The sequence below is a fragment of the Pimelobacter simplex genome, assembly GCF_900114845.1.
In the GTDB taxonomy this organism is placed as follows: Bacteria; Actinomycetota; Actinomycetes; order Propionibacteriales; family Nocardioidaceae; genus Nocardioides; species Nocardioides simplex.
Map to the genome: position 1 here is coordinate 1 of NZ_FOUK01000004.1, position 57,671 is coordinate 57,671.

At 73.3% G+C, this 57,671-nt stretch carries 50 protein-coding genes (1 of these 50 running past the window's edge); 28 read left to right on the top strand and 22 right to left on the bottom strand.

Going from position 1 to position 57,671, the window contains the following annotated elements; genetic code table 11:
- Positions 1-156: 156 nt before the first annotated feature.
- Together BM223_RS28485 and BM223_RS16805 are read right to left on the bottom strand one after the other, a co-directional pair.
- Entirely contained in the window at positions 157-810 is a 654-nt protein-coding gene (locus BM223_RS28485; RefSeq protein WP_052139146.1) for an aggregation-promoting factor C-terminal-like domain-containing protein, read from the bottom strand.
- A gap of 16 nt (positions 811-826) precedes the next feature.
- Entirely contained in the window at positions 827-2,560 is a 1,734-nt protein-coding gene (locus BM223_RS16805) for a DEAD/DEAH box helicase (RefSeq protein ID WP_038682588.1), read from the bottom strand.
- A gap of 190 nt (positions 2,561-2,750) precedes the next feature.
- Here BM223_RS16805 and BM223_RS16810 point away from each other — a divergent pair, with 190 nt between their 5' ends.
- Positions 2,751-4,256 (top strand): fibronectin type III domain-containing protein, encoded by a 1,506-nt coding sequence (locus BM223_RS16810; protein ID WP_038682589.1) that lies wholly within the window; start codon positions 2,751-2,753, stop codon positions 4,254-4,256.
- Between the two features lies 1 nt (position 4,257).
- Positions 4,258-5,817: a fibronectin type III domain-containing protein gene (locus tag BM223_RS16815; protein ID WP_038682591.1), complete on the top strand. Its 1,560-nt coding sequence runs from the start codon at positions 4,258-4,260 to the stop codon at positions 5,815-5,817.
- 9 nt (positions 5,818-5,826) lie between these two features.
- Here the strand turns inward: BM223_RS16815 and glmS are convergent, their stop codons facing one another.
- Together glmS and BM223_RS16825 are read right to left on the bottom strand one after the other, a co-directional pair.
- A complete protein-coding gene (gene glmS, locus BM223_RS16820; RefSeq protein WP_038682593.1) occupies positions 5,827-7,662 on the bottom strand; it encodes a glutamine--fructose-6-phosphate transaminase (isomerizing) in 1,836 nt (611 codons plus the stop codon).
- 14 nt (positions 7,663-7,676) lie between these two features.
- Positions 7,677-7,940, bottom strand: a complete 264-nt coding sequence (locus BM223_RS16825) for a hypothetical protein (protein WP_038682595.1) — start codon at positions 7,938-7,940, stop codon at positions 7,677-7,679.
- Between the two features lie 235 nt (positions 7,941-8,175).
- On the opposite strand from BM223_RS16825, the gene BM223_RS30090 reads away from it, so the two are divergent.
- The 4 genes from BM223_RS30090 (at position 8,176) to BM223_RS29095 (ending at position 11,165) form a co-directional block, all read left to right on the top strand.
- Positions 8,176-8,310 (top strand): hypothetical protein, encoded by a 135-nt coding sequence (locus BM223_RS30090; protein WP_255319147.1) that lies wholly within the window; start codon positions 8,176-8,178, stop codon positions 8,308-8,310.
- A 258-nt stretch (positions 8,311-8,568) separates the two neighbouring features.
- Positions 8,569-9,123, top strand: coding sequence for a YceI family protein (locus tag BM223_RS16830; RefSeq protein ID WP_038682597.1), 555 nt, complete (start codon positions 8,569-8,571; stop codon positions 9,121-9,123).
- Between the two features lie 56 nt (positions 9,124-9,179).
- Entirely contained in the window at positions 9,180-10,085 is a 906-nt protein-coding gene (locus BM223_RS16835; protein ID WP_052139147.1) for a GNAT family N-acetyltransferase, read from the top strand.
- A gap of 27 nt (positions 10,086-10,112) precedes the next feature.
- The gene (locus tag BM223_RS29095; protein WP_052139148.1) at positions 10,113-11,165 is read left to right on the top strand and encodes a serine/threonine-protein kinase; all 1,053 of its coding nucleotides are present in this window, start codon (positions 10,113-10,115) and stop codon (positions 11,163-11,165) included.
- A 4-nt stretch (positions 11,166-11,169) separates the two neighbouring features.
- On the opposite strand, the gene BM223_RS16845 is transcribed toward BM223_RS29095, so the two are convergent.
- The gene (locus BM223_RS16845; RefSeq protein ID WP_038682599.1) at positions 11,170-12,501 is read right to left on the bottom strand and encodes a hypothetical protein; all 1,332 of its coding nucleotides are present in this window, start codon (positions 12,499-12,501) and stop codon (positions 11,170-11,172) included.
- A gap of 99 nt (positions 12,502-12,600) precedes the next feature.
- Here BM223_RS16845 and BM223_RS16850 point away from each other — a divergent pair, with 99 nt between their 5' ends.
- Together BM223_RS16850 and BM223_RS16855 are read left to right on the top strand one after the other, a co-directional pair.
- Entirely contained in the window at positions 12,601-13,158 is a 558-nt protein-coding gene (locus BM223_RS16850) for a SigE family RNA polymerase sigma factor (RefSeq protein WP_052139149.1), read from the top strand.
- Positions 13,151-14,257 (top strand): TolB family protein, encoded by a 1,107-nt coding sequence (locus tag BM223_RS16855; protein WP_038682602.1) that lies wholly within the window; start codon positions 13,151-13,153, stop codon positions 14,255-14,257. Before BM223_RS16850 ends, BM223_RS16855 begins: the two co-directional genes overlap by 8 nt.
- 70 nt (positions 14,258-14,327) lie before the next feature.
- Here the strand turns inward: BM223_RS16855 and BM223_RS16860 are convergent, their stop codons facing one another.
- Together BM223_RS16860 and BM223_RS16865 are read right to left on the bottom strand one after the other, a co-directional pair.
- Complete coding sequence (locus tag BM223_RS16860) at positions 14,328-15,191, bottom strand: PadR family transcriptional regulator (protein ID WP_075018658.1); 864 nt, start codon at positions 15,189-15,191, stop codon at positions 14,328-14,330.
- Positions 15,192-15,403: 212 nt separating this feature from the next.
- Positions 15,404-17,341, bottom strand: coding sequence for a M3 family metallopeptidase (locus tag BM223_RS16865; RefSeq protein WP_038682604.1), 1,938 nt, complete (start codon positions 17,339-17,341; stop codon positions 15,404-15,406).
- 206 nt (positions 17,342-17,547) lie between these two features.
- Between BM223_RS16865 and BM223_RS16870 the strand changes: the two genes are divergently transcribed.
- From BM223_RS16870 to BM223_RS16895, 6 genes are all read left to right on the top strand, one after another.
- Positions 17,548-18,078, top strand: a complete 531-nt coding sequence (locus BM223_RS16870; protein ID WP_038682606.1) for a TasA family protein — start codon at positions 17,548-17,550, stop codon at positions 18,076-18,078.
- Positions 18,075-18,626: a signal peptidase I gene (locus BM223_RS16875; RefSeq protein ID WP_075018659.1), complete on the top strand. Its 552-nt coding sequence runs from the start codon at positions 18,075-18,077 to the stop codon at positions 18,624-18,626. The genes BM223_RS16870 and BM223_RS16875 overlap by 4 nt, the downstream gene beginning before the upstream one ends.
- A 162-nt stretch (positions 18,627-18,788) precedes the next feature.
- Complete coding sequence (locus BM223_RS16880; RefSeq protein WP_038682608.1) at positions 18,789-20,591, top strand: Ig-like domain-containing protein; 1,803 nt, start codon at positions 18,789-18,791, stop codon at positions 20,589-20,591.
- Between the two features lie 4 nt (positions 20,592-20,595).
- Positions 20,596-20,994, top strand: coding sequence for a hypothetical protein (locus tag BM223_RS16885; protein ID WP_038682610.1), 399 nt, complete (start codon positions 20,596-20,598; stop codon positions 20,992-20,994).
- Complete coding sequence (locus BM223_RS16890) at positions 20,995-21,765, top strand: response regulator transcription factor (RefSeq protein WP_038682612.1); 771 nt, start codon at positions 20,995-20,997, stop codon at positions 21,763-21,765.
- Complete coding sequence (locus tag BM223_RS16895; protein WP_038682614.1) at positions 21,758-23,035, top strand: ATP-binding protein; 1,278 nt, start codon at positions 21,758-21,760, stop codon at positions 23,033-23,035. The genes BM223_RS16890 and BM223_RS16895 overlap by 8 nt, the downstream gene beginning before the upstream one ends.
- Here the strand turns inward: BM223_RS16895 and BM223_RS16900 are convergent.
- The 4 genes from BM223_RS16900 to BM223_RS16915 all read right to left on the bottom strand — a co-directional run bounded on the left by BM223_RS16900 (position 23,004) and on the right by BM223_RS16915 (position 33,212).
- Positions 23,004-24,218: an RNA polymerase sigma factor gene (locus BM223_RS16900; protein ID WP_038682616.1), complete on the bottom strand. Its 1,215-nt coding sequence runs from the start codon at positions 24,216-24,218 to the stop codon at positions 23,004-23,006. The two genes, BM223_RS16895 and BM223_RS16900, sit on opposite strands and share 32 nt — an antisense overlap.
- Positions 24,215-24,592 carry a YciI family protein gene (locus tag BM223_RS16905; protein ID WP_038682618.1) on the bottom strand — a complete coding sequence of 126 codons (378 nt, stop codon included), beginning with the start codon at positions 24,590-24,592 and terminating at the stop codon, positions 24,215-24,217. The genes BM223_RS16900 and BM223_RS16905 overlap by 4 nt, the downstream gene beginning before the upstream one ends.
- Before the next feature lie 142 nt (positions 24,593-24,734).
- Entirely contained in the window at positions 24,735-25,037 is a 303-nt protein-coding gene (locus BM223_RS16910; protein WP_052139150.1) for a DUF1905 domain-containing protein, read from the bottom strand.
- Positions 25,038-25,067: 30 nt separating this feature from the next.
- A complete protein-coding gene (locus tag BM223_RS16915) occupies positions 25,068-33,212 on the bottom strand; it encodes a DUF7507 domain-containing protein (RefSeq protein ID WP_052139151.1) in 8,145 nt (2,714 codons plus the stop codon).
- Between the two features lie 125 nt (positions 33,213-33,337).
- Here BM223_RS16915 and BM223_RS16920 point away from each other — a divergent pair, with 125 nt between their 5' ends.
- Positions 33,338-34,633 (top strand): MFS transporter, encoded by a 1,296-nt coding sequence (locus tag BM223_RS16920; protein WP_038682620.1) that lies wholly within the window; start codon positions 33,338-33,340, stop codon positions 34,631-34,633.
- 3 nt (positions 34,634-34,636) lie between these two features.
- On the opposite strand, the gene BM223_RS16925 is transcribed toward BM223_RS16920, so the two are convergent.
- Positions 34,637-34,900 carry a hypothetical protein gene (locus BM223_RS16925; protein ID WP_052139152.1) on the bottom strand — a complete coding sequence of 88 codons (264 nt, stop codon included), beginning with the start codon at positions 34,898-34,900 and terminating at the stop codon, positions 34,637-34,639.
- Positions 34,897-35,517 (bottom strand): superoxide dismutase, encoded by a 621-nt coding sequence (locus BM223_RS16930; RefSeq protein WP_038682623.1) that lies wholly within the window; start codon positions 35,515-35,517, stop codon positions 34,897-34,899. Before BM223_RS16930 ends, BM223_RS16925 begins: the two co-directional genes overlap by 4 nt.
- A 123-nt stretch (positions 35,518-35,640) precedes the next feature.
- On the opposite strand from BM223_RS16930, the gene BM223_RS16935 reads away from it, so the two are divergent.
- Together BM223_RS16935 and BM223_RS16940 are read left to right on the top strand one after the other, a co-directional pair.
- Positions 35,641-36,045: a DUF2231 domain-containing protein gene (locus BM223_RS16935; protein WP_038682625.1), complete on the top strand. Its 405-nt coding sequence runs from the start codon at positions 35,641-35,643 to the stop codon at positions 36,043-36,045.
- A gap of 28 nt (positions 36,046-36,073) precedes the next feature.
- Positions 36,074-37,102, top strand: coding sequence for a nitronate monooxygenase (locus tag BM223_RS16940; protein WP_038682627.1), 1,029 nt, complete (start codon positions 36,074-36,076; stop codon positions 37,100-37,102).
- On the opposite strand, the gene BM223_RS16945 is transcribed toward BM223_RS16940, so the two are convergent.
- A complete protein-coding gene (locus tag BM223_RS16945) occupies positions 37,077-37,559 on the bottom strand; it encodes a winged helix-turn-helix transcriptional regulator (protein WP_038682629.1) in 483 nt (160 codons plus the stop codon). The genes BM223_RS16940 and BM223_RS16945 overlap by 26 nt on opposite strands.
- Before the next feature lie 60 nt (positions 37,560-37,619).
- Here BM223_RS16945 and BM223_RS16950 point away from each other — a divergent pair, with 60 nt between their 5' ends.
- A complete protein-coding gene (locus BM223_RS16950; RefSeq protein ID WP_075018660.1) occupies positions 37,620-39,074 on the top strand; it encodes an MFS transporter in 1,455 nt (484 codons plus the stop codon).
- On the opposite strand, the gene BM223_RS16955 is transcribed toward BM223_RS16950, so the two are convergent.
- Both BM223_RS16955 and BM223_RS16960 read right to left on the bottom strand, forming a co-directional pair.
- Positions 39,013-39,516 (bottom strand): mycothiol transferase, encoded by a 504-nt coding sequence (locus tag BM223_RS16955; protein WP_038682631.1) that lies wholly within the window; start codon positions 39,514-39,516, stop codon positions 39,013-39,015. The genes BM223_RS16950 and BM223_RS16955 overlap by 62 nt on opposite strands.
- Positions 39,517-39,643: 127 nt before the next feature.
- Positions 39,644-40,582 carry a TauD/TfdA dioxygenase family protein gene (locus BM223_RS16960; RefSeq protein ID WP_052139153.1) on the bottom strand — a complete coding sequence of 313 codons (939 nt, stop codon included), beginning with the start codon at positions 40,580-40,582 and terminating at the stop codon, positions 39,644-39,646.
- A 216-nt stretch (positions 40,583-40,798) separates the two neighbouring features.
- Here BM223_RS16960 and BM223_RS16965 point away from each other — a divergent pair, with 216 nt between their 5' ends.
- From BM223_RS16965 to BM223_RS16995, 7 genes are read left to right on the top strand one after another with little or no spacing between them, the layout of a single operon-like run.
- A complete protein-coding gene (locus BM223_RS16965; protein WP_038682633.1) occupies positions 40,799-41,866 on the top strand; it encodes an ROK family transcriptional regulator in 1,068 nt (355 codons plus the stop codon).
- 59 nt (positions 41,867-41,925) lie between these two features.
- A complete protein-coding gene (locus tag BM223_RS16970) occupies positions 41,926-43,512 on the top strand; it encodes an ABC transporter substrate-binding protein (protein ID WP_038682635.1) in 1,587 nt (528 codons plus the stop codon).
- Between the two features lie 10 nt (positions 43,513-43,522).
- Positions 43,523-44,482 (top strand): ABC transporter permease, encoded by a 960-nt coding sequence (locus tag BM223_RS16975; protein ID WP_038682636.1) that lies wholly within the window; start codon positions 43,523-43,525, stop codon positions 44,480-44,482.
- A complete protein-coding gene (locus BM223_RS16980) occupies positions 44,482-45,375 on the top strand; it encodes an ABC transporter permease (protein WP_082003852.1) in 894 nt (297 codons plus the stop codon). Before BM223_RS16975 ends, BM223_RS16980 begins: the two co-directional genes overlap by 1 nt.
- Positions 45,368-47,014 (top strand): dipeptide ABC transporter ATP-binding protein, encoded by a 1,647-nt coding sequence (locus tag BM223_RS16985; RefSeq protein ID WP_038682638.1) that lies wholly within the window; start codon positions 45,368-45,370, stop codon positions 47,012-47,014. Before BM223_RS16980 ends, BM223_RS16985 begins: the two co-directional genes overlap by 8 nt.
- A 41-nt stretch (positions 47,015-47,055) precedes the next feature.
- Entirely contained in the window at positions 47,056-47,970 is a 915-nt protein-coding gene (locus BM223_RS16990) for a formylglycine-generating enzyme family protein (RefSeq protein WP_275069233.1), read from the top strand.
- Positions 47,967-50,333 (top strand): arylsulfatase, encoded by a 2,367-nt coding sequence (locus BM223_RS16995; RefSeq protein ID WP_082003854.1) that lies wholly within the window; start codon positions 47,967-47,969, stop codon positions 50,331-50,333. Before BM223_RS16990 ends, BM223_RS16995 begins: the two co-directional genes overlap by 4 nt.
- Here BM223_RS16995 and BM223_RS17000 read toward each other — a convergent pair.
- The 6 genes from BM223_RS17000 to BM223_RS17025 all read right to left on the bottom strand — a co-directional run bounded on the left by BM223_RS17000 (position 50,323) and on the right by BM223_RS17025 (position 55,345).
- On the bottom strand, positions 50,323-50,733 hold the full coding sequence (locus BM223_RS17000; RefSeq protein WP_235319080.1) for a PIN domain-containing protein: 411 nt from the start codon (positions 50,731-50,733) through the stop codon (positions 50,323-50,325). The genes BM223_RS16995 and BM223_RS17000 overlap by 11 nt on opposite strands.
- Positions 50,730-50,957 (bottom strand): type II toxin-antitoxin system VapB family antitoxin, encoded by a 228-nt coding sequence (gene vapB / locus BM223_RS17005; protein WP_038682642.1) that lies wholly within the window; start codon positions 50,955-50,957, stop codon positions 50,730-50,732. The genes BM223_RS17000 and vapB overlap by 4 nt, the downstream gene beginning before the upstream one ends.
- Positions 50,958-50,990: 33 nt before the next feature.
- Positions 50,991-52,952 (bottom strand): ABC1 kinase family protein, encoded by a 1,962-nt coding sequence (locus BM223_RS17010; protein ID WP_038682644.1) that lies wholly within the window; start codon positions 52,950-52,952, stop codon positions 50,991-50,993.
- Between the two features lie 63 nt (positions 52,953-53,015).
- On the bottom strand, positions 53,016-53,540 hold the full coding sequence (locus BM223_RS17015; protein WP_038682646.1) for a TetR/AcrR family transcriptional regulator: 525 nt from the start codon (positions 53,538-53,540) through the stop codon (positions 53,016-53,018).
- 1 nt (position 53,541) lies between these two features.
- Positions 53,542-54,750, bottom strand: coding sequence for a cytochrome P450 (locus BM223_RS17020; protein ID WP_038682648.1), 1,209 nt, complete (start codon positions 54,748-54,750; stop codon positions 53,542-53,544).
- Positions 54,751-54,811: 61 nt separating this feature from the next.
- On the bottom strand, positions 54,812-55,345 hold the full coding sequence (locus BM223_RS17025) for a Dps family protein (RefSeq protein ID WP_038682650.1): 534 nt from the start codon (positions 55,343-55,345) through the stop codon (positions 54,812-54,814).
- A 197-nt stretch (positions 55,346-55,542) separates the two neighbouring features.
- Here BM223_RS17025 and BM223_RS17030 point away from each other — a divergent pair, with 197 nt between their 5' ends.
- The 3 genes from BM223_RS17030 to BM223_RS17040 form a co-directional block, all read left to right on the top strand.
- A complete protein-coding gene (locus BM223_RS17030; RefSeq protein ID WP_038682652.1) occupies positions 55,543-56,517 on the top strand; it encodes a daunorubicin resistance protein DrrA family ABC transporter ATP-binding protein in 975 nt (324 codons plus the stop codon).
- Positions 56,518-56,522: 5 nt separating this feature from the next.
- Positions 56,523-57,314: an ABC transporter permease gene (locus BM223_RS17035; RefSeq protein WP_052139477.1), complete on the top strand. Its 792-nt coding sequence runs from the start codon at positions 56,523-56,525 to the stop codon at positions 57,312-57,314.
- A gap of 66 nt (positions 57,315-57,380) precedes the next feature.
- On the top strand, positions 57,381-57,671 hold the 5' portion of the coding sequence (locus tag BM223_RS17040) for a hypothetical protein (protein WP_038682656.1). The gene runs 165 nt beyond the window's last position; only the first 291 of its 456 coding nucleotides appear in the window; its start codon is at positions 57,381-57,383; its stop codon lies beyond the right edge, outside the window.

Genomic DNA, 57,671 nt, shown 5'->3' on the forward strand with positions numbered 1-57,671 from the left:
AGCCCGAGAGAGCGAGGCACGAGCGACCGAAGCGGAGGGAGGCGCCGTCCCGAGCGCCGTCCCGCAAGACGCCCGACCACCCCAACCGAAGGCGACCTCGACAGCGCGCGCGGCAGCGCGGCGCGAGGCACGAGCGACGCGCTCGCGCCATCCAGCTCAGTACCAGCCGACCCGCTCCGAGTGCTCCCAGGCCTTCTGCGCGCTGCCGTACCGCGCCGCGATGTACGCCAGGCCCCACCGGATCTGGGTCTCGGGGTTGGTCCGCCAGTCGCTGCCGACGACCGCCATCTTGGTCGCCGGGAGCGACTGGGGGATGCCGTAGGCGCCGGAGCTGGGGTTCTCGGCGAGGTGGTTCCAACCGGACTCGCGCGCCCACAGGGCGTCGAGGTAGCGCCACTGGTCGGCGGGGAAGCCGAACTCGAGGAGGAGCTGGTAGCCCAGGGCGCGGTTGGAGCCGCGGTCGATGCCGGCCGGGACCGGTGCCTGCGGGAGGCGCTTCGCGATGCGCTCGGCGCGCCGGGCGAGCTGGGCCATGATCTCGACGGTCGGGACGTCGGCGCGGGCGCCGGAGTCGCGGGAGACCTCGGTCGGCCGGTCCGTGGCGCCGGGGGTCGTCGGAGCCGCCGTGGGCGGCGCGGACGACGGCGCCGGCGCAGCGGTCGCTGCGGGCGCGGCACTGCGACCGCCGCCGCCGTCGCCGCTGCCACCGCAGCCCGACACCAGCAGCACGAGCACGAGCACAAGCACGATCGCGCCGCCGGCGGCACCGGCCGCGTCAGCGGTCGCGAGCACCCGGCGCGGACCCCCCATGGGGCCCGACCCTAGGTCAGTCCTGGGGCTTGCGCGAGCGCTTCGGCGGACCGTAGTCGCGGGCGAGCTCGATGAGCTTGCCGCTGATCCGCGTCGACTTCAGCTTCTCCCAGGCCTCGGGCGGGAGGTTCGCCGGGAGCTCGACGATGGAGTAGTCGGGCCGGATGGTGATCTTGCCGAAGTCGCGCCGGTCGAGGCCGCCCTCGTTGGCGAGCGCGCCGACGATCTGGCGGGGCTCGACGCGGTGCCGCTTCCCCACCTGGATCTTGTACGACGCCAGGTTGCCCCCCGAGCGCGAGCCCCGGTCGCGACCACCGCGGCCACCGCGGTCGTCGTCCGCGCTCCAGTCGCGCTTGCGGTGGTCGCCGCGGTCGCCCCGGTCGCCACGGTCGTCGAACCGGCCACGGCGCGGCTCCGGCTCGGGCTCGAGGAGGAGCGGGGTGTCGCCCTGCATGGCGATGGCGAGGGCGGCGGCGACGTCGACCTCGGGCACGTCGTGCTCGCGGATGTAGTGGCCGACGACGTCGCGGAAGAACTCGATCTGCGGGGACTCGAGGGCCGCGGTGATCTGGTCGTCGAAGCGGGCCAGGCGGGTCACGTTGACCGCCTCGACGCTGGGCAGCTGCATCTGGTCGAGGGTCGAGCGGGTGGCCTTCTCGATGTGCTTGAGGAGGTAGCGCTCGCGCGGGGTGACGAACGAGATCGCGTCGCCGCTGCGGCCGGCGCGGCCGGTGCGGCCGATCCGGTGGACGTAGGCCTCGGTGTCGGTGGGGATGTCGTAGTTGACGACGTGGCTGATCCGCTCGACGTCGAGGCCGCGGGCGGCGACGTCGGTGGCGACGAGGATGTCGAGCTTGCCGTCCTTGAGCTGGTTGACGGTGCGCTCGCGCTGCTGCTGGGCGATGTCGCCGTTGATGGCGGCCGCGCTGTAGCCGCGGGCGCGCAGCTTCTCGGCGAGCGTCTCGGTCTCGCTCTTGGTGCGGACGAAGACGATCATCCCCTCGAAGTTCTCGACCTCGAGGATGCGCGTCAGCGCGTCGACCTTCTGGGGGTAGCTGACGATCAGGTAGCGCTGGGTGATGTTCTCGGCCGTGCGCGTCTTGCGCTCGATCGCGATCGACACCGGGTCGTTGAGGTACTTCGACGACAGCGCCTTGATCTGCTTGGGCATCGTCGCCGAGAACAGCGCGACCTGCTTGTCGGTGGGGGTGTCGGCGAGGATCGTCTCGACGTCCTCGGCGAAGCCCATGTTGAGCATCTCGTCGGCCTCGTCGAGCACGAGGAAGCGGAGCTCGCTGAGGTCGAGGGTGCCCTTGTCGAGGTGGTCCATGATCCGGCCGGGCGTGCCGACGACGATGTGGACGCCGCGGCGCAGCGCGGACAGCTGGACGCCGTAGCCCTGGCCGCCGTAGACCGGGAGGACGTGGACGCCGCGCAGGTCGGCGGCGTACTTCTCGAACGCCTCGCAGACCTGGAGCGCCAGCTCGCGGGTGGGCGCGAGGACGAGCGCCTGCGGCGTCTTCTGCGACAGGTCGAGGCGGTCGAGGATCGGCAGCGCGAACGCGGCGGTCTTGCCCGTGCCGGTCTGCGCGAGACCCATCACGTCCCGCCCGTCGAGCAGGTGGGGGATGGTCTGGGCCTGGATCGCGGACGGCGACTCGTAGCCGACGCCCTTGAGGGCCTTCAGGATCCGCTCGCCGAGACCGAGGTCGGCAAACGTGGCGGTCTCGTGCTCTGCGGTCTCACTCACCCGTCAAGGGTAGTGCCGTGAGCCTTCTCACCCCTGATCGTCGGCGCGGTGCGCTCAGTCACCCTGGGCCCTGTGGCAGCGCGCAGGCCCGGGACGGAGGTCCCGGCCGTCGCGGAAAGGGTGCACCCCGGCCGGTCACCACGTACGGTCGTGTCCGGAGTTTTACCCAATTTCGAGGGAGCACGATCCGGTGACGCGTACGACGAGGACACCGCTGGCGCTGCTGCTGGTCGCCGTGCTGGCCCTGGCCGGCGCGCTGGCCGCGGTGACGACGGCACCCGCCGAGGCCGCCCCGAAGCCGGGCCCCGTCGCCGGCGTGACGGTCGGCGACGCCCGGATCGCGGGCAGCAAGGCCAGCGTGCGCATCGCGTGGCGCAAGGCGCCCCGGGCCCGCGGCTACCAGGTGCTCTGGGCGCGCTCCGCGAAGATGAAGAAGGCGCGCACGGCGTCGGTCCGCAAGCGCTCCTACACGGTCCGCAACCTCGCGGTCGGGCAGACCTGGTGCTTCCAGGTGCGCGCGGTGGCCGGCAAGAAGAAGGGCAAGCGCTCCGCCCCGATCTGCCGCCGGGTCGCCAAGCCGGGCCAGTCCGCCTCGCCCTGGATCGCGGCCTCGAGCGTCACCGGGATCGGGACGGCGGCGCGCACCCAGCTCACCGTCCGCTGGCGGGCGACCGCCGGCGCGCGGTCCTACGAGCTCGACTACGCGATCACGCCGGAGCCCGTCGTCAACTACCCACTGTGGGAGAACAAGGCCCGGCAGACCAAGAAGGTCACCGGCCCCACCGCCGTCCTGCCCGGACTGACGCCCGGCAAGATCTACTGCTTCCAGGTCCGCGCGATCACCGCCGGCGGCGCCGGCGACCGCAGCCCGACGCACTGCAAGTACACGATGACCGCCGACCGCCGGCTCCCGTCGGGCTCGCCGCAGGCCCTCGACGTCGCGACGTGGAACATCTGCGCCAGCCCGGTCGCCTGCCGCACCCACCCGTTCAACAAGCGGGTCGACGCGATCGCCACCCGGATCAAGGCAGCGAACGTCGACGTCGCCGCGATCCAGGAGGCCCCGCCGGGTCCGGTGGACGACCTCACCCGCCGGCTGAGCGGCTTCGACCGCGCCTGCACCTCCGGCGCCGAGGCGGTCTTCGTGCGGACCTACCGCTACCGGGTGCTCTCGAGCAGCGACACGGTCGGCACGCCGCACACCAACCCGGGCGCCTGCTGGGCACGGATCGAGCCGGCCAACGGCGGCGACCCTGTCGTGGTCGTGAGCCTGCACCTCAAGCCGGGGCCCACCGCGGCCGACGACCGGGTCCGCCGGACGCAGGCCGCCGACGTGCTCGCCTGGGTGCGCGACCGGTTCCCCCGCGAGCACCTGGTGCTCGCCGGCGACACCAACTCCAACCGCGGCCACGACCTCGACGGCCCGCGCCTCGCCTGGCAGTCGGGCAGCCTGATGGACGCCTACGACATCGCCGGCGCCTTCCGCAGCTATCCCGTGCAGAACTCGATGAACAACTGGGAGACCACCCCCAAGGAGTCCACCCGCTGGGGTGCGCACATCGACCGGGTCTTCTCCTCGGCCGGCATCCACGTCGCGAGCTGGGAGATCATCGAGCCCCAGTCCGGCGGTCGCTACACCCAGCTCCTGTCCGACCACAGCCTGGTCCGGACCGGGCTCCTCATCCCCACCAGCTGACATGACCCCCACCTGCTCCCGCTCCCGCACCCACACCGCCGTCGTCGTCCTCGCGACGATCGCGACCGCCGTCGCCCTGCTCGGCGCCCTGCCCGCCCCGGCCGCCGACGCCGCCCGGGCCGCGGCGCCCGGCAAGGCCAAGCACGTCCGCCTGGTCCAGCCGACCGTGTCCGGCGACCGCGCCGGCCTCACCGTCAAGTGGAACCGCGCGAAGCGGGCGCGCACCTACCGGGTGCGCTGGTCGACGTCGCCCACGATGGCCGGGGCGCAGGCGACGAGCACGCGCGGCCGGTCGGTGGTGCTGCGCAACCTCGCCCAGGGGGTGACCTACTGCGCGCAGGTGCGGGCCAAGGCCGGCAAGCAGAAGGGGCCGTGGTCCCGCGCCGTCTGCCGGACGACGCCCCGGCTCGACCCGGTCGGTGCGCCCTGGGTGTCGGGCCAGGTCGTCCAGGGGACGGCGCCGAGCACGGTGGCGGTGACCTTCTCGTGGCCGCGGGTGGCCGGGGCCACGGGCTACCAGGTCGACTACGCGCCGGGCACCGGGTCGGTGCAGTCCAACCGCAAGAAGAAGACGGTCAAGGCCGACATCTCGGGCTCGCGGACGGTGCGCGGGCTGACCCCCGGCGGCACCTACTGCTTCCAGGTCCGCGCGCTGAGCAAGTGGGGCACCGGCCTGCGCAGCACCACCGGCTGCCGGCTGCTGACCCGGGCCGAGCGGACCGTCCCGCCGCGCGCGTTCGCGCTCGACTTCGCCACGTGGAACGTGTGCAGCACGATGTGCAGCAAGCCGTCGTGGGCCAAGCGCCAGGTCGCGGTGCGCGACCGGATCCTGCGGATGAACGCCGACGTCGTCGCCGTCCAGGAGGCGATCGCGGCCACGCCCTACCTCACCGCCAACCTCGGCGGGTACACCCGTGGCTGCCAGGTGGGCGACGGCACCACCGCCCAGGGCAACACGGTCGGCCGCCAGGCCCTCTACGTGCGCACGTCGACCTACCGCGTGGTCCCGGGCACCAACCAGGGCATCATCTTCAGCCAGGTCGGCGACGTCTACCCGTCCCACGGCGCCTGCTGGGTCGAGGTCCAGGACATCAGGACCGGCCAGCACGTCGTCGTGGCGAGCGTGCACCTCGTCCACCCCATCGGCACCAAGTACGACAAGGGCCGCGACCGGCAGACCCTGCAGCTGCTCGCCGCGATCGCGCAGCGCTACGCCGGCAAGCCGATGCCGCCGGTGGCGCTGGCGGGTGACTTCAACTCCCACCGCCAGCGCGCGTACGACGGACCGCGGGTGCGCCTGGAGGCCAACGGCTACCGCGACTCGTTCGACGTCGCCGCTCGCTTCCTGACGCCGAGCTACCGCAACTCCGCGCACGGCTGGGCGACCACGCCGCTGGTGACCCCGCGCACGGGCAACCACCTCGACCGGGTGTTCACCTCGGCCGGCATCCACGCGGCGAGCTGGCGGATCGACGAGCCGATGACGGCCGACGGCCGGTACTACGCCGGACTGCTGTCCGACCACAGCCCGGTCATCACGTCGTTGCGCATCCCCTACTGAGGGGGCGGCTCACTCCACGGTGACCGACTTGGCCAGGTTCCGCGGCTTGTCGATGTCGTGGCCCAGGCTGAGCGCGGCGTGGTAGGCCAGCACCTGCAGCGGGATCGTCAGCAGGATCGGGTCGAGCTCGCGCTCGCTGCGCGGCACGTCGATCCGGTCGGCCTTCGCGGCGGCGTCCCCGAGGTCGACGCCCTCGTGGGTGACGACGACGAGCGGGCCGCCGCGCGCGGCGATCTGCTCCAGGGCGGCGACATTGCGCTCGACGAGCTCGTCGTCGGGCACGATCGCGACGGTCGGGACCTGCGGTGAGATGAGCGCGAGCGGGCCGTGCTTGAGCTCGCTCGTCTGGTACGCCTCGGCGTGCCGGTAGCTGATCTCCTTGAACTTCTGCGCCCCCTCGCGCGCCACGGGGAAGCCGCGCACCCGGCCCACGAAGAACAGGCTCTCGGCCTCGGCCAGCCGGTGCGCGACGAGCGCCAGCTGGGGCTCGGTGGCGAGCACCTGCTCGATCTGGCCGGGCAGCGCGGTGAGGCCGGCGATCAGCCGCCTGCCGTCGGCGATCGAGAGGTCGCGGACCCGGCCGAGCTGGATCGCGAGCATCGCGAACGCGAGGTACATGTTGGTCAGCGCCTTCGTCGAGGCGACCGCGACCTCGGGACCGGCGTGCAGGTAGATGCCGCCGTCGACCTCGCGCGCGATGGCGGAGCCGACCACGTTGACCAGGCCGATCACCCGGCCGCCCTTGCGGCGCACCTCCTGGACGGCGAGCAGCGTGTCGATGGTCTCGCCGGACTGGCTGACCGCGACGTAGAGCGTATCCGGCTCGATGATCGGGTTGCGGTAGCGGAACTCGCTGGCCGGCTCGGCGTCGGCGGGCACCCGGGCGAGCTCCTCGATCAGCGAGGCGCCCATCTCGCCCACGTAGTACGCCGAGCCGCAGCCCAGGATCTTGACCCGCCGGATCGCCCGCAGCTCGCGGGCGTCGAGGTTGAGCCCGCCCAGGTGGCCGGTGCCGAAGCGCTCGTCGAGCCGGCCGCGCAGCACCGCCTCGGCGCGGGCCGGCTGCTCGAGCATCTCCTTGTGCATGAACGAGTCGTGCTCGCCCGCGTCGTACGCCGCGGGGTCGATGTCGACCTCCTTCGCCCGGCGGTCGGTGGCGGAGAGGCCCGACGGGTCGATCCGGTACGTCGTGAACCCGCTCGCCGTCACCGTCGCCATCTCGCCGTCGTCGAGGTGCGCGACCGTCGTCGTGTAGCGGACCAGCGCGGCGAGATCGGAGGCGACGTGCATCTCCTTCTCGCCGACGCCGATGATGAGCGGGCTGCCGTTGCGGGCCACCACCAGCCGGTCGGGGAAGTCGGCGTGGGCGACCGCGACGCCGTACGTGCCCTCGACCCGGGCGAGTGCCTCCGCCGTCCGCTGCTCCAGGGTGGCCGCGGTGGACCGGGCGACCAGGTGCGCGAGCACCTCGGTGTCGGTGTCGGAGACGAGCGGGACGCCGGCGTCGGCGAGCTCGGCCCGCAGCGCGGCGGCGTTGTCGATGATGCCGTTGTGCACGACCGCGACCCGGCCGGCCGCATCGGTGTGGGGGTGCGCGTTGACGTCGTTGGCCGGTCCGTGGGTGGCCCACCGGGTGTGGCCGATGCCGATCTTGCCGCCGAAGCGGTGGGGCAGGCTCTCGGCGAGGTCCCGGACCCGCCCGGCCCGCTTGGCCAGCCGGAGCCCGCTGCCGCCGAGGACGGCCAGCCCGGCCGAGTCGTAGCCGCGGTGCTCGAGCCGGGTCAGCCCCTCCACGAGGACGGGGGCCGCCTGCTGGGCGCCGATGTAGCCGACGATGCCGCACATGTTCTGGTTCTCCCTCAGCCGTAGATGATGCGCCGCAGCTGCCGCTCGGACAGGTCCGGCGGGGCGACGACGGTCGCCCGGAGCTCCTCGCGGAGCCGGGTGAAGATCTGCTCGTTGCGCGCGCCGTAGGTCTTCAGCTCGCGGTGCCGCCGGCGGACCCACTCCTCCACGCGCTCGTCGTGGAAGGCGAGCACGTCCTGGATCAGCCGGGCCGCCTCGGCGGCGTCCATCCCGCTGCTGTCCTGGACGTGGCGCAGCAGCCGCGGGTCGACGTACACCCGGAGAGCGTGCCCGATCGCATGAGTTGGCGCAATTTCCTGCCCGGAATCGGGCAGGAATCGTGACCTCGCCCCAGGGCGTTCCGGGCCAGTACGCCTAGGTGGAGCGTGGGTGGGGAGGCCGACCGATTTCGACGCCGTCCGTGGAGGGCGTGGGGCGATCCGAGTCGTCTTCTGGCCCAGCGAGTGGAGGACGTGCTATCTTGGTGAACACAAGGTGAACAGGAGGTGACCCATGACCAACACCAACGTGACCACTCATCTCGAGATGCGCTGGCTGCCCGTGACCGGAGCCGACGGCCGCACGCGGATGGAGGCTGTCTGGGTCGAGGTCGGCCAGCCCGTGGCCGCGCACTCGCACGCAGCCTGAGACAGCTCTCGCCGCACCCGCAGACCGAGCCCGAAGGCCCGCCCCCGACCACCGGGGGCGGGCCTTCGCACGTCCCGGGGACGTCGGCTCGGCCGAGGACGGCGCCCACCGCGGCGCGCGCCTGCATTTCTCCGCACGTTCATCTTTGTGAGCCAGGACACGCCTTGCCCGGGAATGGTTGACGTGTCACCATTGGTTGGAACAGTCGTTGACGATTCAACGAATCTTCGGAATCCACCACCCAAGGAGCCTCGCACCATGACCGAGTCCGCAGCCCTCACCGACATCAGCGGCGACTACACCCTCGACACCGCGCACAGCCGCCTCGGCTTCGTCGCGCGCCACGCGGTCGTCACCAAGGTCCGCGGCCAGTTCGCCGAGTGGACCGCCACGGCCCACATCGACACCGCCAACCCGGCGGCGTCCTCTGTCACGCTGACCATCAACCCCGCCAGCGTCAGCACCGGCAGCGCCGACCGCGACGGTCACCTGACCTCCCCCGACTTCTTCGACGTCGCGAACTTCCCGGAGTGGAAGTTCGTCTCCACCGACGTCGCGCGCGACGGCAACGAGTGGACCGTCACCGGCGACCTGACCATCAAGGACGTCACCAAGCCGGTCACCATCGAGTTCGACGAGACCGGCTCGGCCAAGGACCCGTTCGGCAACATCCGGGTCGGCTTCGAGGGTGACGTCACCGTCAACCGCAAGGACTGGGGCCTGACCTGGAACGCCGCGCTCGAGACCGGCGGCGTCCTCGTCTCCGAGAAGATCAAGCTCGAGTTCGACATCTCCGCGATCAAGAACGCCTGATCCTCCGCGCGAAAATCACGCGCCGGCACCCGGGTGAGTCGACCAGACTCTCCCGGGTGTCCGTCATTTCACTGCCCGCCGGGCTGACCACCCGCCCGCTCACCCTCGCCGACGCGCCGGCCGTGTTCGCGGTCATCGCCGCCCAGGAGCGCCACGACCTCGGCCGGGTCGAGGTCGAGGAGGCCGACCTGATCACCGACTGGCAGCGGCCGTCGTACGACCTGGGGGCGAGCTCGGTCGCGGTGCTCGACGGCGAGCAGATGGTGGCCTACGCCGAGCACCTCGGCGAGGAGCGGTACGACGCGGCCGTGGTGCCGTCGTACCGGGGACGCGGGGTGGGGACCTGGCTCGCGCAGTGGGTCCAGCGGCTCGGCCGCGAGCGCGGCGTGACGATCCTCGGCATGCCCGTCGCCGAGGGCTCCGACGGCGACCGGCTGCTCACCGCGCTCGGGTACGAGGTGCGCTGGACGAGCTGGGTGCTGCGGCTGCCGCCGGGCACCGAGATCCCCGCCCGCCCGCTGCCCGCCGGCTACGCGCTGCGCGAGGCCACGCCGGCCGACCACGAGCAGGTCTGGACCGTCACCGAGGACGCCTTCCTGGAGTGGTCCGCCCGCGAGCGCGCGACGCTCGCCGACTTCGCCGCGCAGGTCTGGCAGCGGCCGGGCTCCGCGCCGTGGCAGCTCCGCGTCGCCACCGGACCCGACGGGCAGGTCGTCGGCGTCGCGCACGTCTGGAACGCCGGCACCGACACCTACGTCTCCCGGCTCGCCGTCGCCCGCGCGCACCGCGGTCGCGGCCTGGCCCAGGCCCTGCTCGTCTCGGCCTTCGCCGCCGGCCGCGAGCACGGCGCGACGTCGTCCAGCCTGGCGACGGACTCGCGCACGGGCGCGCTCGGGCTCTACGAGAAGGTCGGGATGCGGGTGGAGTCGACCTGGGTGCACCGCGCGGTCCGGCTCGTCTGAGGAGCGCCTCTCGCTAGGCTCGCGGCCATGGGCGAGGTCTTCGCGGGACGCTACGAGCTGCTCGACCCCATCGCCACCGGTGGCATGGGGACGGTGTGGCGGGTCCTCGACCGCACGGCCGGCGACGTCAAGGCCGCGAAGATGCTGCGCCAGGCGGACGCGGCGATGCTGCTGCGGTTCGTCCGCGAGCAGTCCGTGCGGATCGACCACACGCACGTGGTGACGCCGCAGTCGTGGGCGGGCGTCGACGACCGCGTGCTCTTCACCATGCCGCTCGTGCGTGGCGGCTCGGTGTCGAGCCTGATGAAGAGCCACGGCGGGGCGCTGCCGCCGCGCTGGATCGCGGTGCTCGCCGACCAGACCCTGCAGGCGCTCGAGGCGGTCCACGCGGCGCGGATCGTGCACCGCGACATCAAGCCCGGCAACCTCCTGCTCGAGCCGACCGGCCGGACCCGCCCGCACCTGCGGCTCACCGACTTCGGGATCGCCGTCCCCAGCGACGAGCCGCGGCTGACGCACGTCGCGATGATGATCGGGACGCCGGGCTACATGCCGCCCGAGCAGTACCGCGGGGCCGACCCCCACCCGAGTGCCGACATCTACGCGCTCGGGGTCGTCGTCCTCGAGATGCTGACCGGCCGCCGCCCGCCCGCCGACGGCGAGCCGGAGCCGATCGACGTCGCGCCGCTGCGCACCGGCGTGCCCGAGCACGACGCGGTGCTCGAGGTCGTCGCCGCCGCCACGGCGTACGACGCCGGGCGCCGGCCGAGCGCGGCCGAGCTGCGCACCCACCCCGCGCTGCGCGGGCTCGTGGCGCGCTGGGACGACCCGGCGCTCGCCGACGACCTCAGCGTGCCGGACGAGTTCCCGCCGACGCCGGACGTCTCTGCGACGAACCTGCCCACCGCGCCGTACCCGCCGCCGCCTCCCCCGCCGCCCCCGCCGCGGACCCGGCCGGACCTCGACGTACCGGCTCCGGCGCCGGTGCGCGCGCGAGCCGGGGCGCCGCGCGATGCCTACGTGCTGATCGGCGTGGGCCTGATCGGGCTGCTGGTCGCGCTGTTCCTGCTGCTGGGCTGAGGGTTCAGCCGCGCCGGGAGCGCAGCCGGACCACCCCGGCCACAAGGCACGCCGCGCTGGCCGCGGCCAGGCCGAGACCGGCCCCGCGCCGGACGCTGAACCAGCCGTCGCCGTCGCCGACCGGGCTGCCCGAGGCGACCTCCGCGAAGGTGTCCTCGCCGACCAGGAAGGGCGTCTCGGGGGTGTAGCCCTCGGGCCCGGCCGACTTGTCCTGGGAGAGCACGGCGCTGTCGTAGGCGGGCGCACCGTCGGAGGTCCGCTCCACCGACACGGTCAGCGTCACCGGTACGTCGACCGGCTCGTCGCCCTCGGCCGGCGGCGCGACCGCCAGCGACACCCAGTAGTCGCCCGGGACCCGCTCGTCGACCTGGCTCACCGGGAAGCCGGACGCGACCAGCCGGGTCGGCTCGCCCACCTCGTCCTCGGGCGCCCCGCGGTAGTCGCCGGTGGCGGAGTCGTCGCTCGCGGAGTCGGTGAAGCGCAGCCGCCCGCGCAGCGGGTCGATCAGGTGCAGGGTCAGCGCGGGGCCGCCGTAGTCGAACTGGTCGCCCTCGGCGACCGGCACGTCGACCCGGACCACCGGCAGGTCGCCCCAGGTCAGCGGCACCCGCCAGAGCCGCTCGGTCCCCTGGCGGACCTGGGCGGTGACCGTGCGCGTCTCGTCCCGGGCGTCGAGCTCGGGCGCGTCGTCGAACGAGGTGCCTCCGGCGACCGCCTCGGGCTCGGCAACCGGCTCCGGGACGGCGTACGACGGCTCGTCGTCGGGCTCCGCGTCCTCGGGCAGCGCGGCCGAGGGGGCCTCCTCGACGACCTTGATCACGTAGGGCATCGCGGCCGGCTCGGAGCCGGCCCGGCTCACCTCGATGCGGACCGTGCCCGCGGACCGGCAGGCCTCGCCGGTGCTGCCGCTCTCGCCGCCGACGACCACCCGCTCGCCCAGGACCGCCTGGGGGACGTTGCTCTCGGCCGAGTCGTCCGCGGTGCCGCAGTCGGTGAGGTCGGTGCTGTCGGCGGTGGCCACGCCGGCGCTGATCCGCAGCCCGTCGCCGCTGGCACCCGGCGGCAGGCCGGCGACACCGATGTGCACCCGGCTGCCCGACATCCGGCGGTCGTAGCTGAAGTACTGCGGCAGGTCCGGCTCCAGCGGCGAGGCCCGCCACAGGCCGGGGGCGATCGCGGTGGGCCGGCCCCGGTCGGTGCTGGTCCGGTCCGGGAGGTCGGCGCCGCCGAGGTCGACCTGACCGGAGGCGGCCGCGGCGCCGTACCCGGAGGTCAGCGTCAGCCACGCCAGGCAGCCGGCGCCGGCGAGCAGGACGGGGACGGGGCGGGCTCTCACGGCACGAGAGCCTACGCAGAAAGAGTCCGCGGACCGACCAACCGGGGCTGCTCTTCGTGCGTCCTTCTCTGTGCCGACACCGCACGAGAGGATCCGCCCATGCCGCTGCACCCTTCTCGGGGACCCACCGACGAGCAGTTCGCCGAGCTCGTCCACACCGCGTGGCCCACGCTCTACCGCACGGCGGTCCTCCTGGTCCACGACCACGCGCTGGCCGAGGACCTGGTCCAGTCCGCGCTCGCCCGCACCTACGCCCGCTGGTCGGGTATCCGCGACGTCGGCGCGGCGCGGGGCTACGCCCGGCGGGCACTGGTGACCACGGCGACGAGCTGGTTCCGGCGGCGCTCGTTCCACGGCGAGCGGCCGACCGCCGAGCTTCCCGAGGTCGCCACCCACCGCGACCTCGGCGGCGGCACGGCGACCCGGGTCGACGTCCTCGCCGCGCTCGCCCAGCTGCCGCCCCGGCAGCGCGCCGTCGTCGTCCTGCGCTTCTACGACGACCTGTCCGTGGCCGAGACCGCCGACGCGCTCGGCGTCAGCACCGGCACGGTCAAGAGCCAGACCTCGGCCGCCCTCGACAAGCTCCGCGTCCTGCTCGGCGACGACGTCGACCTCGGCCACCCCGCTGCGACCCTCCCAGGAGGAACCCATGCCTGAGCACCTCACCGAGCTGCTCCACGACTCCGTCGACGAGCTCGCGATCCCGCGCCCCGACGCTCGCGTCATCGCCGCCCGCGGTCGCGCGCTGCGCACCCGGCGCCGGGCCGGCGCCGTCCTCGTCGCGGCGGCCGTGGTCGCCGCTGTCGGCGTCGGCACCGCGGTCGTCGCCGGGATCGGCGACGGCGACCCCGACTCCCGGGTCGCCCACCAGGACCGCACCGCCCCCGCCCCGGCCGCGTACGACGAGTGGGGCGCGTGGATCGCCGGCGACCGGGTCACCGTGGGCGAGACGTCCGTGCACCTGCCCGGGGCGTACTTCGTGGCCCAGACCTCGGTCGGCGCGGTCGTGCAGGTGGCGGAGGACGACGCCTGGTCGTGGGTGCTCGTCGACCCGGCCGGCGAGCAGACCCCGCTGTCGATCCCGTCCGACGTCGTCCACGTCGAGGGCGACCCGTCCCAGCCGCGGGTGGTGTGGCTCGAGCCCGGCGACGGTGAGCTCACCGCGCACGTCTGGGACGTCGCGACCGATCGCGAGCTGGTCGCGACCGGCCAGCCGTCGGCGGGCACCCGGGCCGACGACCCGGGCGCGGACATCCGGGTCCCGGTCCTCGACGGCGACTCCGTGTACTGGACCGCCGACGACGGCGTCAGCTGGCACGTCACCTGGCGCGGCGACCGCGCGATCCGGGCCGAGGAGCACCCGTTCCTCGGGGTGCGGCGCGGCACCGCGATCGCCCAGGACGGCGAGCGCTGGCTCCTGTGGGACGTCGCGACCGCGCGGGCGCTCGGGCCTCTCGATCAGCGCTTCAGCAACCCTCGGCTCTCCCCCGACGGGCGGTACCTGCTGGCCACCGACTACACCGGCGACGCGCCGTCGGTCTGGGTGGTGCCGGTCGCGGGCGGGACGCCGACCCGGCTGCCCGGGCTGAGCGGGCTCGCGGCCTGGACGCTCGACGGCCACGTCATCGGGCAGGTCGACGGCGCGCCGACGCTGCGGCGCTGCTCGGTCTCCGGAGCGTGCGACGACCGGCCGGTGGCCGGGCTCACCGACGAGGCGCCGACGCTGCTGGTCGCCGACTACCTCATGGTGGGCTGAGCCGGGACGCGGACAGGGCCCCGCACGGATCGCGTGCGGGGCCCTGCCTCTCGGGAACGACGGCGCCGGGTCAGGCGTCGTCGCGGTCCTCGGGGTCGGCCGGGTCGGCCGGGTCCTCGGGGTCGGCGGGGTCGGCGGGATCGGTCGGGTCGGCCGGGTCGCTGCCGGCGCTCGGACCGTCGGCGAGGATGCCGTAGAGGCTGCGCCGGGCCTCGACGAGCACGTCGACGGCGGCCTTGCGCTGGGCGTCGGAGCCGGCGGTGACGATCTGCCAGATCGCCCCCATGACCTGGCCGATCTCGGCCTTGAGGTCGGCATGACCCTGGTCGACCGGACCGCGGCCGCCCTCGCGGCTGCGGTCGAAGGGCGCCCAGACCGCGGCGAGCTCGTCGCCGTGCTCGGCGCACCAGGTGGCGCCCTCGGCGGTGAGCCGCAGGGCGCGGCGCCCGGCCTCGTCGTCGATCTCGACCAGGCCCTCGTCCTGGAGCTGCTGGACGGTCGGGTAGACCGAGCCGGGGCTCGGCTTCCACACACCGCCGCTGCGGTCGGTGATCGCCTGGATCACCTGGTAGCCGTTGGGCGACTCCTCGCGCTGGTTGGCCTCGCGGAGCACGTCCAGGATGGCCGAGCGGACGTCGCCGCGCCGGACCCGCGGGCCACGGCCCGGCTCGGGCCGGCCCATGCCGAACAGTCCGGCCAGCCACGGCGGCGGCATGCCGGGGCCGCCGAAGCCGGGGCCACCGGGCCCACCGGGCCCACCGCGGTGGCCGCGGGGCGACTCGCCCCACTGGGCCCAGCCGCCCCAGGCACCGCCCGGACCGCCGGGTCCGAAGCCGCCGCGCTGCCGGCGCTGACCGCCCCGGCCCTCGCGACCCTCGCGGCGACCCCAGGGGTCGCGGTCGTCGTACTGGTTGAAGTTCTCGTGGCGTCCCATGACGGGACCTCCTTCGCATCTCGTGGGCCTCGTGAGCCCGATGTTGAGTTCGTGATATCGCGAGAACAGTTCGTGTTCCTATCGCGATATATCGCAACCGTACGCCGGCTTCGCCCCGCACGCAAGGGTGGCAACTCATGTAACTACGTGTTACGTAGGGCTTTTAACGATCCAACTGCCCCAAACCTCGACGTAACACGTAGTTACATGAGTCAGCGGGCCAGCCAGGTGGCGTAGGCGTCGAAGGCGAAGGGGCGGCCGAGGAAGTCGGCGACCAGGTCGGCGGCGTCGCCGGCACCGCCGGGGACCAGCACCCGGTCGCGGTAGCGGTGGGCGACCTCGGGCGCGAAGAGGTCGGTCTCGTCGAAGGCGCTGAACAGGTCCTTGGCGATCACGAGCGACCACATGTAGGTGTAGTAGGCCGAGCTGTAGCCGCCGAGGTGGCCGAAGCTCGCGAACATGTGGGTGCCGGGCAGGTAGGGCAGCGCCGCGTAGCGCTCCTGCAGCTCGATCATCCGCGCCGTCAGGTCCGGGACGACGTCGCCCGCGCGGTCGGCGTGGAACCAGTAGGACATCGCCGCGTAGAACATCTGGGTGCGGGCGTAGATCCCCTTGCCGTAGTCGTCGGCGGCCCGCATCGCGGCGACGAGCTCGGCCGGGATCGGCGTACCGGACGCGTCGGTGGCGAAGGTGCGCAGCACGTCGGCGTGCCAGGCCCACTCCTCGAGCATCTGGCTGGGCGCCTCGACGAAGTCCCACTCGGTCGCGACGCCGGCGAACCGGTACCAGTCGCCCTGCCCCGCGAGGACGTGGTGGAGCAGGTGGCCGAACTCGTGGAAGAGCGTCACGACGTGGTCGTGCTCCATCAGGCCGCGGGAGAAGTTGCAGACGAGCACGCCCTCGGGCAGCTGGCCCTCGGTTCCGGCGACGCCGTCGGTCAGGGTGAACTGCGCGGCGTGCTTGTACTTGCCCTCGCGCGGGTGCAGGTCGAGGTAGATCCGGCCGATCCGCTCGGCACCCCGCAGGACGTCGTACGCCGTCACCTCGTCGTGCCACACCGCGACGTCGACCGCCTCGTAGCGCAGGTCGAAGAGCCGGCCGGTCACGTCGAGCAGGCCCTGGCGCACCTTGCCGAAGTCGAAGTAGGTGCGCACCTGCTGGGCGTCGACCTCGTAGTCCTCGACCCGGACCAGCTCGGCGTAGTGGTTGTAGTCGTAGCCCGGCACCTCGTTGGCGTCGGGGAAGTCGCGGCGGTAGCGGGCGAGCAGCTGGGCGAGGTCGCGGCGCATCGGCTCGTCGGCGGCCGCGGCGATCTTGTCGATGAAGGCGGGGATGGCCGGGCCCTCGCCGATCATCTTCACGTCGGCGTCGTACGACGGCCAGTCGGCGTAGCCGACGGTGGTGGCGAGCTCGTGGCGCAGCGCGAAGAGCTCGTCGAGGAGCGCGCCGGTGGCCGGCCAGCCGCGCTCGAGGAAGGCGACGGTGAGGTCGCGCCGGACCTCCTGGTCGCGGGCGAACATCCGCACCGGCACCGAGTCGGGGTAGTCGGTGGTGACGGTGACGAGACCGTCGTCGTCGGCCGGGTGGGCGGCCAGCCAGTCGTCGGGCATGCCGTCGAGCCGGTCGGGCGTCACCCGGATGGTGCGGACGTCGTCGCGCACCACGCGGCTGAACTCCTGGTCGAGCTCGGTGATCCGCTCGCGCACCTGCGCGATGCGGGCCCGGGTGGCCTCGTCGCGGTCGACGCCGGAGCGGCGGAAGTCGTCGCGCACCTTGGCCAGCAGCCGGGCGGCGGCCGGGTCGGCCGCGACCGCGTCGTCGTCGAGGGCGGCGAAGACGTCGTAGAGCGCGCGGTCGAGACCCCAGCCGGTGGCGACCCGCTCGGCCTCCTGCTCGGCGGCGTCGGCGAGGTCGCGGACCTCGGTGGCGGGGTGCACGTTGCCGAACAGCGAGCCGAGCGCGGCGACGTTGCCGAGGTGCCCGGTCGCGCGGTCCCACTGGCGCAGCACGGCGAGGGGATCGGCCGGCGGGTTCGCGCGCAGGTCGTCGACCAGCGCGGCGGCCCGGGCCAGCTCGGCCGCGGAGCGTTCGCGGACCCAGTCGGGCCAGGCGTCGGGGGTGGTCGGCAGGGCCAGCGGCGCGGACGTCATGCGGGCAAGGGTACGAGCGCCGGGCGACCGCGCCGCGCCGAACGTGGCGCCCTGTGGAGAAGCCGTGGAGCACCGTGCCGAGCTGTGTCCGGACCGGGGACCGGGTGGAGACGTCGTGTGGAGCGCCCGTGGAGCGCCGGCGACGAGAGTTGTCCCATCACCACAGCCGGTCCGCAGCTCGGGCCTCGTACCCAGGAGAAGCCCCCATGAAGATGTCCACCAAGGTCCTCGTCCCGCTCGCCACGCTGACTGCCGCCGGCGCGATCGCGGTGGGCTCCGGCGCCACGTTCACCTCGCAGACCGGCAACACGATCAGCGCGGTCACGTCCGGCACGCTGCAGCAGACCAACTCCAAGGACGGCGCGGCCATCTTCGACCTGAGCAACCTCAAGCCCGGGGACACGCTCAACGGCAACCTGACGCTGACCAACACCGGCAGCCTGCCGGCCTCCTTCGGCCTCACCGAGACCTCGTCGGCCAACGCCTTCAGCGCGGACAACCTGACGCTGACGATCACCGACACCACCACCGGTGCGAGCGTCTACGCGGGCACCTTCGGCGGCCTCGTCGACGGCACCCGCACCGACCTGGGCGTCGTCCAGCCGGGCGTGGCCGAGAGCTACCGGTTCACGGTCAAGCTCGCCACCGCCGCCCCGAACACCGACCAGGGCAAGACCGCGTCCGCCGCGTACAAGTGGGACGCCGTCCAGCTCAACGGCGAGACGAAGAGCCAGTGAAGCGGCTGGGCGCCTGGTTCGGCACCGCCCTGCTGGCGGTGGTGACGCTGGCCGCGACGGCGTACGTCCTGCCGTCGCTGCTCGGGTACGAGCGCTACGTCATCACCGGCGGCTCGATGGACGGCACCTACGACAAGGGCTCGATCGTCCTCGAGCGCGCCGTGCCGGCCGCCGACCTGCGGGTCGGCGACGTCATCACCTACCAGCCGCCCGCGTCGTCCGGCGTGACCACGCTGGTGACCCACCGGATCGTGCGCATCGGCCACGACGCCGCGGGCCGCCAGGTGCTGCGCACCCAGGGCGACGCCAACCCCGACCCGGACCCGTGGCGGTTCTCGCTCGAGTCCGACCAGCAGCCCGTCGTCACCGCGTCGTTCCCGTACGCCGGTCACGTCATGATCGCGCTCGCCGACCGGCACACCCGCATGGCGATCGTCGGCATTCCCGCCGCGATCGTCGCACTGATCAGCCTGGTGCAGCTGATCGGGGCGCTCAGGGAGCGCCCGGCGTCTCCAGTGGGGAGAGTCGCCGGAATCACCGGCCCCTGAGCCCGCCGCGGTGCCTGCCCCCACTGGGGGGTGGGGCAGGCACCGCGGTGTTCCATTTCGTGGAGATCGTGTGGTCTTCGTGTCGACCGGCCGTGGCGGCCTTCTCCCTAGCGTTGAGACATCGCCCGGAACCACCGTCGACCCCGCAGGGAGGAGAGCCCGATGCGCCGCAGCCTGGTCCCGCCGCTGGTCCTCCTCGCCGCCGTCCTCGTGGGCGGCGGACTGCGCTCCACCGGGTTCTCCGACGCCACCTACGTCAGCACCTCGACCAGCACCGCGACGGTCCGCGCGGCGGCCGACTGGACCGCCCCCGCCGTGACCGCGGAGGCACCGGCCTCGCCCCTGCAGGGCAGCGTCACGCTGACCGCGAGCGCGAGCGACGCCGAGTCCGGCATCGCCTCGGTGACCATCCAGTACCTCCCGCCGGGCACGAGCACCTGGACGACCGCCTGCGTCGACACCACTGCTCCGTTCAGCTGCGCGTGGGACACGCGCACCGGCCCCGACGGCGGGTACGACGTCCGGGCCCGCGCGACCAACGGCGCCGGCTACACCACGGTCTCCGAGCCGGTCCGCGCGACGGTCGCCAACAACGTCCTCGTCGTCCTCGCCGACCCCGGCGACGTCGTCCACGGCACGGTCCAGACCGGCGCGACCGTCTACAACGGCGGCGTGCTGCCGTGGCTGGTCTCCGTGCAGTACGCGCCGACGGGCACCACCCAGTGGAAGACGCTGTGCTCAGGCCTCAGCGCGCCGTTCTCGTGCAGCTGGCCCACGACGTCGTACGCCAACGACTCGTTCGACCTGCGCGCCGTCGCGACCTCCGGGGTCACCTCCGTCACCTCCGCCGTCGTCAGCGACGTGCTCGTCGACAACGCCGCGCCGAGCGTGAGCATGGTCGACCCGGGCTCCCCCCTGAGCGGGACGACGACCTTCGCGGCCTCGGCGAGCGACGCCGGGTCCGGTCTCCAGCAGGTCGTGCTGCAGTACTCGCGCTCCGGTGGGGCGTTCCAGACGCTCTGCACGCTGACCAGCGACCCCTACTCCTGCCGCTACGCCACCACGGCGTTGGCCGACGGCACCTACGGGTTCCGCGCCGTCGCGACCGACGTGGCCGGCAACACCGCCACCTCGGCGACCGTGGCCAACCGGGTCGTCGACAACACGGTCTCGTCGGTCTCGCTCGACGACCCGGGCGCGTTCCTGTCCGGGACCGTCGGCGTCACCGCGCAGGCCAACTCCAGCGCGGGCGTCACCTCGGTGCGGATCCAGCGCGCCCCGGCCGGCACGTCCGGGTGGACCGACCTGTGCACCGACACCACCGCGCCCTACGCCTGCTCGTGGGACACCCGTGCCGTCGCCGACGGCTCGTACGACCTGCGCGCCCTGCTCCTCGACGGACGCGGGATCACCACCACCTCGGCGGTCGTCTCCGGGCGCAAGGTCGACAACAGCCACCTGCGCGCGCTCGACGTGCAGACCAGCAACGGCGACGGCACCGTCGGCCGCCTCGACCAGGGGGACAGCCTCACGCTGACCTACAGCACCACCATCGCTCCCGGCAGCGTCACCGGCGGCTGGACGGGCAGCGCGCTGCCCGTCACGCTGCGCCTGCGCGACGGCAACCTGCTGGGGACCGGCAACCGCGGCGACGCGCTCGACGTCCTGCGCAGCGGCACGGCGCTACCGCTCGGCTCCGTCGCGCTGCGCGAGGACTACGTCAAGAGCCGGCGCACGGTCACCTTCAACGCGACGATGACCGCGACCACCGTCACCGTCGACGGCGCCGAGCGCACCGTGATCACGATCGTGGTCGGCACGCTCGCCTCCGGCTCCGGGCTGCGGACGGTCACCGCCGCGAGCACCGTCGTGTGGACGCCGGCGTCCGGCGTCACCTCGGTGACCGGGACGCCGTGCTCGACGGCACCGGCCACCGAGTCCGGCCCCGCCGACCGGGAGCTCTGATCCGGTGAGCACCTCGACCGGGGCCTCGCGCACCGCCGCCGCACTGGCCGGTCTGCTCGGCCTCGTCCAGCTGGTGTGGGCCGTGGGCCTGGGCGGGCCCGGCTCGACGACCGGCGCCCTCCTCGGCCCGCTCACGCTCGTCGCGGCCGCCGCCCTGGCCCGGATCAGCTGCCTCGAGACCCGGCTCGCGGTGGTGCTCCTGAGCGGCGCCCAGCTCGGGCTGACCGTGCTGAGCCTGACCATCGGCCTGCCCGGGCAGGCCCGCCACGCGTTCGACCTGCGCAGCCTGGCCGGGCTGGCGCTGCCGCTCGCCGTCCTGGTCGCGATCGATGTCGACCGCCGGCTGCGTACGCGCCGGTCGCGGTCCGACGGCACCACCGACGGCTCCCCCTATGCTCGGTGAATGCCCGTGCGCCTGCTGATCGTCGAGGACGACGACGCCATCGCCGCGCCGCTGCTGCGCGCCGTCCAGCGTGAGGGCTACGAGGTGGACCGGGTGTCCTCCGGGCAGGCGGCCATCGACACCGTCACGGCCGGCGGCATCGACCTCGTGCTGCTCGACCTCGGCCTCGGCGACATCGACGGGCTCGACGTGTGCCGCCGGCTGCGCGCCGACGGCTTCGCGGGCGGCATCGTCATCCTCACCGCCCGCGCGGGCGAGCTCGACCGCGTCGTCGGGCTCGATGTCGGGGCCGACGACTACCTGGCCAAGCCGTTCAGCCTCTCCGAGCTCCTCGCCCGGGTCCGCGCCCTGCTGCGGCGCTCGCACCGGCCGGAGGTCGTCACGGCGGACGACGTGGCGTCTCCGGCGCCGACCACCCCGACCGCCTCGACCACCCCGGCCGCACCGGCCGCACCCGCACCGGCGGCGACGCCCGGCGGGCTGCGGGTCGACCGCGCGGCACGGCGCGCCTGGGTCGCCACCGACGAGCTGCCGCTGACGGCCAAGGAGTTCGACGTGCTCGCCCTCCTCGACGACCAGCGCGGCGCGGTGGTCACCCGCGAGACGCTGATGGCCGAGGTCTGGGACGAGAACTGGTTCGGGTCCACGAAGACCCTCGATGCCACGGTCGGGCGGCTGCGCCAGAAGCTCCAGGAGAGCGCCGCGCCGATCCGCCTCGACACCGTGCGCGGCGTCGGCTTCCGGCTGGAGGACGCCGCCGGCGATGCGTGAACGGCTCGTGCTCGCGTTCGTCGGCCTCACGCTGGCGGTGATCGGCCTGTACGGCGTGCCCCGCGCGTACTTCATCGCCGACCTCGTCCGCAACCAGGAGCGGGCCCGGCTCGACGGCACGGCGACCGCCCTCCAGGAGCTCTTCGACGAGCACACCTCCGAGCACGGCAAGATCGACGAGAGGATGCTGGCGGTCGGCCTGGCCGCGGCCGACCGGGTCGAGCTGAGCCCGCCCAGCGGCCCGCCGGTCGCGGTGGGTGGCGCACCCGACAGGTCCGGCGGGATCACCGTCCGCCGGACCCTCGACGACGGCAGCACGCTGCGGCTGAGCGTCTCCGGCGACACCATCGGGACGACGATCCGGGACGCGATCATGCCGCTGGTGCTGCTCGGGCTGGCCCTGGCGGTGGTCTCGGCGATCCTCGGCGTGATCCTCGCCCGCCGGCTGTCGCGTCCCTTCCAGGAGCTCGCCGGCTACTCCCGCGAGCTCGGCCGCGGGCGCTTCGACCTCGACGTGCCGACGTACGCCGTGCCGGAGGCCGAGGCGATCGGCGTCTCGCTCCGCGGCGCGGCCACCCGGCTCGACGACCTCCTGCGCCGCGAGCGGGAGTTCGCCGCCAACGCCTCGCACCAGCTGCGCACCCCGATCACCGCGCTGCGGCTCAACCTCGAGGACCTCACCCTCTGGCCCGAGACCGACCCGGCGGTGGCCGCCGAGCTGGAGCGGGGGATCGGCGAGCTCGACCGGCTGACCGCCGCCATCAACGAGCTCCTCGACCTCGCCCGCGGCCGGCGCCTCGACGCGCAGGAGCAGGTCGACGTCGCCACCCTCGCCCGCGCGAGCGTGGCCCGGTGGGCGCCCCGGCTGGCCCAGGAGTCGCGCGAGATCGTCGTCCACAAGGCCGGACGGCGCTCGCGCGTCGGCATCCCGACGGGTCCGCTGGAGCAGGTGCTCGACGTCCTGATCGACAACGCCCGGGCGCACGGCCGCGGCACCATCACCGTCGAGGTCACCGATGCCGGCACCTACCTCGAGGTCGCGGTCGGCGACGAGGGCACCGCGACGCTCGACGCCGCCGTGTTCCGGCGCGGCGTGAGCACCGGGGGCGAGGGGTCCGAGGGCATCGGCCTGGCGGTCGCCTCCGAGCTCGCCGAGGTCTGCGGCGGGCACCTCTCCCTCGACGCGGCGTCCGCGACCACCCGGTTCGTCCTCTGGCTCCCCCTGCGGGGCCACCAGGTCAGCCGACCAGCTGGGCCCGACGCCGGCTGAGGTAGGCGCGCTCGGCGGTGTTGTCGCACACGGCCAGCGCGGCGTCGTACTGCTCGCGGGCGTCGGCGCTGCGCCCGAGCCGCCGCAGCAGCTCGGCCCGGGTGGCGTGCCACGCGTGGTAGCCCTCGAGCGGCAGCCGGTCGACGGCCGCCAGCGCGACCTCGGGTCCGTCGAGCTCGGCGACGGCGACCGCGCGGTTGAGCGCGACGATCGGCGACGGATCGATCCGGGCGAGCTGGTCGTAGAGCGCGACCACCTGCGACCAGTCCGTCGCGGCCGCGGTCGGCGCGTCGGTGTGGACGGCGTTGACCGCCGCCAGCACCTGGTAGCGCCCGGGCCGGTTGGCCGCGAGGCAGCGCCGGACCAGGTCGTGGCCCTCGGCGATGAGCGCGCGGTCCCAGCCACCGCGGTCCTGCTCCTCGAGCGGGACGAGCTCGCCGTCGCGCACCCGCGCCGCCCGGCGCGCCTCGGTGAGCAGCAGCATCGCGAGCAGCCCGGTCGCCTCGAGGTCGTCGGGCAGCAGGTCGTGGAGGGTCCGGGCCAGCCGGATCGCCTCACCGGTCAGCTCGGCACGCACCGGCGCACCGTCGCCCGACGCGAGGTAGCCCTCGTTGAAGATGAGCAGCAGCACCGCGAGCACCGCACCCACCCGCTCGGGCAGGTCGGCCGGCTCCGGCACGCGGTACGGGATGTGCGCGCCCTTGATCTTGCTCTTCGCCCGGGTGATGCGCTGGGCCATCGTCGTCTCCTGGACGAGGAAGGCGCTCGCGATCTCGGCCACGGTGAGGCCGCCGAGCAGCCGCAGCGTGAGCGCGATCCGGGCCTCCGGCGCGAGCGCCGGGTGGCAGCAGGTGAAGATCAGCCGCAACCGGTCGTCCTCGATGACGCCGGTGGGCTCGTGGGGGGTGGGGTCGTACGCCATGACGGCCGCCTGGTGCTTGCCGTCCCGCAGCTTCTCGCGACGCAACCGGTCGATCGCGCGGTTGCCGGCCGTGGTGGTGAGCCACCCGCCCGGGTTGGGCGGGACGCCGTCCACCGGCCACTTCTCGAGCGCGGCGACGAGCGCCTCCCCGGCCGCGTCCTCGGCGATGTCGATGTCGCCGAAGCGGCGGACCAGGGAGGCGATCAGCCGGCCGTACTCGTCGCGGAAGATCCGCTCGACGGCAGCGCCGGCAACGCTCACGCGCCGGCCGGGGCGTCGGCCGGGGGCTCGGCCTGGAAGGGCCGGACCTCGACCTTGCCCTGGCAGGCCTTCGAGCCGGCCGCGGCGTACTTCAGCGCGGCGTCGAGGTCGGGGACGTCGATGATCCAGAAGCCGCCGATGTGCTCCTTGGTCTCCAGGTAGGGACCGTCGGTGAACACGGGCGTCTCGCCCTGCCCGTCGACGACGGTCGCGGTCTCGACGCTCTCCAGGCCGCCGGCGAAGACCCACACGCCGTCGGTGCGCAGCTGGTCGTTGAAGCGGTCGACCGCGGCGAACATCGCGGGCCACTCCTCCTCGGGGACCGCCGCGTTGTCCTCGTCGCTGCCGTGCACGGTCAGCAGGTACTGCGTCATGGTGGTGCTCCTTGGGTTTCTGGTGGGGTGCTGCGGTGGCCCGATGACCGCCGCTCACCCTCACCACGAAGAGGGGACGTGCGGTACGACAGCCTGGCACGAAGTTTTTCGGCGGAGGGGGATCCGGGCTCGGCCCGCCGGGTCAGGCGAGGCGCTCGGTGAGGTGGATCTCGACGCTGTCGCCGGCCTGCTTGCCGGAGTCGACGCGCAGCGCGTTCGCCACGGGCAGCTTGTGGGTGCCGTCGCCGAGCGCCATGAACGACGTCTCGAAGGGCGCGCCGTCGACGGTCCCGCGGACCTTGACCCGGCCCCGCGTCCCGAACCGCTCGACGGAGCCGGGCCAGATGACGTAGGTCCAGCCGCCCTTGGCCTCGCTCTGGCGCAGGGTCTCGGTGAAGGTGATGTCGAGCGGACCGACGCCGCTCGGCTGCGATGAGGTGCTCATGGACCTACCGACCCCTGCACCGGACCCGATTCATCGGCGCCGGCGGCAGCGGCGCCGGCCCCCCGCGGTCAGCACCCCTCCGGCCACGAGCAGGAGGAGCCCGAGCGGCACCAGGGCGCGCGGCACGGGCGACCCGGCCGCCGGCAGCCCGGGCACCGGGGGCTGCGGCGCCGGCGTGAGGTCGACGCGCGAGCGCGGGCTGCGCACCGGGCCGTCGGGACCGGTCGCGACCGCCACCGCGACGTTGCGCAGCCGGCCGGACCGCACGTCGTCCGCGGTGGTCCGGTAGGTCGCCGTGCAGACGACGCGGGCCCCGGGGGCCAGGCCGCCGCTCAGGTCGGGGCACCGGACCGCGCCGAGCGGGCCGGAGCCGGAGAAGCGGACCTCCCGGACCCGGGCGCCGTGCAGCGTCACGTTGCCGGTGTTGGTCAGCTCGAAGGTGTAGGTCACCTGGTCGCCGGCGCGGAACCGCTGGCGATCACTCCGCTTGACCAGGTCGAGGCCGGGGTCGGCCGCGACCGGGATGCTCACCGTGGCGGGCGGTGAGGTGACCGGCGGGCCGGCGCCGGGCGGCGTCCCCGTGGCGGTGGCCGTGTTGGTGAGGCCGCCGGCGTCGACGTCGGCCTGGGTCGCGACGTAGGTCGCCGTGCAGGTCATCGCGTCGCCGGGGGCCAGCGTGGCGGCCGGGCACGCGATCGCGGACATCGCGCCGCTGCCGGAGAACGCCGTCTCGGCGACGCTCACCTCGCGGAGCCGCACGGTGCCGGTGTTGGTCACGACGAAGGAGTAGGTGACGGTCTCGCCGGCCCGCAGCGTGCTCCGGTCGGCCTTCTTGACGAGGGCGATCGCGGCTGCGGGCTCCTCGGTCAGCGTCACCGACGACGGCGGCGAGGTCACCGGCTCACCGGCCGGTGTCGACCCGGTGGCCGTCGCGGAGTTCTCGACGGCGCCGGCGTCGACGTCGTCCTGGGTCACCTCGTAGGTCGCCACGCAGGTGATCCGCGCGCCGGGCGCCAGGTCGCCGTCGGGGCAGGTGATCGCCGACAGGTCGCCGGACCCGGTGAACGTCTGCTCGTCGATCGCGACGTCGTGCAGGGTCACGTTGCCCGTGTTGGTGACGGCGAACGAGTAGGTCACCGTCCGGCCGGCGCGCAGCCCGGTGGGCTCGGCGGACTTCACGAGGCTGAGGGACGGCGCCGGCGGCGCGGTCACCGTGGCCGAGTCGGGCGGCGAGGTGACCGGCTCGGCGTCGTCGCCGGGCGGCGTGCCGGACGCGGTCGCCGTGTTGGTGATCGAGCCGGCGTCGACGTCGTCCTGGGTCACCTCGTACGTCGCGGTGCACGTCGTCCGCTCTCCCGGCGCCAGCCGCGTCTCGGGGCACCTGATCGCGGACAGCGCACCGGTCCCGCTGAACTCGCCCTCGGCGATCGCCACGTCGTGCAGCGTCACGTTGCCGGTGTTGGTCACGACGAACGAGTAGGTCACCGTCTCGCCCGCCCGCGCGACCGTCGCCGGCGACGCGGACTTGTCGAGGGTCAGCGACGGCGCGGGCTCGGCCGGCAGCTGCGCGCTCGACGGGTCCGAGGTGACCGGCGGCCCGGACGGCGGCGTCCCCTCGGCCGTCGCGGTGTTGTCGAGGGTGCCGGCATCGACGTCCTCCTGGGTCACCGTGTACGACGCCGTGCAGGTCTCCTGCTCCCCCGGCGCGAGCACGGGCTCCGGGCACGAGATCGCCGACATCTCGCCGGTCCCCGAGAACGAGCCCTCCGACACAGCGATCGCGCGCAGCGTCAGGTTGCCGGTGTTGGTCACGACGAACGAGTAGGTCACCGTCTCGCCCGCCCGGGTCAGCCGCAGCGGCGCGGCCGACTTGACCAGCGAGATCGCCGGCGCGGGCTCGGCCGTCACCTCGGCGTCCGACGGCGGCGAGGTGACCGGCTCGGTGCCGTCGCCGGGCGGCGTGCCGGACGCGGTCGCCGTGTTGGTGATCGAGCCGGCGTCGACGTCGTCCTGGGTCACCTCGTACGTCGCCGTGCACGTCGTCCGCTCTCCCGGCACGAGCCGCGTCTCGGGGCACCTGATCGCGGACAGCGCACCGGTCCCGCTGAACGCGCCCTCGGCGATCGCCACGTCGTGCAGCGTGACGTTGCCGGTGTTGGTCACCACGAACGAGTAGGTCACCGTCTCGCCGGCCTGAGCGATCGTCGCCGGCGAGGCCGACTTGTCCAGGGACACGGACGGCTCCGGATCGGCCGGCACCTGCGCGCTCGACGGGTCGGACGCGACCGGTGAGCCGGAGGGGGGCGTACCGGACGCGGTCGCGGTGTTGGTCAGCGTGCCGCGGTCGACGTCGTCCTGGGTCACCGTGTAGGTCGCCGCGCACGTCGTCTGCGCACCCGCCGCGAGGCTGTCGTCAGGGCACGAGACGGCCGACAGGGTGCCGGTCCCGTCGAAGGCGTCCTCGGACACCGCGAGGTCGTGCAGGGTCACCGTCCCGGTGTTGGTGACGACGAACGAGTACGTGATGGTCTCGCCGGCGACCAGGTCCTCGGTCGTCGTGGACTTCACCAGGTCGATGCTCGGCGTCTGGTCGGCGGTGACCTCGGCGTCGGCCGGCGGCGAGGTCACCGGCTGGGCGTCGTCGCCGGGCGGCGTGCCGGACGCGGTCGCGGTGTTGGTGATCGAGCCGGCGTCGACGTCGTCCTGGGTGACCTCGTACGTCGCCGTGCACGTCACCGCGCCTCCCGGCGCGAGCGGACCGCCCGGGCACTCGATCGCCGACATCGCCCCCGAGCCCGAGAACGAGCCCTCGGTGACGCCGACCGACGTCAGCGTCACGTTGCCGGTGTTGGTGACCAGGAACGAGTAGGTCACCACGTCGCCGGAGACCACGTCCGAGACCGGGTCGGCGGACTTGGCGAGGGTCAGCGCGGGCGCGGCCTCCGCGGTCAGCTCGGCCGAGGACGGGTCGGACCGGACGGGCTCGGCGCCGTCGCCGGGCGGAGTCCCGTGCGCGGTCGCAGTGTTGGTCACCGAGCCCGCATCGACATCGGCCTGGGTCACCTCGTAGGTCGCCGTGCAGGTCACCGAGTCGCCCGGCGCCAACGACCCGGACGGGCACTCGATCGCGGACATCGCGCCCGAACCCGTGAACGACCCTTCACTGATCCCGACGGACGACAGCGTCACGTTGCCGTCGTTGGTCACCTCGAACGAGTAGGTCACCATCTCGCCGGCCACGAGCCTGTCGGTGCTCGCCGACTTCACCAAGGAGACCGCGGGCTCGGCGTCGGCGGTCAGCTCGGCCGAGGACGGCGCCGACCGGACCGGCCCCGCGTCCTCGCCCGGCGGAGTCCCGTGCGCGGTCGCGGTGTTGCGCACCGCGCCCGCATCGACATCGGCCTGGGTCACCTCGTAGGTCGCCGTGCAGGTCACCGAGTCGCCGGGCGCCAACGCACCTGGCGGGCAGTCGATCGCGGACATCGCGCCCGAACCCGTGAACGCCCCCTCACTGATCCCCACCGACGACAGCGTCACGTTGCCGTCATTGGTCACCTCGAACGAGTAGGTCACCATCTCGCCGGCCACGAGCCTGTCGGTGCTCGCCGACTTCACCAAGGAGACCGCGGGCTCGGCCTCGGCGGTCAGCTCGGCCGAGGACGGCGCCGACCGGACCGGCTCCGCGCCCTCACCCGGCGGAGTCCCGTGCGCGGTCGCGGTGTTGCGCACCGAGCCCGCATCGACATCGGCTTGCGTCACCTCGTAGGTCGCCGTGCACGTCACCGACGCACCCGGCGCCAACAACCCGGACGGGCACTCGATCGCCGACATCGCCCCCGAACCCGTGAACGACCCCTCGGCGATCCCGACCGACGACAGCGTCACGTTGCCGTCATTGGTCACCCGGAACGAGTAGGTCACCGTCTCGCCGGCCACGAGCCTGTCGGTGCTCGCCGACTTCACCAGGGAGATCGCCGGAGCCGCCTCGAAGGGCGCCTTCGACGAGTCCGGCACGGACCACACCGGGTCACCTCCGGAGGGCGGGACGCCGCCCGCGGACGCGGTGTTGTCGATGGTGCCCGCGTCGACGTCGTCCTGGGTCACCTCGTAGGTGGCGCTGCAGGTCACCTGGTCGCCCGGCGGGAGCGCGGCCCGCAGGTCGTCCGGGGTGCAGGTGGCGGCGGGCATCGTGCCCGTCCCGGTGAAGGCGTCCTCGCGGATCCGGATGTCGGTCATCGTCACGTTGCCGGTGTTGGTCACCACGAAGGTGTAGGTGATCTGCTGCCCGGCCTCGAGCGGGCCGGTCGCGTCGTTGCTCTTCACCAGCGACAGGGCCGGATCCTGGTCGGCGGGGATCGACAGGCTGGCCCGGTCGGAGAGCACGCGCTCCCCCTGCGGCGGCAGACCCGAGGCGTCGGCGGTGTTGTCGAGACCGCCCTGGTCGACGTCGGCCTGGACGACCACGTAGTCGGCCCAGCACCGGATCGTCGCGCCGGGCGCGAGCACCTGGGTGTCGGAGGCGCGGCACAGGATCTCGAGCTCGTCGCCGTTGCCGGTGAAGTCCTGCCCGTCGAGCACGAGGATGTCGCGCAGCGTGACGTCGCCGGAGTTGGTGACGTCGAAGAAGTAGCGGATCGTCTCGCCGGCGACGACCTCGTCCTTGTCGGCCGACTTCTCGATCGCGATCGCCGGCCGCTGGTCGGCGGGCACTGACGCGTCGGCGGGACCGGACGTGACGTCGTCGCCCGTGGTCGTCCTTCCCCCGGCGGTGGCGGTGTTGTCGACCGAGCCGCGGTCGACGTCGGCCTGGGTCACCTCGTACGTCGCCGTGCAGTCGACGCTCTCGTCGGGCGCCAGCGAGGCGGCCGCCGCGCCGCAGGTGATCGCCGACAGGTCGCCGCTGCCGGTGAACGACCCCTCGGTGACGGTGACGTCGTCGATCGTCACGTTGCCGGTGTTGGTCACCGTGAAGGTGTAGGTGATCGTGTCCCCAAGCTCGTACGACGCCCGGTCGGCCGTCTTGACCAGGGTCAGCTCCGGCTGCCCGCGACCCGGGATCTCGAGCGCCGACGGGGTGGAGGTCAGCGACGAGCCGTCGGGCTGGGTCGCGGTCGCGACCGCGGTGTTGGAGATGCCGCCGGCGTCGACGTCGGCCTGGGTGGGCGTGTAGGTCGCCGTGCACGTCGTCGTCGCGTCGGGCGCGAGCGCCCCCTCAGGACAGGAGATCGCGCTGATCTCGCCCGTCCCGCTGAAGTCCCACTCGTCGATGGCGACATTGCCGAGCGTCACGTTGCCGGTGTTCGTCACGTCGAACGAGTAGGTCACCTGCTGGCCCACGACGATCTCGTCACGGTCGGCCCGCTTGACCAGCGAGATGCCGGGGGCCGGGGTGCCCGGCAGGCGCTTGGACGCCTCGTTGGACCGGGTCGGCCGGCGGTCCGGGTCGTCGTCGCCGGCGACGTGGGCCGAGGCGACGGCGGTGTTGGTGATCTCGCCCTGGTCGACGTCGGCCTGGGTGACCCGGTAGTCGGCCCAGCACAGCACCGAGCGGGTGGGGTAGAACGGCTCGTCGCGCTCCTGGCACGTGATGGCCGACAGCTGCCCGCTGCCGTCGAAGCTCAGCTCGTCGATGGTCGGCGTCTCCATCGTGACGTTGCCGGTGTTGGTGACCCGGAAGTAGTAGCGGATCGTCTCGCCGGCGACGAGATCGCGAGCGGGGCTGTCCTTGACCAGGGTGAGGGCGGGCCGCGGGTCGCCCGGCGTGCGGACCGTGTCGGTCTCGGTCAGCTCCTGCCCGTCGGGCGTCGTCGCCCGGGCCTGAGCGGTGTTGGTGAGCGCCTGGTTGTCGACGTCGTCCTGGGTGACGGTGTAGGTCGCCCGGCAGGTCATGTCGGTGTAGGCGGCCAGCGTGGTGCGTGGGCACTCGGGGACCGGCGGGTCGCCCGTGCCGGTGAACGACATCTCGTCGACGCGGATGTCGGAGAGCGTGACGTTGCCGTCGTTGTAGACCCGGAAGCGGTAGACGATCACCTGGCCGGCCCGGTCGATGGTGTTGGTGTCGGCGTACTTCTCGAAGCGCAGCGCGGGCTGCTGGTCGGCGGGGACGGACGCGGAGTCGGGGTCGGACGTCACGGCGGCCCCGGCGGGCGGCGTCCCGCTCGCGGTGGCGGTGTTGGTCAGCGAGCCCTGGTCGACGTCGGGCCCGGTGGCGGTGTAGGTCGCCGTGCACGTCATCGAGGCCCCTACGGCGAGGGTGGTCCGCGGGCAGGAGACCTCGGAGATCGACCCGGCGCCGTCGAACGCGGTCTCGTCGACGCGAACGTCGCTGAGCGGCACCTGCCCGGTGTTGGTGACCACGAACTTGTAGTGGACCGTGCCGTTCCACAGGTACGACGACTCGTCGACCGACTTGTCGAGCGTGATCGCCGGCAGCAGCACCTCGGTGCAGACCGCGCCCTGCTGGCCGCAGGCCGGGGAGGCCGGCGGGTCGTCGCCGTCGTAGGGGCCGTCGGCCGGGAACGCGGTGTTGGCGACCCTGCTGTCACCGCCCTTCTTGAGCACCACGTCGTAGTCGATGACGACGTCCTGGTCGACCGGCAGCGGCCCCTCCCAGACCAGCCGGCTGCCCTCGAGCCGCGGCGGGTCGACCGGGACGCCGTTGACCCGCGCGCGCAGCGAGCCCCCGACCAGGTCGGCGTCGTCGAGCACGCCGGACAGGTCGTCGACCACCACCGCGGGCTTGTCGGCGGTGTAGTTGCCGGTGCCGGTGTTGGTGCCGGTGACCGTGTAGCCGACGGTGTCGCCCACCCGCGAGGCGCCGGTGCCGGTGCTCGTCTTGGCGAGGGTCAGCTCGGGCCTCGTGAAGAACTCGACCTTGGCGGTGCCCGGCGGGTTGAGGCCGCTGGTGGTGAGGTTGTCGGGGCCGTTCTCGAACACGATCGGCGTCGGGTCGGCGGGCCCCGGGCGCTTCGAGGTGACCTGGACGGTGATCGTGCAGGAGCGCTCCCCCTCGGCGAGCGTGCCGTCGGCGACCGTGATCGTGCTCGACCCGGGGGTCGCGGTCGTGGTGGCGCGGCAGGTGCCGCCGATGCCGGCGGGGTCGGCGACCAGCAGGCCGTCGGGGAGCGCGTCGGTGAACGCCCAGCCCGCCTTCTCGGCCAGCTCGGAGGTGTTGGTGACGGTGAAGGTCAGCGTCGACGTCCCGCCGACGGGGACCGAGCCGGGCGAGAACGCCTTGTCGAGCTGGGGAGTCGCGTCGAAGAGCCGGAGCTCGTCCCAGCCGAAGTCGTTGCCCTGGCTCGAGCCGACCTGGTTGCGCATCCGCAGCGCGAGCTGGCTGACCTGGTCGGTGTCGATGAGCGCGGAGCTGTCGGAGTAGTAGCGCCCGGCCGCCACGTAGTTGCCGCCGTTGCCCCATCCCCCGAGCGGCGGCGACGTGTAGTAGCGGACGTTGCTGTCGCGGCAGGCCCGGATCGGGTCGCTGTTGACCGGGATCTCCTGGGTGCCCGCCAGGAGGACGAAGTCGAGCCGCGAGTTGTTCGCGCCGTTGAGGTAGGTGCAGGAGACCTCGGCCACGTTGACCGACGTGGTGTAGAACCGCTTGCCGTTGGGGGTGAGCCGGAACGGGGAGCTCTGCGCGACGATCTGGTTGTCGGCGCCGTTGACGTTGCCGGTCCAGGCGGTGACCGCGTGGTTGCGCTGGGTCGCCGCGGTCGAGCCGTTGACCGGGGTCGCCGTGCTGGTGCTGCCGACCACCCCTGCCTCGACCTGGCCGAGGACGTCGGCGATCCGGCGCACGTTGGGCTGGGCGGAGTTGCCGGTCGTGCAGAAGCCGCTCGGGAAGGTCGTGCTCGCGTACTGCAGGATGACGCCGTTGCACTGCCCCTGGTCGGTCCAGAAGGCGGCGCCCGTGTAGGTCTGCCCTTGGGCGCCGGTGTAGCCGGGCAGCCGGCTGGCGGTGGCGCCGACGCCGTTCTCGAAGTCCTCGTGGAAGACCTGGACCGGCGCCGCGGGCACCCCCGGGTTGCCGGGCGCGGCCGCCGCGAGCACGGACGACGCCGGTGCCATCGCGAGCGGCGCGGCGGTCCCGCTGGCGGCGAGGCCCGCCAGGAGCGCGAGGACGACCGCGCCGTGCCAGCCCGTGCGTCGCCGGTGACGCCTGCTGCGGAACCCCATGGCCGCATTGTCGAGAGCATCCGCCTGCGGGGCGCGCCGCGACGAGGTTCTGTGCGCAAATCGGCGATTTCCCGACGCAGTCCGGCGATTCTGCATCGCCGGGCCGAGGTCCGTAGCCTTGTCCGGTGAGTCTCCGCGGGTTGCTGGCCGACACCCGGCCGTTGCAGAACCCGCACTTCCGGCGGCTGTGGACGGCGAACATCATCACCGTCGTCGGTGCCCAGCTGACCGTGGTCGCCGTCCCGGCGCAGATCTACGCCGAGACCGGGTCGTCGGCGTACGTCGGCCTGACCGGGATCTTCGGCCTGGTCCCCCTTGTCGTGTTCGGCCTGTGGGGCGGCGCGCTCGCCGACCACTTCGACCGGCGCACGCTCCTGCTCGTCACCACGACCGGCCTGATCGGGACCGCTGCGCTGTTCTGGGTGCAGGCGGCGCTCGGGTCGGGGAACGTGTGGCTGCTGCTGAGCCTGTTCGCCGTCCAGCAGGCGTTCTTCGCGATCAACCAGCCCACCCGGGCGGCGGTCCTGCCCCGGCTGCTCGACGCCGACGTCCTGCCCGCCGCGAACTCGCTCAACATGACCGTCATGCAGGCCGGCGCCATCGGCGGCCCCCTCATCGCCGGCGTGCTCATCCCCTTCACCGGCTTCGCCTGGCTCTACCTCGCGGACGCCCTGTGCCTGCTCGCCACCCTCTGGGCCGTGCTCCGGCTGCCGCCGCTGCCGATCGAGGGCGTCACGACCGGCACTCCCGGCCTGCGCTCGGTGATCGAGGGCATCACCTACCTCCGCACCCAGCCGGTGCTGATGATGTCGTTCGTCGTCGACATCATCGCGATGCTCTTCGGCATGCCCCGGGCGCTGTTCCCCCAGGTCGCCCACGAGAGCTTCCTCGGCCCGGACGAGGGTGGCCTGGCGTTCGCGCTGCTGTTCGCCGGCATCCCCCTCGGCGCGGTGCTCGGCGGCGTCTTCTCCGGGTGGGTCTCGCGGGTGAGCGGGCAGGGCCGAGCCGTCATCTGGTGCATCATCGTCTGGGGCCTGGCGATGGTCGGCTTCGGCCTCGCGGTCCTCGGCGCCGACGCACTGCCCGGGTCGGTGCACGTGTGGCTCGTGGTCGCCGTCCTGATGCTCGTCATCGGCGGCGCTGCCGACATGGCCTCGGCCGCCTTCCGCACCTCGATGCTCCAGACCGCCGCCGCCGACGAGGTGCGCGGCCGGCTCCAGGGGATCTTCATCGTCGTCGTCGCCGGTGGCCCCCGCCTCGCCGACGTCGCCCACGGCGCCTCCGCCGCCATGGTCGGCACGGCCGCCGCGGCGGCCGGCGGCGGCGTGCTCGTCGTCGTGCTGACGGTCGTGGCGGCGCTGCTGGTGCCGTCGTTCGTGCGCTACCGGATCACCACCGCCGCGCCCGCGCCGCGGACCTGAGCCTCAGCGCAGGCTCGACTCCATCACCACGCACAGCTCACGCACGCACTCGTCGAGCGACTCGCCCGTCTCGTTGCGGAGCAGACCGAGGCTGAGCTCCGCCACGAGCAGTGCCCCGCCGGCGAGCTCGTGCTCGTCGGCGAAGGTCTGCAGCAGGTCCCTCGCGCCGGCCGCGTCGCCGCGGCCGCGGGCCGCGATGACGCCGGCCACCCGCTGGGCCGCCTCGACGACGGGCGCGAGCTCGGCCCGCCGTACCTGGTCGGTCATGCGATCAGGCCCGGGGTCTGCGAGAGCGCGGCGTCGAACCGGCGCTGGACGTCGGCCCAGTTGACGATATTCCACCACTGCTGCACGAAGGTGGCCTTGTCGTTCTTGTACTGCAGGTAGTACGTGTGCTCCCACATGTCGAGCATGAGCAGCGGGACCATGCAGACCGGGACGTTCCCCTGGTGGTCGAAGTGCTGGATGATGTACGGCCGCTGCCCCAGGACGTCCCACGTCAGCACCGACCACCCGGAGCCCTGGACGCCGAGCGCGTTGGCCTGGAAGTGCGCACGGAACTTGTCGAAGCCGCCGAAGTACTCGTCGATCGCCTGCGCGAGCTCACCGGTCGGCTTGTCACCGCCGTCGGGGGACATGTTCGGCCAGAAGACCGAGTGGTTGACGTGGCCGCCGAGGTGGAACGCGAGGTTCTTCTCCAGCGTCGAGAGGCTGCCGAAGGACTCCTGCTCGCGGGCCTCGGCGAGCTGCTCGACGGCGGTGTTGATGCCCGTGACGTAGGCGTTGTGGTGCTTGCTGTGGTGCAGCTCCATGATCTCGCCGGAGAGGTACGGCTCGAGCGCGGAGTAGTCGTAGGGGAGGTCGGGGAGGGCGTAGGCGGACATGTTGCCAATTTGTCGCTATTGCGAATGAATTGCAAATAGCGCCGGACGACGCCTCGCACTGCCGGGGCGGGCGAGCCGGCGGTGTTCAGGTGGGTGTCAGGCTCCCGGCACCACCCTGACGTCATGTTCGACCTCATCGACGGTCTCCCCGTCCACCCGCTCGTGGTCCACGCGGTCGTGGTGCTGCTGCCCCTCGCGGTGCTCGGCACCCTGGCGATCGCCGTGCGGCCCGCCTGGCGAGCCAGGTACGGCCACCTCGTCGTGGCCGCCGGACTCGTCGCGACGGTGCTCCTGCCGGTCGCCACGTCCAGCGGCGAGGCGCTCGAGCGCCACGTCGGCGATCCCGGCGCGCACGCCGCACTGGGCGAGCAGCTGATCTGGTTCGCGATCCCGCTCCTGGCCCTCGCGACGGCACTGACCTGGTCGGGACGCCGGGCCGCCGCCGGCGTGCAGGTCTACCGCGTCGGCGACTCCGGCGCGCGGGCGGCGTGGGGCGACCAGGTGACATCGAGCACGACCGCTCCCTGAGCCCGTGCCGGTGCGGGATGCTGGACGGGTGCCGCTGCTCGACTCCGACCTCCCCCTCGTCGCCGCGCCGATGGCCGGGGGCGCGTCCACGCCCGCTCTCGCCGCCGCGGTGGGCGCGGCGGGCGGCTTCGCCTTCTGGCCGGCCGGCTACCTGACCGCGGAGGCGTTCGCCGCCGACCTCGCCACGGCCCAGGCCGGCGCCGCGGCCACCGGGCGGTCGTTCGGGGTGAACCTGTTCGTGCCGCAGGAGGGGGCGATCGAGCCGGCCGCGTTCACGGCGTACGCGGCGGCGATCCGGGCCGAGGCCGAGGCGCTCGGCGTCGTGCTGCCCGACGAGCCCCGCCACGACGACGACGCCTGGCGGGCCAAGGTCGACCTGCTGCTCGCCACGCCGGTCCCGGTCGTGTCGCTGACGTTCGGGCTCCCCGGCCGTGCGGACATCGCGGCACTGCGGCGCGCGGGGACCCAGGTGCTCGCCACGGTCACGACGGCCGGCGAGGCGCGCGCGGCCGAGGAGGCCGGCGTCGACGGGCTCGTCGTCCAGGGACCGGGCGCGGGCGGGCACAGCGGGACCTTCGACCCGCGCCGGCCGATCGCCGACGGCCCCACGGCCGACGTCGTCCGCGCCGTGCGGGGCGTGTCGGCGCTGCCGCTGGTCGCCGGGGGCGGCGTCGACGGGAGCGCCGCCGTCCGGGCGCTGCTCGACGCCGGCGCCGAGGCGGTCGCCGTGGGGACGCTGCTGCTGCGCGCGACCGAGGCCGGCACCTCCGCCACGCACCGCGCGGCGCTCGCCGACCCGGCGTACGCGCGGACGACGGTGACGCACTCCTTCACCGGGCGTCCCGCGCGGGCCCTGGCCAACGGGTTCGTCGCGCGCCACCACAGCGAGGCGCCGCACGGGTACCCGGAGCTGCACCACCTGACCCGGGACCTGCGCCGCGCGGCAGCCCGCGCCGGCGACCCGGAACGCCTGCACCTGTGGGCCGGGACGGGCTACCGGGCCGCGCGCGAGGCGCCCGCCGCGACGATCGTCAGCGAGCTCGCCGCGGGGCTCTGACCACGACGTCCTCCTCGGGGACGTCGTGCCCGCCCGCGCACCGCACGACGGCGCGGACGCTCTCGCCGCAGCCGGCGTGACTCAGCTCGGGTCGCGCGGCCGTCGGCGCCGGCGTGTGCCGGTTGCCCCAGTCGAGGAAGGCGACCACGATCGGCAGGAGGTCGTGGCCGGCCTCGGTGAGGACGTAGCGCTGCCGGGTGCGCTGGCCCGGCTCGCGGTAGGCCTCCTTGGCGAGGACCCCCGCCTCGACCAGCTGGCGCAGCCGCTGGGCCGCGACCGCCTCGGTGACGCCCACGCGCTGGACGAGGTCGTCGAACCGGCTCGCGCCGTAGAAGGCCTCGCGCACCAGGAGCATCGCGGTCCGGGTGCCGACGACGTCGAGCGACCGGGAGATCGGGCAGTGGTCGCCGAGGGGGGCCTCGCGGGTGGCGAGGTGGCCTTCGAGCTGGAACGGCATGGTGCACATCATACCGGGCTGACTTTTCAAATCCATAGTCAGACCTCTACGGTCCTGACTATGGCAAACAGAAGTCAGCGAGGACCCCTGGTCCTCCTCGTCCTCACCGGCGCCGTCTGGCTCGCGGGGATCGACATGTTCATCGTCAACGTCGCCCTCGACGACATCGGCCGCGACCTCGGCGAGCCCGACCTCGGCGCGCTCAGCTGGATCCTCAACGGCTACGCCGTCACCTTCGCCGCCCTCCTCGTCCCCCTCGGCCGGGTCGCGGACCGGCGCGGCCGCAAGAACGTCTTCGTCATCGGGATGGCGCTCTTCACCGCGGCCAGCCTCGGCGCCGGCCTCGCCCCCGACGTCTGGACGCTCGTCGGCTCCCGCGTCGTCCAGGCCGTCGGCGCCGCCGCGATGATGCCGGCCAGCCTCGGCCTCCTCGTCGCCGCCGCGCCCCCGGAGAAGCGCGCGGCCGTCGCCCGGCTCTGGGCCCTCGTCGGCGCCGTATCGGCCGCCGTCGGACCGTCGGTCGGCGGCGTCCTCGTGCAGCTCTCGTGGGAGTGGGCCTTCTGGATCAACGTCCCTGCCGGCCTCCTGCTCATCGCGCTCGCCGTCCGCTACGTGCCGGACCTCGCCGGCCCGGCGGCCGCGGGCAGCCCGGACGGCGCACCCGCGCCGCGCCCCGACGTCCTCGGCGCGGTGCTCCTCGCCACCTCCGTCGGCGCCCTCGTGCTCGCCCTTGTCCAGGCCGACAGCTGGGGCTGGACCTCGGCGCGCGTCGGCACCGCCCTGGCCGTCGCCGTCGTGGCCGCGGGCGGCGTCCGCCTCGTCGCCGCCCGGCACCCCGCGCCCGTCGTGGACCCGCACCTGTTCCGCAACCGGCGGTTCACGCTCGCCAACCTCAGCACCATCGTCTTCAACATGGGCTTCGCGATGGCCCTGCTCGCCGGGATCCTCTGGATGCAGCGCGCCTGGGGCTACTCGCCGCTGCGCACCGGCCTCGCCCTGACGCCCGGCCCGCTCGCCGTCGCCGTCGTCGGCATCACCGCCGGACGCCTCTTCCCGCGTGCCCGCCTCGGCCACCTCATCGCCGCCGGATCGGCGATCTTCGCTGCCGGCGCGGTCTGGCAGGCGCTCGTGCTCAGCACCGAGCCGTCGTACGTCACCGGCTACCTGCTGCCCTGGATCACCATCGGCATCGCCGTCGGCCTCGTCATGCCCAACGTCACCGCCGCCGCGATCGCGGACCTGCCCGTGGCCGACGCCTCGACCGGATCCGGGATCGTCACCATGGCCCGCCAGGTCGCGCTCGCCCTCGGCGTGAGCGTGCTCGTCAGCCTGCTCGGGACGTCGTCCGGGACGCTGCCCGGGCGCGCCGAGTTCGAGACGGTCTGGTGGTGGACCGCGGGGATCGCGGCCGTCGCGGTCGTGGTCGCGCTGGCGATGGAGGGACGGGGTGGGGTCAGCCCAGCAGCACCCCCTTCACGTACGCCGCCTGCCCGGCGTGCTGCGAGCAGTCGTTGACCACGCTGACCAGCCGCACCCCCAGGGTGACCGGCGGGTCCCACCGGGTGTCGACGACCCGGTCGAGGTCGTCGGCCCCGAGCGTGGCCACGTAGGCCAGCGAGGCGGCGTGGGTCGCCCGGTAGTAGTCGAGCAGCAGGCCGGCCGGCGCCCGGACCAGCCCGACCTGCTCGCTCGTGTGGCCGTAGCCGTGGTCGCGGACGTCGAGCGGGAGCGCGAAGCGCTCGGCGTACCCCTGCGCGGTGTAGACCTGCTCGATGCCGGCCACGTCGGCCACGTGGTCGTCCTGGACCCGGGTCAGGTGCCAGACCAGCCACGCGATGGGGTTCGCGCCCGGCGCGGGACGCTGCGTCAGGACGTCGTCGTCGAGGCCGTCGAGCACCGCCTCGACGGAGTCGAGGACACGGGCGAGGCTGTCGGTCAGGAGGTCGGCGGGAGTCATGGGAAGGACGCTACGCCGGCCGAGCGGCGAACTGGACCGCTGAAACTCACGCTTGACCGACGGAACTTCATCGGTCAAGCGTGAGTTTCGCCGGTCGACCGGCGAAACTGGCGCGCGTCCCGACCTGTCAGCTGATGAGCTCGTCCAGCCGGTTGTAGACGTCGGCCGACCCGGTCAGCACCCGGCTCTCGCGGCCGTCGACGGACACCGGCACCGGTCCCTGCACCGTGATCCGGCGGACCTCGCGGAGCTGGGTGTCGAAGTCGGCGACGGCGTAGTGCTGGGTGGCGCGGTTGTCCCAGATGGCGACGTCGCCGGCGGCCCAGGTCCAGCGGACGGTGTTCTCGAGCTTGGTCACCCGGTCCTGCAGGAGGTTGTAGAGCGCGGCGGACTCCTTGGCGTTGAAGCCGACGAAGTTCTTGACGAAGTGCCCGAGCAGGAGGGAGCGCTCACCGGTCTCGGGGTGGACGCGGACCACGGGGTGCTCGGTCTGGTAGACGGTCGAGGCGAACTCGGAGCGGCTGAACTGCGTGTTGGCCTCGCCCTCCTCGGAGTAGTGGTTGGCGTAGTCGTAGTCGTTGGTGTGGATCGCCCAGAGGTCGTCGACGAGAGCCTTGAGCTGCGGCGGCAGGGTCTCGTACGCCGTCACGGTGTTGGCCCACACGGTGCTGCCGCCGTACTCGGGGATGGTGACGCCGCGCAGCACCGAGAAGGCGGGGATCCGGTCGACGAAGGTGACGTCGGTGTGCCAGGAGTTGGCCGCCATCCCCTTGGTCGCCTTGAGCGCGAGGACGCGCGCGCTGCCCGTGTTGACGGTCGGGTGGGCGGTGGTGAGCGGACCGAGGAGCTCGCCGAACGCGATCTGCGCGTCGTCGTCGAGGTGGTCCTGGCCGCGGAAGAAGACGACCTTGTGCTCGAGCAGCGCCGTCCGGATGCCGGCCACGGTCTCGGGGGCGAGGTCTCCGCCGAGGCGGACACCGTCGATGCGCGCGCCGATCCGGCTGCCCAGCTTGCTGACGGTGAGCTGGGCGGGAGCGGCGGTCGTCCGGTCGAGGCTGATGGTCATGGCGTGGCGGTCCTTCGTCGTCGGGGGTGGGGAACGAGGGTCCACGGTGAGGTCGGAAGGCCCACCCCACAAGGGTTCCGCTCACCGTGATCCGAACCCGACCGGATCGCGGGACGAATCCACGGGGTGAGCCGGAACGTGATCTACAGTTTGTCGAGTCACTTGATAGACAATTGCTTTCAGTCGCACCCGCCACGGACCCGGAAGGAGGCCGGCGTGCCCCGTTCGCCGATCATCACCGTGTCCCGCGGCCGGTTCAGCCCGACCGCCGCGCAGGTGCTGGAGCACGTCCGCTCCGCCGGCCGCGCGCACCGCGACGAGATCGCCGCGGCCTGCGGGCTGAGCATCGCCACGGTCGGCCGGACCGCCGCGCAGCTGGCCGAGCTCGGTCTCCTCCGCGAGCGCCCCGACCTCGCCCGTCCCGGTCTCACCGGCCGGCCCGGCGTCCCCGTCGAGATCGACCCGGACCACTACGTCACGCTCGGCTTCCACGTGGGACGCCGGATCGCGACGGTCGCCCTCGGCGACCTGACCGGGCGGGTCCTCGCCTCCCGCACCGTACGACGCCCGCTCGGCGCGGACCCCGACCTCGAGCAGCTGAGCCGGGTCGGCGCCGCGCTGCTCGGCACCCTGCCCGGCCGGATCCCCCTGGCCGCGGGCCTGGTCGCGCCCTGGCGCGAGATCGGCCTGGTGCCGACCGAGCGCGAGCACGAGCTGCGCGACCTGACCGGCCTCCCGGTGCGGACCGGCGACCACATCTCGGCGGTCGCCGCCTCGGAGTTCCTGCACCGCCGGCACGGCATCGGCGGGATGACGCTCTACGTCTACGCCCGCGACACCTTCGGCTGGTCGGTCGCGGTCGACCGCGGCGTGCAGACCGACGTCACCCGCGCGGCCAGCCTCACCCACTTCCCCACCGGTTCGCGGATCCCGTGCTCGTGCGGCCGCACCGGGTGCCTCGCGGCGTCGGTGCCGTCGCTGTCCCCCGCCGACCGGGCGCGGACGCTCGGCGCGGTCGCCGGCTCGGTGCGCGACATGCTCTCGCCGGACCGCGTCGTCCTCGTCGGGCAGGCGTTCACCGGCGACCCCGAGCAGCTCGACGCCGTCGTGGGCTCCTACGACGAGCACACCGCGCTCGACCACGCGGTCCCCGTCTCGTTCACCCGCTTCGGTGAGGACATCCAGGCGATCAGCGCCTGCACCGTCGCGCTGGGCCCGGTGCTCGACGACCCGCAGGGGTGCGTCGACGCCGCCGGGGCGTGTCGTCGCCGACGCGGCGCCTGAACGTCCCTTCTCCCCTCCCCCCTTCCCGGACCCGTCTCCCGTCCCCGAAAGGAACACCCGTGTCCACACCTGTCCCCGCGCCCCCGCGCCGCCGCCTGATCCGCCTGGCCGGCGCGCTCGTCGTCCTGCTCACCCTGGTGACGGCGACCGCCTGCTCGTCGGCCGTCGACGACCTGAAGACCAGCTCGGGAGAGCGCAAGGAGGGAGGCGTCCTGCGGGTCGGGGCGCTCCAGGACATCGTCCCCGCGCGGATCTTCACGAACTCCAGCGACTCCATCAACGTGCTGATCGGCAGCGTCTACGACTCGCTGATCGACTACCCGCGCGACAGCCTCGAGCCGCAGCCGTCGCTCGCCACGACGTGGCAGCTCTCCGACGACGGCAAGCAGCTCACCCTGCAGCTGCGCGACGACGTGAAGTTCCACTCCGGCCGGCCGTTCACGAGCAAGGACGTCGAGTTCAGCATCAAGACCTGGGCCGACCCCGCGTGGACCGTGCAGCTGCAGCGCACCGCCGCGGCGATCACCGGCTTCGACACGTCCGACGAGCACGCGATCACGCTGACGTTCGCGCACCCGTTGAGCAACATCTTCGACCTGCTCGACATGCTGCCGATCATCGACCGCGACACGATCGACCAGCTCCGCGAGGGCAAGGCGTTCGTGGGCACGGGCCCGTTCGAGTTCGACGCCTGGAGCCCGGGCGCGAAGATCTCGTTCAAGCGCAATGACGCCTACTGGCGCGGGAAGCCGGCGCTCGACGGCATCGAGGTCAGCGTCATCCCGGACCCGCAGGCGCAGGTCGCGCAGCTTCGCTCGCACCAGCTCGACCTCATCCTCGGGGCGTCGTACCGCGACTTCGAGAGCCTCGGCAAGGACGACCAGTTCCACGTCAACCAGTGGGCCGGCGCCGAGGGCCAGGTGTACGTCGGGACGAACGTCACCAACCCCGCACTCTCCGACATCCGGGTCCGCCAGGCGATCGCGTACGCCCTCGACCGCGAGCGAGTCGTCGACGAGGTCCTCCGCGGGGCCGGCGTCCCGATCAGCGCGCCGTGGCCGGACTACTCGCCGGCGTACGACGAGAAGGCGAACGCCACCTACGACTACGACCTCGACCAGGCGAAGAAGCTCGTCGACGAGGCGAAGGCCGACGGCGTCGCGATCCCGAAGCTGCCGCTCACCTATCCCTCGGAGAACCCCATCTACGGGGCGATCGCGCAGATCGTGCAGGCCGACCTGGCCAAGGTCGGCATCGAGGTCGAGCTCGACCCGCAGGAGCAGGCGCAGGTGATCCAGCAGCTCATCGGCGCGAAATTCCCGGCACTCTGGATCCTCAGCCACGGCTACGCGAACTGGACGCCGTCGACGCTCGCCGTGTCGGCGTACCCCTTCAACGCGGAGCACAACGCCTCGCTCTACGTCGACAAGGACTACCAGGCGATCGCCGACAAGGTCTGGAACCAGAAGCCCGGTGCGGTCGACCCGGCCGACTACGCGACGTTGAGCAAGGCGCTGCTCGACGGCTCGTTCCTGCTGGAGATCGCGATCACGCTGCCGCAGGACGCCAGCAGCACGCAGGTCCACGACATCGGCCAGACCAAGCGCGGCGAGCCGATCTTCTACGACACCTACCTCACGAAGTGAGCGAGCCGTCATGACCCGCTACCTCCTCAGCCGGCTGGGCTCCGCCCTGCTGGTGACGGCGCTCGCGTCGATCGGGATCTTCGCCCTGATCCGGCTGGTGCCCGGCGACCCGGTCACGGTGCTCGCCGGACCGGACGCCACCCCCGCTGCGCGCGACGCCATCCGCGCGCAGCTGGGGCTGGACCAGCCGTTCTGGAGCCAGTACGTGCACTGGCTGGGTGATCTCGCGCGGTTCGACCTCGGTCCGTCGTACAAGCTGGGCGGGGACGTCGGCAGCCTCATCGCCGACGGTGCGCTCAACACCGTGGTGCTGACGCTGTTCGCTCTCGTCCTCGCCGCCGTCGGCGCGATCGTCACGAGCACCGCGGCGGTCGTCGGGGACAGGCGCTGGCTCAACTCGCTGCTGTCGGGGCTCAACACCGCGGCCGTGGCCGTGCCCACGTTCGCGACGGCCCTCGTGCTGGTGCTGGTGTTCGCGGTGCGCTTCCCGGTCCTGCCTGCCGGGGGGACGCCGCCCGCCGGGTTCTTCGCCCAGCCCGACATCGCGTTGCAGTACCTCCTGCTGCCGGGCATCGCGCTTGCGCTGCCCGCCTGGGCCGCGCTGACGCGGTTCCTCACCGAGGCGCTGCGCACCCAGATGCGGCAGCCGTACGTGACGACCGCGCGAGCGCTCGGCATCCCGCGGCGCCGGATCGTGCTCACCCAGGCACTGCGCAACGCGCTTCCCTCCACGGTGACCGTGCTGGGTCTGCAGCTCGGAACCCTGCTGGGCGGGGCGATCCTGGTCGAGGCGGTCTTCGCCTGGCCCGGTCTCGGACGTCTCGTGGAGCAGGGGATCTCGGCCCGCGACTACCCCGTGGTGCAGGTCCTGCTGCTGCTCTCGGTCGTCGTCTTCGTCGTCACGCAGCTCGCCACCGACGTCATCCACGCGTGGCTCGACCCGCGCGTCCGGCTGAACGGAGTCTCCTGATGACCCTCGACGTCTCCCTGGAGGAGCCGCTCAGCCCGGTCCCCGTCGGGCCGGTCCCCGGCGACCTCGCCCCCGAGCGGCGGGACAGCCTGCTGCACGCGCTGCGCCACGGGCGCGGCCTGGTGGGGGTCGTGCTCGTCGCGACCGTGGTCGTGCTCGGCGTGCTCGGACCGCTGGTCGCGCCGTACGGGCCGACGGAGCAGATCAAGGGCGCGAACCTGCTGGGCCCCGGTGCCGGGCACTGGCTCGGCACCGACGAGCTCAACCGGGACATCCTGTCCCGCACGCTCTACGGCATCCGGGTCGACCTCGTCGTCGTCTTCGCGGCCGTGCCGGTCGGCGCCGCGGCCGGCGTCTTCCTCGGCCTCGTCACGAGCTGGTGGACGGTGACCGACGTGATCGCGCAGCGCGCGTTCGACCTGCTGCTCGCGTTCCCCGCGCTGATCCTGGGCATCCTGCTCACCGCCTTCCTCGGCCCGGGCGTGCTGACCGTCGGCGTCGTCATCGTGGCGCTGGAGATCCCGGTCTTCGGGCGGCTCGTGCGCACGTCGGTGCGGACCGTCCGCGAGATGCCGTTCGTCGAGGCCTCCCAGGTCGTCGGCGCCGGCCCCTGGTGGGTGCTGCGCCGGCACGTGCTGCCGAACTCGCTCGAGCCGCTGACCGTCCAGCTCGCCGTGTCGATGTCGGTGGCGGTGTTCATCGAGGGCGCGATGAGCTTCCTCGGTCTCGGCGTCCGCCCACCGCACCCCTCGCTCGGCTCCCTGATCAAGGACGGCGTGCGGCTGCTGCACGAGGCGCCCTTCTTCGCCGTCGGCCCGCTCGCCGTCGTGGTGGCGCTGGTCCTCGGCCTCCTGCTCATCTCCCAGTCCCTCGCGGAGGCCCGCCGTGCCTGAGTCCCCCGTGCTCGCGATCGAGCACCTCGCCATCTCGTTCGCCCAGCCACGACCCGCCGTCGAGGACGTCTCGGTCGTCCTCGAACGCGGCGAGATCCTCGCCCTGGTGGGCGAGTCCGGCTCCGGGAAGTCCATGACCGCACGCGCGGTGCTCGGTCTGCTGCCGCCGGGAGCCCGGGCGACCGGGTCGATCCGGTACGACGACCGGGAGCTCCTCGGGCTCGACGAGCGAGCGCTCGACCAGGTCCGCGGTGCCCGGATCGCGATGGTGTTCCAGGAGCCGCAGACCGCGCTCAACCCCGTGCGGACCATCGGCTGGCAGCTGCGCGAGGCCCTGCGCGCGCACGGCCTCCGCTCGCGGAAGGCCGCACGGGAGCGGGCGATCGAGCTGCTCCGCGCCGTCGAGATCCCCGAGCCCGAGCGGCGGCTCGACTCCTACCCGCACCAGCTCTCGGGCGGCCAGAAGCAGCGTGTCGTCCTCGCGCTCGCCCTCGCGAACGAACCGGAGGTGCTGCTCGCCGACGAGCCCACGACCGCGCTCGACGTCACCGTGCAGGCCGAGATCCTCCGCCTGCTCGACCGCATCCGCGAGCGGACCGGCACCGCGATCGTGCTCATCACCCACAACATGGGCGTGGTCGCCGAGATCGCCGACAGGGTCGTCGTCCTGCAGGCGGGCAAGGTGGTCGAGGAGGGCGAGACCCGGGCGCTGTTCGCGCACCCGCGCGAGCCGTACACCAAGACGCTGCTCGCCTCGGTGCTGCGCCTGCCCGAGCCCGCCGACGTCCTGCCGGTCGTCGCCGCCCCGGCGGCCGAGACCACGCCGGCGGTCGAGTTCCGCAACGTCCACGTGCGCTACGGATCGCGCCGCCGCGGCCGCGCCTTCCCCGCGATCAGCGACGTCTCGCTGCAGGTCGCCCCGGGCGAGGTGGTCGGCCTGGTTGGCGAGTCCGGGTCGGGCAAGACGACGTTGGGCCGCCTCGCGGCCGGTCTCGTGCCGCTCGCCGAGGGCCAGGTGCTGCTGCGCGGGACCGACGTCCTCGCCGCGCCGCGCGCGGAGCGGCGGAGCCTCCGCCGGGGACTGGCGTTCGTGCACCAGGACCCCGAGGCCTCCCTCGACCCGCGGTTCACCGTCGGCGCGAGCATCCGCGAACCGCTCGACATCCACCAGGTGGGTACGCCGGAAGAGCGCGACGCCCGGGTGGCCGAGCTCCTCGACGCCGTCCAGCTCCCCGCCTCGTACGCCGGACGCCGCCCCCGGGAGCTCTCCGGCGGCCAGCGGCAGCGGGTCGCGCTGGCCCGGGCGCTCGCGCTGGAGCCGACGCTCCTCGTGGCCGACGAGCCGACCAGCGCGCTCGACGTGTCGGTGCAGGCCCGCGTGCTGGAGCTGTTCCGCGACCTCCAGGAGCGGCTCGGCTTCGCGTGCCTCTTCATCAGCCACGACCTCGCCGTCATCCACCAGGTGGCGGACCGCGTGGCGGTGCTGCGTGCCGGGCAGGTGGTCGAGGAGGGGCCCGTCGGTGCGGTGTTCACGCGGCCGCGCGAGGACTACACGCGACGGCTGCTCGACGCCGTCCCGGTGCCCGACCCGAACCGGCGGGGCCGGCGGGTGCGGCGGGTGCGCGAGCTCGCGTCGTGAGCGGCGCCTGCTGCGCGGCCTCGGTCGGCCAGGGCGACCTGCTGACCATCGCGCCGGCCTCCCCCTACCGGCCGCCGGCCGAGCGTCGTACGACGCGCGGTCAGCAGCCGGTCCCCGGCGGGGCGTTCGCGATGGGCGACCCCTTCGGCGACGGCGACCCGGCCGACGGGGAGGGGCCGGTCCACGAGGTGACGCTGGCGCCGTACCTCGTGGACGAGACGACGGTGACCAACGCGCAGTTCGCGCGGTTCGTGCGCGCGACCGGCCACGTCACCGAGGCCGAGCAGCTCGGCGTCTCCGCGGTCTTCCACCTCGCCGTCGAGGCCGCGCGCGGCGACGTCCTGCACCGGCTCGACACGACCCCCTGGTGGCTCGCGGTGAAGGGCGCGGACTGGCGGCATCCGGCCGGACCGCGCTCCTCGATCGGCGACCTCCCGCACCACCCCGTCGTCCACGTGACCTGGTACGACGCACAGGCTTACTGCCGCTGGGCCGGCAAGCGGCTGCTGACCGAGGCGGAGTGGGAGTTCGCCGCACGTGGGGGGCTCTCAGGCCGCCGCTTCCCCTGGGGCGACGAGCTCCACGACGGCGGGGCCTGGCGGCTCAACGTGTGGCAGGGCGAGTTCCCCCTCCGCAACACGCTCGACGACGGGCACCTCACCACGGCGCCGGTGAAGGCGTACCGGCCCAACGGGTACGGGCTCTTCCAGACCGTCGGCAACGTCTGGGAGTGGTGCGCCGACTGGTTCGACCCCACCTACTACGCGGCCTCCCCCACCGACGACCCGCGCGGCCCGGAGCACGGCCACGCGCGCGTGATGCGGGGCGGCTCGTACCTCTGCCACGACTCGTACTGCAACCGCTACCGCGTCGCCGCCCGCAGCGGCAGCACGCCGGACTCGGCGTCGGCCAATGTCGGCTTCCGGTGCGGCAATTCCCTCCCGATCCCCTCATGAACGGAGACATCGTGTCCGACGAGCACCGCCTGAACCTGCCCTTCCACCGCGCCCGCGCGGACTACGACGCGGAGGTCGACGTCCGCGACCAGACCGGCCCCTTGCCCGGCCGGGAGCGGCTCCTGGCCCCCGAGGGCGCGCCGAACGTGCTCGTCGTCCTGCTCGACGACATGGGATTCGGCGCTCCCTCGGTCTTCGGCGGCCCGTGCCGGACGCCGGTCGCCGAGCAGCTCGCCGACGACGGCCTGCGCTACACGCGTTTCCACACCACGGCGCTCTGCTCCCCCACCCGCGCGGCGCTGATGACCGGCCGCAACCACCACGCGGTCGGCGTCGGCACGGTCATGGAGATCTCCACCGGCGCCCCCGGGTACGACGGCCTGCGCCCGCGCGATGCCGGCACGCTGGCCCAGGTCCTGCGCGGCAACGGCTACAGCACCGGGGCCTTCGGCAAATGGCACCAGACGCCACCGTGGGAGCAGACCGCCGCCGGGCCGTTCGACCGCTGGCCGACCGGCGAGGGATTCGACCGCTTCTACGGCTTCCTCGGCGGCGAGGCCAGCCAGTTCGAGCCGACCCTCGTCGACGGCACGACCTTCGTCGACCCGCCCCGCACGGCGGCCGAGGGCTACCACCTGTCCGAGGACCTCGCCGACCGCGCGATCGCGTGGACCGGCGACGTCCGCACGCACGCGCCCGACAAGCCGTGGTTCTGCTACCTCGCGTTCGGCGCGACGCACGCGCCCTTCCAGGTCCCGGAGTCGTGGCGGGACCGCTACCGCGGCGAGTTCGCCCACGGGTGGGACCGGCAGCGCGAGATCACGCTCGAGCGCCAGCGAGCGCTGGGCGTCGTCCCTCCGGACGCGGAGCTGGCGCCGTGGACGCCCGGTGTCCCTCACTGGGACGAGGTCTCCGAGCTCGAGCGGGAGACCGGGCAACGGCTCATGGAGCTCTACGCGGCGTTCGCCGAGCACACCGACGCCCAGGTGGGCCGGGTGGTCGACGCGCTGCGCGAGCGCGGCGAGCTCGACAACACGATCGTGCTCTACATCCTCGGTGACAACGGGGCTTCCGCCGAGGGCGGGCCGGCCGGGACGCTCAACGAGGGCCTGCACTTCAACGGGATCGAGGAGTCGCCCGAGCGGATCGCGCGTTTCCTGGAGGAGCGGCCCGGCGACCTCGGCGGCCCGGACACCTACGCGCACTACCCCGCCGGCTGGGCGGTGGCGATGGACACGCCGTACCAGTGGACGAAGCAGGTCGCCTCCCACTACGGCGGCACCCGCAACGGCCTGGTCGTGCACTGGCCCGCGGGCATCCGCGCGCGCGGCGAGGTGCGCCACCAGTGGCACCACGTGAACGACGTCCTCCCGACGCTGCTCGACGTGGCCGGCGTCCCGGTGCCGGAGACGATCGACGGCGTCCGCCAGGCGCCGCTCGACGGCGTCTCGTTCGCCTACTCGTTCGACCAGCCGGAGGCCGCGGAGCGGCACACCACGCAGTACTTCGAGATGTTCGGCAACCGCGGCATCTACCACGAGGGCTGGACCGCCGTCGCCGCGCACAAGGCGCCCTGGCACCCCGCCTCGGTCGAGACACCGCGGTTCGAGGACGACCGCTGGGAGCTCTACGACACCACCACCGACTGGACCCAGGCGCGCGACCTCGCGGCCGCGGAGCCGGAGCGCCTGGCCGCCCTGCAGGAGCTCTTCCTCGCCGAGGCCCGCCGCAACCACGTGCTCCCGATGGACGACAAGCTCGCGCGCCGCTTCAACGCCTCGGGCAGCGGGCGCCCAGCGCCGCCGTCGTCGATCGTGCTGGGGCCGACGTCGGGACGCCTGCGCGACGACGCCGTGCCGCCGGTGCGCAACGCGTCGCACGTCGTCCGGGCCCGCCTGGCGGGCGGCCCCGGCACGTCGGGCGTGATCGTCGCGCAGGGCGGCTACTTCGGCGGCTGGTCGCTCTACGTCAAGGACGGCATCCTCACCTGGGCCTACAGCTACGCGGCCATCGACTGGACCCACGTCCGCGCCACCTCACCGCTGACCGAGGGCACCCACGACGTCGAGGTCGCCGTCGCCTACGACGGGGGCGGCCTCGGCAGGGGCGCCACGATCACGCTGCGGGTCGACGGCACCGACGCCGGCTCCGGACGCCTGGAGCGCTCGCTGCCCTTCATGTTCTCGATGGACCAGACCCTCGACGTCGGCGTCGACCGCGGCACGCCCGTCACCGACGACTACGGCACCCGCGACGGGTTCCGGTTCACCGGGCGGATCGAGCGGGTGGAGATCGTGTCGGGGGACGACGCGCTGACGCCGTCGTTGGAGGAGCAGGTGAGCTCGGTCCTGGTCACGCAGTGACCGCGAGGCGCTCGACCTGCTGGCCGGTGACGTCCGCGATCAGCTCGAAGTCCTTGTCGAGGTGAAGCACCACGAGCCCCGCCAGCTCGGCCGCCGCGGCGATCAGCAGGTCGGGCACCGAGGGCGCGCGGTGCTGGCCCCGGGCCGCGAGGATCCGCTGGACGTCGAGCGCGCGGCGCTCGACAGCAGGGGTGAGGTACTCGACGGGGAACCACGACACGGGCGGTCCGGTGACCAGCGCCTGCCAGTCGTCGGCGGAGCGCGCCGAGAAGCCCGTCTCGAGCAGCGTCGGGGAGGTGATCCGGACCAGGCCACGGCGACAGCGCTCGAGCCATTCGTCGCGCTCGGCGGCGTGCGCCAGCCGGACGAGGGCCGACTTGTCGACCAGCCAGTGGGTCACGACCAGGCGTCCCGCATCACGTCGTCGTCGCCGAGGTCCTGGGCGAGGTCGGCGAACCGCGCGAAGACGTCGGCGCCCGGTTCGGCGTCGTCGACCCCGCGTGCCGCCTCCTGGACGATCAGCCGGCGGAAGTAGTCGGCCCGCGACAGGCCGAGCCGGCGGGCCTTGTCGTCGATCCGCCGCAGGTCGTCGTCAGACACGTTCCGGATGAGCAGGTCGGTCATCGTGCCACCTCCTGATATCAGACGCTATCAGGCTCACTCCCGCCGCTGGAACAGCCGCACGACCACCCGCAGCGCGAGCGTCACCCCGCAGAACCCCAGCGCCAGCGCCAGCAGCCCGAACAGTGAGAGGTCGTCGGTCAGCCGCGGCCCGTTGTCGCTGAGGGCGAGCAGGACGGCGAGGACGCAGGCGGTGATGCCGAAGGCGGCGGCGAGGCCGTTGTTGATCTGGTCGCGGAGCCAGGCGCGGTCCTCGACGTCGCCGAAGGCACGGGTGCGGACGGTGAAGGTGCCGTCGCTGAGGGCGCCGGTGACGTTCTCGAGGCGCTCGGGGAGGCGGCGCGCGATGGCGGCGACGACGCCGGCCTGGCTGGCGGCCTGGGCGGCGACGCGCTTCGGGGCGGCGAGGCGGCGCAGGAGGGTGGGGAGCTGGTCGCGCGCCGACGAGAGCAGGCTGTTGCTCGGGTCGAGGAGGGTGACGGCGGCCTCGACCGAGGTGAGGGTCCGGAATGCGGCGGCGACGTCGCCGGGGACACCGATCCCGTGGCGGCGCAGGACCGCGAAGATGCGCGCGAAGGTGTCTCCGCTGATGGTCGACTGCAGCTGGAGGGCGGCGATCTCGCGGCCGAGCTCGCGGCGCAGGAGGGGGACGTCGAGGTCGTCGGGGACGTCGAAGGCGAGCGTCATGGCGTCGACCGCGGAGACGGCGTCGTCGCTGAGGATCGCGAACAGCAGGAGCGCCAGGAGCTGGCGCGTCTCGCTGTCGAGGATGCCGACGGCGCCGAAGTCGAGCAGGCCGAGCCGGCCGTCGTCCAGGACCAGGATGTTGCCGGGGTGCAGGTCGGCGTGGAAGACACCGCTGACGAAGACGGTGTCGAGCAGCGCGGCGATCAGCGTCTCGGCCAGGTGGGCGCGGCGCTCGGCGTCGAGGCCCCCGACGGCGGCCTCGCCGGCCGACAGGGGGATGCCGTGCAGCCGCTCCATGACGAGCACGCGGCGGGTGCTGAGGCTGAGGTCGACGGCGGGGACGGCGATGTCGTCGCGGCCGCGGAGGGCGGCGGCGCCGGACGACGTGTTGCCGGCCTCGATGCGGTAGTCGAGCTCCTCGCGCAGCGACTGCGCGAGCCCGGCGGCGAGGCGGGAGACCGCCATGTCCCGGGCCCACGGCCAGCGCTGCTCCGCCGTCCGGGCCAGGCGGAGCAGGATGTCGGTGTCGACCTCGACCTGGCGGCGGGCCTTGCTCCGCTGCACCTTGACGACGACCTGGCGGCCGTCGTGCGTGGTCGCGGTGTGCACCTGGGCCACCGAGGCCGCGGCGAGCGGGGCGACGTCGAAGGTCGCGAAGAGGGCGTCGGGCGGACCGCCGAGCTCGGCGGCGATCGTGGCGGCGACCTTCTCGTAGGGCTCGGGGTCGGCGTCCGACTGCAGGGTGGCGAGGGCGCGCGTGGTCTCGGCGGGCAGCAGGTCGTCGCGGGTGGCGAGGATCTGGCCCAGCTTGACGAAGGTGACCCCCGACTTGTTGAACACCGACGCCAGCGCCGGCCCGAAGGACGACGACGACGGCCCGCCGCGTAGCACCGCGCCCAGCCCCGAACCGGTCGCGGCCCGCCCGATCTGGAGGTAGCGCCGGGTCCGCCGGGCCCGCGCCCGCAGGCGGACGACGCTCTCGCTCGGCCCCGGCACCGTCCCCGACGGGACGAGCACCTCGAGCAGCATGACGACGGCCAGCGCGGCCGCGAACACCCACAGGCAGCTGACCAGGAGGAAGGCGATCGCCGTCCCCTGGGACGTCGTCAGCTCGCCGCTCTCGGTGCCGACGCCGGCACCGACGGCGAGCTTGCCGGTGACCGGAATCCCCACCAGCAGGGCGATCCACGCCACCAGGAGGGTGCGCACCCAGCCGACGCGGGCGCCGAGGATCCGCCGGATCACCGCGCCGAGGCCGGCGGCCAGCACGAGACTCGACACGAGCGTGTAGAACCACACCACCACTGCCACGGGCACCACCGTAGGGGAGATCGCGGCCGCTGCCGGGCGGCTCAGGGGTCGGCCAGGGAGCGGTCAGGGACGACCCAGGGAGATCACCGGCCCGACGAACCGCTCCACCAGCCGCCGCTCGTCCCCCTCGTCCCCGCCCGGCACGGTCAGCAGCGAGACGATCACCCGGACCAGCCACTGCGCGGCCTCGGCGTCGGGAACGACCGCCAGGCCGAGCGCGGCGACGACCTCGGAGTCGTGGGCGAGACCGGCCGTGCGGCCGGCGTCGCCCGCGCGGAACCACGCGGCGAGCGTGGGCGTCGCGCGGACGTGGCGCAGTGCCGACAGCACGGCGTCGGTGAGCGAGCCCGAACCCGCGGTGTCGGCGGCGACGAGCGCCCCCACGTGGACCGCCTCGCGCTGCACGAACGCCCGCTGCAGCACGGTCCGGTCGGGGAAGTAGCGGTAGAGCGTGGCCCGCGAGCACCCCGCCGCGGTGGCGATCTCCCCCATCGCGACGGCGTCGACGCCCCGATCGGCGAAGAGCTCGCCGGCCGCGTCGAGGATGCGCTCCTCCGCCGCCGTGCGACGGTCGGCCCAGGCGCTCACCTCACGCCACCACCAGGGGGACCGAGAGCGGACGCCGTACGTAGGGGCCGGGCGCCCAGGTGACGGCGTCGAGGTCGATGGTGAAGTCGGGGATGCGGGCGAGCAGCTCCTGCAGCGCGACGGTGATCTGCAGCCGTGCGGCGGCCGCGCCGAGGCAGTGGTGGTGCCCCTGGCCGAAGCTGAGGATCTGGCTCGGGCGGCGCAGGACGTCGAGGGCGTCGGCGTCCGGCCCGTACTTGCGCGGGTCGCGGTTGCCGGCGCCGTAAAGCAGGAGCACCTTGCGGCCGGCGGGGATGACGGTGTCGTGCAGCGCGACGTCGCGCGTGGTGGTGCGCGCCAGCCCCTGGACCGGGGACGTGAGCCGGAGGAACTCCTCGACGGCGTCGGGCACCAGGTCCGGCTCGGCGGCGAGGAGGGCGCGCTGGTCGGGGCGCCCGGCGAGCAGCTGGACCGCACCGCCGAGCGCGCCGGTCGAGGTGTCGTTGCCGCCGGCCACCATGGTGAAGACGAAGGCGAGGATCGCCAGCAGGTCGACGTCGGCCTGGACGAGCTGCGAGACCGTGTCGTCGCCCGGGTCGCGGCGCCGGTGCTCGGCGAGGGTGGTGAAGTAGCCCATCATCTCGACCGTCGCGGCGGCCGCGTCGTCGGCGGCGGCGATGCCTCCGTCGGCCGCATTGGCCGCGACGATGGCGCCGCTCCAGTCGTCGAACCGGCCCTGGTCGTCGGGCGGGACGCCGAGGTAGTGGCCCACGACCAGGCTCGGCAGCGGCTTGAACAGCTCGGCGACGACGTCCCCGCCGCCGGCCGCGCGGAGCCGGTCGAGCCGCTCGACGACGAACGCCCGCACAGCCGGCTCGACGTCGCGCACCTGGCGCGGGGTGAACCCGCGCGCGACGAGCTTGCGGAAGGTGGTGTGGACCGGCGGGTCGGTCATCACGAACGGCGGGTTGTCGGCCAGGCCGATGCGCTCGAGCTCGTCGTACTCGACGGTGAGCCCGGCCGCGCTGGAGTAGGTCGCCGTGTCGACCGCCGCGGCGAGGACGTCGGCATGGCGCGAGAGCACGTAGTGGTCGTGCTCGGGGTGCCGCGCGGGGACGACGTGGTGGACCGGGTCGTGGTCGCGCAGCCAGGCGTACCCGGGCCACGGGTCGCGCCAGGCGGCGCCTCCTCCGGGACGGTAGCCATAGCCATGAGACAGATCAGCCGACATGTCTCAACAATGAGACATGTCGGCCGATCTGTCTAGTGCTTCTCGTGACGCGTCAGCCGACTCAGACGACGATCGCCTCCGGCACCGAGGCCCCCGGCGTCCGGCGCTCGGCGTCGGTCAGCCAGGCGAGCTGCTCGATGCGCTCGATGATCGTGTGCAGCAGGTCGGCGGTCGTCGGGTCGGCCGCGTCGACCTCGTCGTGGACCCGGCGGGCGGTGCCGGCGACGGCGTAGAGCGAGGCCACGATGGCGTCGATCACGGCACCGGTCTCGACCTCACCGCCGGGGAAGGCGGGGAGGCTGGACTGGGCGGCGGTCCGCGCCGAGGTGCCGTCGGGGACGACGTACAGGGCGCGCATCCGCTCCGCGACGTCGTCGGTGAAGGTGCGCGCGGCATCGACGATCTCGTCGAGCTGCAGGTGCAGGTCGCGGAAGTTGGGGCCGACGGCGTTCCAGTGGGCCTGCTTGCCCTGGAGCGCGAGGTCGTTGAGGTCGACGAGGACCTGCTGGAGGTGACCGGCGAGCTGCTCGTCGGCGCGGAAGGCGGGGTGCGAGACGTGCTGGCGGGTGCGGTGCTGGGTCGCGGTGGCGGCCATGGAGGGTGCTCCCTTTCGTTCGTTCTCTGGTTCGGTGACCCCCACCTTGCCACCTTTTCTTGAACCGTTCCAGGAAAGCGAGCCTTGCCTCAGTTGTGCCGGGAACCGCCTCCCGGCGATGAGTTCCGGTGTCGGCGCCGGTCTCTAGGGTGCGACGAACAGGGCATCCGAGAGGCACGAGGGGACGCAGGACGACGATGAGCGAACCGATGATCCGCGCGACCGGACTGGTCAAGCGCTACAAGGACGTCGAGGCCCTGGCCGGCCTCGACCTGGCCGTGCCCGAGGGCAAGGTGCTGGCCCTGCTGGGGCCCAACGGCGCCGGCAAGACCACCGCCGTCCGCTGCCTGACCACGCTGCTCAAGCCCGACGAGGGGACGGCGTCCGTGGCCGGCGTCGACGTGCTCGCGGAGCCCGCGGCGGCCAAGGCGAAGATCGGCCTGTCGGGCCAGTACGCCGCGGTCGACGAGCACCTGACGGCGTACGAGAACCTGGTGATGATCGGCCGGCTCTACCACCTCGGCCGGCAGCGGGCCCGGGCCCGCGCGCAGGAGCTGCTCGAGCGCTTCGACCTCACCGAGTTCGCCGGCCGCCCCACCAAGACCTACTCCGGCGGCCAGCGCCGGCGCCTCGACCTGGCCGGCGCCCTGGTCGCCGCGCCGCCGGTGATCGTGCTCGACGAGCCGACCACCGGGCTCGACCCGCGCAGCCGCCAGCTCATGTGGGACGTCATCCGCGAGCTGGTCGGCGAGGGCGCCACGCTGCTGCTGACCACCCAGTACCTCGAGGAGGCCGACGTCCTCGCCGACGACATCGTCGTCATCGACCACGGCCGCCAGATCGCGCACGGCACCGCCGACGAGCTCAAGGCCCAGACCGGCGGCCAGCGGATCGAGGTCGTGCTCACCAGCACCGCCGACACCGAGACCGCCTCCGCGATCCTCAACGAGGTCGCGGTCGGCGAGGTCCAGGTCGCTGCCGGCGGCCGCGAGCTGGCCGCCGCCGTCGGCGACGAGGCCGCGAGCGACCTGCTGCGCGTCCTCCAGGGCTTCGAGCGCGAGGCCGTCAAGGTCCTCGACGTCGGGCTGCGCCGGCCCACCCTCGACGACGTCTTCCTCAGCCTGACCGGGCACGACAGCAGCGAGAACGAGAGCACGGAGGCCGTGAAGTGAGCACCATGACGCAGGCCGTCAACGACGGCTGGGTGGTCGCCCAGCGCAACCTCATCAAGATCGTGCGGGTGCCGGAGATCCTGGTCTTCGTCCTCGTCAGCCCGATCATGTTCGTGCTGCTGTTCGCCTACGTCTTCGGCGGCGCGATCGACACCCCCGGCGTCAACTACCGCGAGTGGCTGATCGCCGGCATCTTCGGCCAGACCATCGTGTTCGGCGCGACCTTCACCGGCGCCGGCCTCGCCGAGGACATGCAGAAGGGCATCATCGACCGCTTCCGGTCGCTGCCGATGTCCAACTCCGCCGTGCTCGTCGGGCGGACGTCGTCCGACGTCGTCTACAACGTGCTCTCGCTCATCATCATGGCGCTGACCGGCCTGATCGTCGGCTGGCGCATCCGCGAGGGCTTCCTCGACGCGCTCGCCGGCTTCGCGCTGCTGCTCGTCTTCGGCTACGCGATCAGCTGGGTGATGGCGTGGGTCGGGCTGATGGTGCCGAGCGTCGAGGTGATCAACAACGCCTCGTTCATCGTGATCATGCCGCTGACCTTCGTCTCCAACGCGTTCGTGCCGACCAAGGACTTCAACAGCGTGCTCAAGCCGGTGGTGGAGTGGAACCCGGTCTCGGCGGTCACCCAGGCCAGCCGCGACCTGTTCGGCAACACCGGCGTCGGGCCAGGATCGGAGGCGTGGTCGCTGCAGCACCCGATCGCCTACACGCTGATCTGGGTGGTCGGGATCATCGCCGTCTTCGCGCCGCTCGCGGTGCGCCAGTACCGGATCGCGGCCAGTCGCTGACCCCTTGACCTCCTGAGAAGGGCAACCTAACCTCGGCGGCCCACCTATCTCGGGAGGACAAGACCCATGCTCAAACGACTGCTCTGCGTCTGCTTGCTCGCCGGAACGCTCCTGGTTCCCGTCGACAACGCCCTGCTCGGTGCCACGCCCGCCAGCGCCGCCTGCAAGCCCTCGGCGACGGGGAACCTGCACTGGTCGAAGGGGAAACCGGGCAAGACCTGGACCGGCGCGACCATCTCCTGCAAGAAGAAGACCTGGCACCGAGCCTGCGCCATCGTCTGGTACCACACGGCGTTGGCCTCACGGCCCGAGAAGTCGAAGTGCGTCAACCTCAAGGCCACGGTCAAGCAGGCCTGG

Bases quoted from the DNA above. Each gene is read 5' to 3' on its own strand.
- BM223_RS28485 (WP_052139146.1), bottom strand. From the start codon at position 810: ATGGGGGGTCCGCGCCGGGTGCTCGCGACCGCTGACGCGGCCGGTGCC.
- BM223_RS16815 (WP_038682591.1), top strand. From the start codon at position 4,258: ATGACCCCCACCTGCTCCCGCTCCCGCACCCACACCGCCGTCGTCGTC.
- glmS (WP_038682593.1), bottom strand. From the start codon at position 7,662: ATGTGCGGCATCGTCGGCTACATCGGCGCCCAGCAGGCGGCCCCCGTC.
- BM223_RS30090 (WP_255319147.1), top strand. From the start codon at position 8,176: ATGACCAACACCAACGTGACCACTCATCTCGAGATGCGCTGGCTGCCC.
- BM223_RS16830 (WP_038682597.1), top strand. From the start codon at position 8,569: ATGACCGAGTCCGCAGCCCTCACCGACATCAGCGGCGACTACACCCTC.
- BM223_RS29095 (WP_052139148.1), top strand. From the start codon at position 10,113: ATGGGCGAGGTCTTCGCGGGACGCTACGAGCTGCTCGACCCCATCGCC.
- BM223_RS16850 (WP_052139149.1), top strand. From the start codon at position 12,601: ATGCCGCTGCACCCTTCTCGGGGACCCACCGACGAGCAGTTCGCCGAG.
- BM223_RS16855 (WP_038682602.1), top strand. From the start codon at position 13,151: ATGCCTGAGCACCTCACCGAGCTGCTCCACGACTCCGTCGACGAGCTC.
- BM223_RS16860 (WP_075018658.1), bottom strand. From the start codon at position 15,191: ATGGGACGCCACGAGAACTTCAACCAGTACGACGACCGCGACCCCTGG.
- BM223_RS16865 (WP_038682604.1), bottom strand. From the start codon at position 17,341: ATGACGTCCGCGCCGCTGGCCCTGCCGACCACCCCCGACGCCTGGCCC.
- BM223_RS16870 (WP_038682606.1), top strand. From the start codon at position 17,548: ATGAAGATGTCCACCAAGGTCCTCGTCCCGCTCGCCACGCTGACTGCC.
- BM223_RS16880 (WP_038682608.1), top strand. From the start codon at position 18,789: ATGCGCCGCAGCCTGGTCCCGCCGCTGGTCCTCCTCGCCGCCGTCCTC.
- BM223_RS16890 (WP_038682612.1), top strand. From the start codon at position 20,995: ATGCCCGTGCGCCTGCTGATCGTCGAGGACGACGACGCCATCGCCGCG.
- BM223_RS16895 (WP_038682614.1), top strand. From the start codon at position 21,758: ATGCGTGAACGGCTCGTGCTCGCGTTCGTCGGCCTCACGCTGGCGGTG.
- BM223_RS16905 (WP_038682618.1), bottom strand. From the start codon at position 24,592: ATGACGCAGTACCTGCTGACCGTGCACGGCAGCGACGAGGACAACGCG.
- BM223_RS16910 (WP_052139150.1), bottom strand. From the start codon at position 25,037: ATGAGCACCTCATCGCAGCCGAGCGGCGTCGGTCCGCTCGACATCACC.
- BM223_RS16915 (WP_052139151.1), bottom strand. From the start codon at position 33,212: ATGGGGTTCCGCAGCAGGCGTCACCGGCGACGCACGGGCTGGCACGGC.
- BM223_RS16925 (WP_052139152.1), bottom strand. From the start codon at position 34,900: ATGACCGACCAGGTACGGCGGGCCGAGCTCGCGCCCGTCGTCGAGGCG.
- BM223_RS16930 (WP_038682623.1), bottom strand. From the start codon at position 35,517: ATGTCCGCCTACGCCCTCCCCGACCTCCCCTACGACTACTCCGCGCTC.
- BM223_RS16935 (WP_038682625.1), top strand. From the start codon at position 35,641: ATGTTCGACCTCATCGACGGTCTCCCCGTCCACCCGCTCGTGGTCCAC.
- BM223_RS16945 (WP_038682629.1), bottom strand. From the start codon at position 37,559: ATGCCGTTCCAGCTCGAAGGCCACCTCGCCACCCGCGAGGCCCCCCTC.
- BM223_RS16950 (WP_075018660.1), top strand. From the start codon at position 37,620: ATGGCAAACAGAAGTCAGCGAGGACCCCTGGTCCTCCTCGTCCTCACC.
- BM223_RS16955 (WP_038682631.1), bottom strand. From the start codon at position 39,516: ATGACTCCCGCCGACCTCCTGACCGACAGCCTCGCCCGTGTCCTCGAC.
- BM223_RS16960 (WP_052139153.1), bottom strand. From the start codon at position 40,582: ATGACCATCAGCCTCGACCGGACGACCGCCGCTCCCGCCCAGCTCACC.
- BM223_RS16975 (WP_038682636.1), top strand. From the start codon at position 43,523: ATGACCCGCTACCTCCTCAGCCGGCTGGGCTCCGCCCTGCTGGTGACG.
- BM223_RS16980 (WP_082003852.1), top strand. From the start codon at position 44,482: ATGACCCTCGACGTCTCCCTGGAGGAGCCGCTCAGCCCGGTCCCCGTC.
- BM223_RS16995 (WP_082003854.1), top strand. From the start codon at position 47,967: ATGAACGGAGACATCGTGTCCGACGAGCACCGCCTGAACCTGCCCTTC.
- vapB (WP_038682642.1), bottom strand. From the start codon at position 50,957: ATGACCGACCTGCTCATCCGGAACGTGTCTGACGACGACCTGCGGCGG.
- BM223_RS17020 (WP_038682648.1), bottom strand. From the start codon at position 54,750: ATGTCGGCTGATCTGTCTCATGGCTATGGCTACCGTCCCGGAGGAGGC.
- BM223_RS17025 (WP_038682650.1), bottom strand. From the start codon at position 55,345: ATGGCCGCCACCGCGACCCAGCACCGCACCCGCCAGCACGTCTCGCAC.
- BM223_RS17030 (WP_038682652.1), top strand. From the start codon at position 55,543: ATGAGCGAACCGATGATCCGCGCGACCGGACTGGTCAAGCGCTACAAG.
- BM223_RS17035 (WP_052139477.1), top strand. From the start codon at position 56,523: ATGACGCAGGCCGTCAACGACGGCTGGGTGGTCGCCCAGCGCAACCTC.